This window comes from Clostridium sp., from assembly GCF_036642255.1.
In the GTDB taxonomy this organism is placed as follows: Bacteria; Bacillota; Clostridia; order Clostridiales; family Clostridiaceae; genus Clostridium_J.
Map to the genome: position 1 here is coordinate 1 of NZ_JAVWDJ010000034.1, position 41,976 is coordinate 41,976.

Annotated in this window: 48 protein-coding genes; 4 read left to right on the forward strand and 44 right to left on the reverse strand. The window is 30.1% G+C overall.

The annotated features are described in order from the left end of the window. Positions 1-400 precede the first annotated feature (400 nt). From RR409_RS15445 to RR409_RS15465, 5 genes are all read right to left on the reverse strand, one after another. Complete coding sequence (locus RR409_RS15445) at positions 401-1,795, reverse strand: glycosyltransferase (protein ID WP_332558666.1); 1,395 nt, start codon at positions 1,793-1,795, stop codon at positions 401-403. A 9-nt stretch (positions 1,796-1,804) separates the two neighbouring features. After that, the gene (locus tag RR409_RS15450; RefSeq protein ID WP_332558667.1) at positions 1,805-2,872 is read right to left on the reverse strand and encodes a HEAT repeat domain-containing protein; all 1,068 of its coding nucleotides are present in this window, start codon (positions 2,870-2,872) and stop codon (positions 1,805-1,807) included. A 69-nt stretch (positions 2,873-2,941) separates the two neighbouring features. Continuing rightward, the gene (locus RR409_RS15455; RefSeq protein WP_332558668.1) at positions 2,942-4,090 is read right to left on the reverse strand and encodes a hypothetical protein; all 1,149 of its coding nucleotides are present in this window, start codon (positions 4,088-4,090) and stop codon (positions 2,942-2,944) included. A gap of 23 nt (positions 4,091-4,113) precedes the next feature. Beyond that, on the reverse strand, positions 4,114-6,246 hold the full coding sequence (locus RR409_RS15460; protein ID WP_332558669.1) for a family 2 glycosyl transferase: 2,133 nt from the start codon (positions 6,244-6,246) through the stop codon (positions 4,114-4,116). A 360-nt stretch (positions 6,247-6,606) separates the two neighbouring features. Beyond that, a complete protein-coding gene (locus RR409_RS15465; RefSeq protein ID WP_332558670.1) occupies positions 6,607-7,410 on the reverse strand; it encodes an MBL fold metallo-hydrolase in 804 nt (267 codons plus the stop codon). A 297-nt stretch (positions 7,411-7,707) separates the two neighbouring features. Between RR409_RS15465 and RR409_RS15470 the strand changes: the two genes are divergently transcribed. Next, positions 7,708-8,259, forward strand: a complete 552-nt coding sequence (locus RR409_RS15470; RefSeq protein WP_332558671.1) for a sugar O-acetyltransferase — start codon at positions 7,708-7,710, stop codon at positions 8,257-8,259. 339 nt (positions 8,260-8,598) lie between these two features. Here RR409_RS15470 and RR409_RS15475 read toward each other — a convergent pair whose 3' ends face one another. From RR409_RS15475 to RR409_RS15535, 13 genes are all read right to left on the reverse strand, one after another. Continuing rightward, entirely contained in the window at positions 8,599-9,528 is a 930-nt protein-coding gene (locus tag RR409_RS15475) for an NUDIX hydrolase (RefSeq protein ID WP_332558672.1), read from the reverse strand. 100 nt (positions 9,529-9,628) lie between these two features. Then, positions 9,629-11,218 (reverse strand): substrate-binding domain-containing protein, encoded by a 1,590-nt coding sequence (locus tag RR409_RS15480; RefSeq protein ID WP_332558673.1) that lies wholly within the window; start codon positions 11,216-11,218, stop codon positions 9,629-9,631. Positions 11,219-11,398: 180 nt separating this feature from the next. Then, positions 11,399-11,821: a GNAT family N-acetyltransferase gene (locus RR409_RS15485; RefSeq protein ID WP_332558674.1), complete on the reverse strand. Its 423-nt coding sequence runs from the start codon at positions 11,819-11,821 to the stop codon at positions 11,399-11,401. 135 nt (positions 11,822-11,956) lie between these two features. Further along, positions 11,957-12,523, reverse strand: a complete 567-nt coding sequence (locus RR409_RS15490; RefSeq protein WP_332558675.1) for a hypothetical protein — start codon at positions 12,521-12,523, stop codon at positions 11,957-11,959. 21 nt (positions 12,524-12,544) lie between these two features. Continuing rightward, positions 12,545-13,225, reverse strand: a complete 681-nt coding sequence (locus tag RR409_RS15495; protein ID WP_332558676.1) for a pseudouridine synthase — start codon at positions 13,223-13,225, stop codon at positions 12,545-12,547. A 67-nt stretch (positions 13,226-13,292) separates the two neighbouring features. Further along, complete coding sequence (locus tag RR409_RS15500) at positions 13,293-14,057, reverse strand: YoaK family protein (protein WP_332558677.1); 765 nt, start codon at positions 14,055-14,057, stop codon at positions 13,293-13,295. 46 nt (positions 14,058-14,103) lie between these two features. After that, the gene (locus RR409_RS15505) at positions 14,104-14,646 is read right to left on the reverse strand and encodes a GNAT family N-acetyltransferase (protein WP_332558678.1); all 543 of its coding nucleotides are present in this window, start codon (positions 14,644-14,646) and stop codon (positions 14,104-14,106) included. A 91-nt stretch (positions 14,647-14,737) separates the two neighbouring features. Continuing rightward, positions 14,738-15,253 (reverse strand): GNAT family N-acetyltransferase, encoded by a 516-nt coding sequence (locus RR409_RS15510; RefSeq protein ID WP_332558679.1) that lies wholly within the window; start codon positions 15,251-15,253, stop codon positions 14,738-14,740. A 229-nt stretch (positions 15,254-15,482) separates the two neighbouring features. Then, complete coding sequence (locus RR409_RS15515) at positions 15,483-16,658, reverse strand: MFS transporter (protein ID WP_332558680.1); 1,176 nt, start codon at positions 16,656-16,658, stop codon at positions 15,483-15,485. Between the two features lie 204 nt (positions 16,659-16,862). Further along, a complete protein-coding gene (locus tag RR409_RS15520; protein WP_332558681.1) occupies positions 16,863-17,303 on the reverse strand; it encodes a hypothetical protein in 441 nt (146 codons plus the stop codon). Further along, on the reverse strand, positions 17,300-17,743 hold the full coding sequence (locus RR409_RS15525; protein ID WP_332558682.1) for a LytTR family DNA-binding domain-containing protein: 444 nt from the start codon (positions 17,741-17,743) through the stop codon (positions 17,300-17,302). The genes RR409_RS15520 and RR409_RS15525 overlap by 4 nt, the downstream gene beginning before the upstream one ends. 296 nt (positions 17,744-18,039) lie before the next feature. Then, entirely contained in the window at positions 18,040-18,186 is a 147-nt protein-coding gene (locus RR409_RS15530; RefSeq protein ID WP_332558683.1) for a hypothetical protein, read from the reverse strand. Between the two features lie 86 nt (positions 18,187-18,272). After that, entirely contained in the window at positions 18,273-18,722 is a 450-nt protein-coding gene (locus tag RR409_RS15535; RefSeq protein ID WP_332558684.1) for an Lrp/AsnC family transcriptional regulator, read from the reverse strand. 135 nt (positions 18,723-18,857) lie between these two features. On the opposite strand from RR409_RS15535, the gene RR409_RS15540 reads away from it, so the two are divergent. Next, entirely contained in the window at positions 18,858-19,286 is a 429-nt protein-coding gene (locus RR409_RS15540) for a carboxymuconolactone decarboxylase family protein (RefSeq protein ID WP_332558685.1), read from the forward strand. Positions 19,287-19,496: 210 nt separating this feature from the next. On the opposite strand, the gene RR409_RS15545 is transcribed toward RR409_RS15540, so the two are convergent. From RR409_RS15545 to RR409_RS15630, 18 genes are all read right to left on the reverse strand, one after another. Further along, on the reverse strand, positions 19,497-20,141 hold the full coding sequence (locus RR409_RS15545) for a hypothetical protein (RefSeq protein ID WP_332558686.1): 645 nt from the start codon (positions 20,139-20,141) through the stop codon (positions 19,497-19,499). A gap of 14 nt (positions 20,142-20,155) precedes the next feature. Beyond that, positions 20,156-20,623 (reverse strand): GNAT family N-acetyltransferase, encoded by a 468-nt coding sequence (locus tag RR409_RS15550; RefSeq protein WP_332558687.1) that lies wholly within the window; start codon positions 20,621-20,623, stop codon positions 20,156-20,158. A 311-nt stretch (positions 20,624-20,934) separates the two neighbouring features. Continuing rightward, positions 20,935-21,240: a DUF3795 domain-containing protein gene (locus RR409_RS15555; RefSeq protein WP_332558688.1), complete on the reverse strand. Its 306-nt coding sequence runs from the start codon at positions 21,238-21,240 to the stop codon at positions 20,935-20,937. A 230-nt stretch (positions 21,241-21,470) separates the two neighbouring features. Beyond that, a complete protein-coding gene (locus tag RR409_RS15560; RefSeq protein ID WP_332558689.1) occupies positions 21,471-22,349 on the reverse strand; it encodes a GNAT family N-acetyltransferase in 879 nt (292 codons plus the stop codon). A 171-nt stretch (positions 22,350-22,520) separates the two neighbouring features. Continuing rightward, entirely contained in the window at positions 22,521-22,844 is a 324-nt protein-coding gene (locus tag RR409_RS15565) for a TIGR04076 family protein (protein WP_332558690.1), read from the reverse strand. Between the two features lie 269 nt (positions 22,845-23,113). After that, complete coding sequence (locus tag RR409_RS15570; protein ID WP_332558713.1) at positions 23,114-23,473, reverse strand: DUF4440 domain-containing protein; 360 nt, start codon at positions 23,471-23,473, stop codon at positions 23,114-23,116. A gap of 106 nt (positions 23,474-23,579) precedes the next feature. Then, positions 23,580-24,335: a Nif3-like dinuclear metal center hexameric protein gene (locus tag RR409_RS15575; RefSeq protein WP_332558691.1), complete on the reverse strand. Its 756-nt coding sequence runs from the start codon at positions 24,333-24,335 to the stop codon at positions 23,580-23,582. An 83-nt stretch (positions 24,336-24,418) separates the two neighbouring features. After that, positions 24,419-25,036 carry an NUDIX hydrolase gene (locus tag RR409_RS15580; RefSeq protein WP_332558692.1) on the reverse strand — a complete coding sequence of 206 codons (618 nt, stop codon included), beginning with the start codon at positions 25,034-25,036 and terminating at the stop codon, positions 24,419-24,421. Positions 25,037-25,078: 42 nt separating this feature from the next. After that, positions 25,079-25,588 carry a GNAT family N-acetyltransferase gene (locus tag RR409_RS15585; protein WP_332558693.1) on the reverse strand — a complete coding sequence of 170 codons (510 nt, stop codon included), beginning with the start codon at positions 25,586-25,588 and terminating at the stop codon, positions 25,079-25,081. Positions 25,589-25,662: 74 nt separating this feature from the next. Continuing rightward, positions 25,663-26,505: an MBL fold metallo-hydrolase gene (locus RR409_RS15590; RefSeq protein WP_332558694.1), complete on the reverse strand. Its 843-nt coding sequence runs from the start codon at positions 26,503-26,505 to the stop codon at positions 25,663-25,665. Between the two features lie 105 nt (positions 26,506-26,610). After that, complete coding sequence (locus RR409_RS15595) at positions 26,611-27,393, reverse strand: phosphorylase (protein WP_332558695.1); 783 nt, start codon at positions 27,391-27,393, stop codon at positions 26,611-26,613. A gap of 55 nt (positions 27,394-27,448) precedes the next feature. Next, positions 27,449-27,946: a 2'-5' RNA ligase family protein gene (locus RR409_RS15600; protein ID WP_332558696.1), complete on the reverse strand. Its 498-nt coding sequence runs from the start codon at positions 27,944-27,946 to the stop codon at positions 27,449-27,451. Positions 27,947-28,040: 94 nt separating this feature from the next. Beyond that, positions 28,041-28,694 carry a class I SAM-dependent methyltransferase gene (locus RR409_RS15605; protein ID WP_332558697.1) on the reverse strand — a complete coding sequence of 218 codons (654 nt, stop codon included), beginning with the start codon at positions 28,692-28,694 and terminating at the stop codon, positions 28,041-28,043. Positions 28,695-28,758: 64 nt separating this feature from the next. Beyond that, positions 28,759-29,403, reverse strand: a complete 645-nt coding sequence (locus RR409_RS15610; protein ID WP_332558698.1) for a Type 1 glutamine amidotransferase-like domain-containing protein — start codon at positions 29,401-29,403, stop codon at positions 28,759-28,761. Between the two features lie 38 nt (positions 29,404-29,441). Continuing rightward, entirely contained in the window at positions 29,442-30,131 is a 690-nt protein-coding gene (locus RR409_RS15615) for a 5'-methylthioadenosine/adenosylhomocysteine nucleosidase (protein WP_332558699.1), read from the reverse strand. A 110-nt stretch (positions 30,132-30,241) separates the two neighbouring features. Continuing rightward, a complete protein-coding gene (locus tag RR409_RS15620; protein WP_332558700.1) occupies positions 30,242-31,039 on the reverse strand; it encodes an ABC-2 family transporter protein in 798 nt (265 codons plus the stop codon). Then, the gene (locus RR409_RS15625; protein ID WP_332558701.1) at positions 31,023-31,820 is read right to left on the reverse strand and encodes an ABC-2 family transporter protein; all 798 of its coding nucleotides are present in this window, start codon (positions 31,818-31,820) and stop codon (positions 31,023-31,025) included. The genes RR409_RS15620 and RR409_RS15625 overlap by 17 nt, the downstream gene beginning before the upstream one ends. Next, on the reverse strand, positions 31,804-32,808 hold the full coding sequence (locus tag RR409_RS15630; RefSeq protein ID WP_332558702.1) for an ATP-binding cassette domain-containing protein: 1,005 nt from the start codon (positions 32,806-32,808) through the stop codon (positions 31,804-31,806). Before RR409_RS15630 ends, RR409_RS15625 begins: the two co-directional genes overlap by 17 nt. A 492-nt stretch (positions 32,809-33,300) precedes the next feature. Between RR409_RS15630 and RR409_RS15635 the strand changes: the two genes are divergently transcribed. Then, a complete protein-coding gene (locus RR409_RS15635) occupies positions 33,301-33,762 on the forward strand; it encodes a redoxin domain-containing protein (RefSeq protein ID WP_332558703.1) in 462 nt (153 codons plus the stop codon). A gap of 145 nt (positions 33,763-33,907) precedes the next feature. Here RR409_RS15635 and RR409_RS15640 read toward each other — a convergent pair whose 3' ends face one another. Both RR409_RS15640 and RR409_RS15645 read right to left on the reverse strand, forming a co-directional pair. Next, complete coding sequence (locus tag RR409_RS15640) at positions 33,908-35,002, reverse strand: FAD:protein FMN transferase (protein ID WP_332558704.1); 1,095 nt, start codon at positions 35,000-35,002, stop codon at positions 33,908-33,910. Positions 35,003-35,111: 109 nt separating this feature from the next. Then, positions 35,112-36,170 carry a hypothetical protein gene (locus tag RR409_RS15645; protein WP_332558705.1) on the reverse strand — a complete coding sequence of 353 codons (1,059 nt, stop codon included), beginning with the start codon at positions 36,168-36,170 and terminating at the stop codon, positions 35,112-35,114. A gap of 517 nt (positions 36,171-36,687) precedes the next feature. Between RR409_RS15645 and RR409_RS15650 the strand changes: the two genes are divergently transcribed. Further along, positions 36,688-36,876 (forward strand): hypothetical protein, encoded by a 189-nt coding sequence (locus tag RR409_RS15650; protein ID WP_332558706.1) that lies wholly within the window; start codon positions 36,688-36,690, stop codon positions 36,874-36,876. A 355-nt stretch (positions 36,877-37,231) separates the two neighbouring features. Here RR409_RS15650 and RR409_RS15655 read toward each other — a convergent pair whose 3' ends face one another. The 6 genes from RR409_RS15655 to RR409_RS15680 all read right to left on the reverse strand — a co-directional run bounded on the left by RR409_RS15655 (position 37,232) and on the right by RR409_RS15680 (position 41,560). Then, positions 37,232-37,888 (reverse strand): pentapeptide repeat-containing protein, encoded by a 657-nt coding sequence (locus RR409_RS15655; RefSeq protein ID WP_332558707.1) that lies wholly within the window; start codon positions 37,886-37,888, stop codon positions 37,232-37,234. 143 nt (positions 37,889-38,031) lie between these two features. Continuing rightward, positions 38,032-38,244 carry a DUF3006 domain-containing protein gene (locus RR409_RS15660; protein ID WP_332558708.1) on the reverse strand — a complete coding sequence of 71 codons (213 nt, stop codon included), beginning with the start codon at positions 38,242-38,244 and terminating at the stop codon, positions 38,032-38,034. Positions 38,245-38,257: 13 nt separating this feature from the next. Continuing rightward, entirely contained in the window at positions 38,258-38,614 is a 357-nt protein-coding gene (locus tag RR409_RS15665) for a hypothetical protein (protein ID WP_332558709.1), read from the reverse strand. 87 nt (positions 38,615-38,701) lie between these two features. Next, the gene (locus RR409_RS15670) at positions 38,702-38,989 is read right to left on the reverse strand and encodes a hypothetical protein (protein ID WP_332558710.1); all 288 of its coding nucleotides are present in this window, start codon (positions 38,987-38,989) and stop codon (positions 38,702-38,704) included. A gap of 871 nt (positions 38,990-39,860) precedes the next feature. Then, entirely contained in the window at positions 39,861-40,895 is a 1,035-nt protein-coding gene (locus RR409_RS15675) for a S8/S53 family peptidase (protein ID WP_332558711.1), read from the reverse strand. A gap of 458 nt (positions 40,896-41,353) precedes the next feature. After that, positions 41,354-41,560 (reverse strand): DUF1450 domain-containing protein, encoded by a 207-nt coding sequence (locus RR409_RS15680; RefSeq protein ID WP_332558712.1) that lies wholly within the window; start codon positions 41,558-41,560, stop codon positions 41,354-41,356. Between the last annotated feature and the right edge of the window lie 416 nt (positions 41,561-41,976).

Below are 41,976 nucleotides of genomic sequence, written 5' to 3' on the forward strand. Positions count from 1 at the left end.
ATAGTTGAAAGTATACATCCTTCACTATGTCCAACTAAAATGATTTTATTTCTATTTACAAATAGAATAACCCTAACATTTTGCTTACCTATCCTCAAAATTGCCAACAATCAATGATAGGAGAAAGCAATATACTAGAGTTTATAGAGATTCTATTTCATAATCGTTGCTTTTCAAAAAAAATCTTAAACACTAATCCTTATGTCGCAAGAACTCAAGACTTAGTATTTGAATATAAATTTTAAAAATTACATCTTCAATTTATATGCATTTTATACTAAGTGCAGTGGAATAGTAATCTTTTTACCTCTCAAAAGCTATTGTAAAAAACGCCTTAAAGCTCTGACCTTTTAATTACGTTCCAATTAAATATTTATGCACTCTAAAAGTTTCACTATAACTATCTTTCCATTGTAAAAGATTTTCTTTCAATGGTGCCCCATTCTTTTCTTCCTTCTCTAAAGTTCCAAAAGCCTTGAATTCTCCACCAAACTGTCAGCTGTCTGTAACAAAATTGTTCAAGAAAACTATAAAATACCATAGTTCCAATTTCTCTATAACCTTTATACCTTTTATAGGATGTTTGTTCAAAAAGTACTCCTGAAAGTGAAAATAGTATTCCATATAGATATGCTAATAAAAATATATAAATCATATATTTTGAGGTGAGTCCTGTAACGATAGCTAAAATCATCACCACATATCCTATAATTTCAATCACTGGCCCCAACATTTCTATCAAGCAGAAATATGGCATGGCAAGAAGTCCCACATAACCATATTTAGGATTAAACAGCATTATCTTATTTCTATATATTGCATCAATTAATCCCCGATGCCACCTTATTCTTTGTATCCTTAGCCCTTTAAGACTTTCTGGGGCTTGTGTCCAACATACCGCATCTGAAGTGAAATCCACTTTATACTTAATCTTTTTCTTTCTATAGTGTTGATGGATTCTTAACGTAAGTTCCATATCTTCACCTATGGTTCTTTTATATCCACCAACATCAATTACTGCTGATTTTTTAAATAATCCAAAAGCTCCTGATATAATGAGAAGAGAGTTTAAAACCTCCCACCCAACTCTACTGGTAAGAAATGCCCTGAAATATTCTATTATTTGAAACTTGGCAATAATATTTTTAGGCAGTTTTGCTCTTACAAGCTTTCCATCTTTTATTTCACAACCATTTGCAATCCTTACAATTCCACCTACTGCGATGGTTTCTTCATGTTTTAAAAAAGGTTTTACAATTCTAAGTAAAGCATTCTTTTCAATAATACAGTCAGCATCTATACCACAAAATAATGGATATTTTGAAATATTTATTCCTGCATTTAATGCATCGGCCTTCCCTCCATTTTTCTTATCAACTACTACTAAATTTGAAAAATCCAAGGACGAATATATATTTTTTATTTCTTTACATGGTATTTGTATATTTATGTCCATCTCTACTTTACTTAAATTATAATGCTGAATAACCTTTTTTAAAGTTTCATCATTTGAACCATCATTAACTACAATAACTTCAAAACTTGGGTAATTTAACTCTAATAGAGACTTAATATTATCAATTATTGTTTCCTGCTCATTAAAAGCTGGCACCACTATGGAAATTGGTTTAGTATAATCACTAGTGGATGTAATATCAGAATTTACAATCTTTACGAACTTTTTAAGTCTTTTTATTGAAATAAAAATGAGTCCTACATAAAAAAAATTTACTAATATAAAATAACCAAACATCAAGTAGCTATAATACTTTATAAAGCTAGATAGTATATCCATAATTACTCCTTAATACGACTTTGCGGTTTCATAAATATTTTTATTTGAATTTAGTATATTATAAGCTAAGCTTGCCACCTTCTCATTTGCCGTATCTAAGGATAAATCTACAAGAATATGAATTCCTTCAGTTCCAAGTTGCTCTAAGGTCTCTAGAGCATTGGTTCTTACCCACCACGCCTCATCATATATCATTGTTTTTAAAAGTTCTAAGATGTTTTCACTTTTAAAATTTATCAGAGCTTTTGCTACTGCAGCTCTTATCTCCCACTGATCCTCACATTGATAAGTTTTAACTAAAATAGGAAGGTACTTCTCATTCATAGAACTAGCAATAGTCAGTACTGCGGCAATTTTAATTTCTTTTTCCATGTCTAAATATTTAACTATTCTCTCTGAATATTGCTCTTGTACAATCTCTATTTTACTCTTAATTACTCTTAAAAGCACAACTTTTCCAAATTCTGTCTTTTGTACCTCTAGTAAATTTATATATTTATCTATAGAAAGATTGAAGTTGTTAATGATTTCTATTTGCCTATCTCTAACTACAGATGAGTTAATAAGCTTATCTATAACGGTTTCAATCCTTTCTTCTTCCAATTTCAATAAAGATAAGGCATAAAAGCTCATATATTTTTCTTCAAAATCCTCGGAGCTCGTCCAGCACATAAGGATTTCATATGCCTTTGGTGACTTTATTATAGAAAAAGCCTTAATAATATCTAAATCAACTCCTCTTTTGCCTTTTTTTATTAAATAATCAACGCACTCTAACCTTTCAAATCTATCTATAATTTCAACATTATTATCTTTTGCATATTCTAGCATCATATCTAGTAGAATTTTAAACTTGTACTTACCTCTAGATTTTGTCTTCACTCTTCTAAGATTATCTCCATTTTTAATGTACCTGAGAACCAATGGCTTCAAGGATTTATAAACTTCACTATACCTATATGTTTCAAGTTTATCTTTTGATATAGAGATGAAAATTACGCTGAGCATTATCATATTTACAATTAACAGTAGATATATGTTCAGCATGATAAACGACATTATATTGTTTGAAAACAACCATTTCACCCCTCTATGTTTAACCATTATAAATTACTTTACTGCAAATTACTAGTTCATTCAATTTAGCTACTTATTCAAATCTAAAAGGATTTTTTTCATTAGAGGGTAGTATACATTCCAATAAAAGTACTCTTGATTTCCTTCAATCTTAAGGGTAGTTATTTTATTTAAAAAGTTTAACCCGGATAATTTATATAAAGAAGGAATTTTATTATTATCTGCAAAATCACCAGCAAAATAGTATGCTGTATACTTTTTCTCTTTTCTCAATATAGCAGGAAATTCACTTTGAAGTCCGTAATTTTTAAGATGTTTCTTCCCCTCTTCTGTTAAAGAAATGTTGTAGTTTGCAATGACTTCTGTGCCCTCCATTGGTTGTACTATATCAAACCAATAATAGTAGTCCACTTTATCTTTCACCTTGAATTCTACTAAGGATTTTTCATTAAATACTATTTTATTTAGATCCTTTGTAATCTCTTTTCCTTGAGATAAGATTACCACGGTATCATCAGATTTTACTAAGGCAAAGCCCGGTCCCTGAAAATCCCAGAATTTTAAATACTGTATCTCATAAGCTTTAATTAACCAAACAGGTATTTCAGTATTCTTATCTGAGAGGTCAGAAAAATATCTTCCTATCCACCCACTCCACTTCATACCAAAGATATCTTCCATTTCACTTCTAGCTTCCTCACTAGTTGGGCTAGCAAGAGTGTTAAACTCCGATACTATGGTATTATTATTTAAGCTGGCCTTTATTTTCTTAACTTCATCTATCTCTAACCCGCCGTAAATAATATTTGAACGACTGCCTTTTAAATTTTCTTTATTTAAATCCTCATTATATACTCCATAGGTATCAGTGATATAAACCAATTCAGGATTATTTAACTGCTCTGGTAGCTCCTTAACTTCATAGTTTTCTCCTTCTCCAGGTAAAAATCCATAGTATTCTTTTCTGTAATCAAAGGGTTTTCCCGAATCTTTATTAAATATCTTTAGATTATTCAAGACCCATACCAGTCCTTTGTGTTCTCTATAGGAGTTATCTGGTACAGTTTTATCTATTATTAGAGCATCGATTACAGTAGTGTTTTTAAGTTGCCACCATATAAAAGGAAATGTAACTAAGGCTAATCCTAATATGAAAAATATTATAGCCCTCCTTTTTATATCACTTTTGTGCAGATTCTTCTGATATTCTTTCTCCATAGATACCTCTCTATAATTTTTTATTATCCACCTATATTTTTAAATGCTTCCTTTAAGATAAAATATGAAGCTTTTAACCTCTCATGATAGGTTGGAATGTCCCAAGGCTCCCAAGTAAATTCACCTGGTTCAACTCTTCCCTCTATTTTGCCATCTTTTATTAATATTCCCTCAACATAAAAACTGTTAACTTGTTTACTTTTGATCCCCTCCTTATAAAAATCCTCCATAATACTTTTTGTGGAAGGATCCATAACATTTAGAAGCTGCCAAGGTATTCTTATTTCTATTTTGCTATCCTTCATAATGAAATCAGCAAGTGAATTATAGTCTGTGCTGTTGGGATTTCCATTACCATACTTTAATAAACCAGTTTCATGCTTGGAAAAAGGAATTGTCACCTTATCTTCTGGCAAATAGATTTCTTTGTTTAAACAGAGATACTGTTTATTGTAAATGCCGCTATTTTTTACTTCATAGTCTTTATTACTGTTTATCATCCCAAGTTGTTTCCCGTAGATATAATAAAAAGAATCATAATAGGCATCTACAAGTATTCTTGAATTGTCTCTTCCATCAATACTTATAAGAAAATCTGCATTTCTACTGAAGTTAACCTTGTATTCTAAAGACCTGTCACTCCCTTGATTTTCTATAGTATCTATAGGTATAAGTAATGTATCATTTTCAATATCAAAATTCTTTGCATCTATCATAAAATAAACATATTTTTCATCAGATTTCACGAAAAGGTTAAACTCATTAGATGTAGAAATTAGGGTGTCTTCAGTCCACTCTGACACATCTCCATCTACATAACTAATACTCTTTTCCTCTCCAGGATCAAAGGCCATAAGTCCAAATTCCTGCTCATTAGTTTGTGTGTTAGACCAATAAGGCCTTCTTTCAGGCAAGTCTAAATCCATGGTATTCCAAGTCCTTTTAAACCACTCATCCTGCCAAGCAAAAACTAATCCACCAGCATAACCTTCTTCATAAATATCCTTCATCATAGATACAACCATTTCTCCTTGAGTGTTCTCATCTACATTCCCTTGATTAAACCCTGTATGAACATTCTCATGGGCTAGTCCTCTTGAAGCTGGTATGCCAAACTCAGCCACTAAAACCGGCATAGTATGCTCCTTTATTAAATCCTTTAAATATGCTCTATAGGGGTTCACTTCCCCCTCACTATCTATATATTCAGCATAATCACTTTGGTAACTCATGAAATCCGGATAGTAAGGATATATATGATAAGAAGCAAATAAGCCTGGTTTAAACTCTTCTTTAACTTTAATTTGTTCTATATTTACTACAGCTTTATCCTCATCATCAAGAGGTTCATTTGTGTGGCTTAACATATCAGTAGTAACCCAATTTGTGAAGCTTAAAGGTCTTTGCATTTTATAGGTGTCGGTCTCATAATCTATTGCGTAGTCTCCTACTTCACACAAGAAAACTTCAAATGGAGATGCACCTTTTGTATAAAGATACTGCCCTTCATAAGTGGTTTTTTCTTCATTGTTATCAATAGTTTTCAGGACAAAATCAGGGTCCCACTCAATCCCCAGTACCCAAGCTATCACATATTCTGATATATCACTTTTATATGATCCACTAGCATGTCCAGTATTCTTAGGCAGAATTGCATTACCGTGTATTACATCGGTTATTCTCTTAATATCACTTTTAAAAATGTCCTTAATCTTAGGATTATGGGCATCCATTATGTTACTTATATCTTCTTCATTCACCCAAACTCCCTGAAGCAAATATATAGGGTTCTTAACAGACTCATTGTACTCCAATAATGCATCATAAAAATCTGGAGAAAGGATAGTGTATACCCTTATGGTATTTGCATTCATTTCTCCTATATACTTAAACCATCTTAAGTATTCTTCCTTAGTTATTCCAAACTCTCCAGGAAAATAGCCAGGCTTACCCACCCCCATATTTACGCCCTTAATAAATTCCTTCTTCCACTGTTTATTCTTATATACATATATAGATTTTGAATCTACCTTTGATACATAGACAATTCCATCCTTATCTTTGTATTCATTTCCACTACTAAAGAAGTAATTTATGCTTAAGTAAAATAATATGGCTATAACTATTAAAGATATTATTGTAATAATTTTTTTCATATAAATTGCTCCTTAAATTTTATTTATGTATTTTTTGATGTAATTAAACTAGTTAAATAATTAACATGTTTATTTAATAAAAAACTTTGAAAAGACATTATCTAATGTGAGACTAGATGGATAAACTTTTAAGTAGCCATAATTATTCCAATGATATCTTAAAAATTTTAATCTCATTTTAACAGTAAACATACTCTTCTCAAAGCCACATGAAATCTTTACAAATTGATTTATTTAACCACTTTTTGAAATCTTATTAAATTTCATGAAAGTGAATTTTATATATAAATACACCAACACTTAGAAAATAGAACCTTACCGCTTATAACTATTGGTGAATATTTATATCTTAACTTTATTTTATAAATTAATTACATCAAGATCATCAGGAACTAGTATATTTCCCTTAAAGTATTCTCTTCCTTCTTCTATGTATAGCCTTTTTCTATCTACAATATTTTTATCTTCTGTATGATACATTATCAAGGTTTTCGCATCTAACTTAGCTGCATTTTCACATGCTTCCTTCACTGTAACATGGTGTTTCTCATAGGGTTTAAACATATCTCTTTGAGAATACAAACAAAAAGCTTCATGAAACAGATAATCTGCCTTATTTGCATATTTAAACAATTCCTCTCTATACGGTTCATCCCCTAAGAAAGTAAGCCTTTTACCATTTGATAAAGCAGCAGTGAATCCAAACTGTAATTGTTTTGTACTTCCAATATCAAAAAACTCTATATTCCAATTTAATATGGGCAAAGTCAAGCCATGATTTATATCAGTAAATAGAATTCTATCACCTATATATTTAGTAAACTTCTTTTCTAAAAGAAGCATGGATATAGTTTTTATAGCTTGTACATTCTCTTCATGACAATAAATAATTAAATTCCCAAGATACTTATCATTTATAATCTGCTGGGCAACTGCCCTTATAATCCATATAACTCCAGTAATATGATCATTATGTCTATGTGATATAAATACATGATGAATTTTATTAATATGTATATCTAACTTTTCTAAATTTGACAGTATAGTATTACCTCCACCTGTATCTACTAAAAAATGTTCCTGCCCATCTGTAATTGTGAAACAAGTGTTATAGCATTTTGTCACCATAGCACAGCCTGTACCTAAGATATTTATTTTTTCCATATTTTCCTCCAAGTCATTGAATTAAAATGAGTTTTATAATAATGAGGTTAGTTTAATAAATAATAATAAATATTAATATTTATTATTAAACTTTATTAAATTTCTTCATCATAGATATATTATCATATGTTTACTTATAAATTAACTCCATGTACCTCATCTTAAAAACATTTTTAACTATTCTATTCTAGTAGTATACATTATTTAAACCATAAAACTAACATAAAATGGATAAATAATGTTACAATTAAATATAAACCATACAAATTTTTTAATATCAAACATAGGAGGGATTAAATGACAGAAAAAGAAAAAATGTTATCAAGGAGGGCCTATGATGCCTCTGACATTGAACTTGTAAATGATAGAAAAAGAGCAAAAAAACTTTGCAAGAAATTTAATGACTTAGACCCTGATAATTATGAGGAAAGAAACAAAGTACTTAAAGAACTTTTTACAAGAGATCATGATGCTTATATAGAACCCAACTTCTTTTGCGACTATGGTTACAACATCTATATTGGAAAAAGCTTTTATGCTAATCATAACTTAATAATCTTGGATGTAAATAAAGTAATCATTGGTAATAATGTTATGTTTGCTCCTAATGTTCAACTTTACACTGCTACCCATCCCGTAGATGCTATTGAAAGAATTTCTGGTGTAGAAATGGGCTATCCTATTGAGATTGGAGACAATGTTTGGATTGGTGGCGGAAGCATAATTTGCCCCGGAGTAAAAATAGGAAGTAATACAACCATTGGTGCTGGTAGCGTAGTTACTAAAGACATTCCTGCAAATGTAGTTGCTGCTGGAAATCCTTGTAGGGTTATAAGAGAATTAAATTGATTTTAATATTAAAGAAGTCTTTCAATATTTTTTCAATAAAAAACACAATGCCTATATCTTATTTTATATAATAATTTAAGATATAGGCCAATAAAAAGATGTTTGATACTATCCTGTTGCTAATTATATCTACTTTTATTTTAAAATTAGTATGAATAACCATTTCTTATATAACATATCAACTAAAACTATTTATTTTAAAAACTTTTATTAAAGTCACAGCAAACTGCTTAGGTTTAACACTGCAGCACCCAGATTACACTGCCACCAAAGGAATTTTTCTAGGCTTAAGAGCTCTTCTACTATAAAAGTTTGCAGATTTGAAGCTTCAAAAGGTGGTTAAAATTCATGTTCCCATTGTTCATTAAACTTATAAAACTCCTCTGAACTAATAGCTTCTCCTTCTATAACTTCACTAACTTTAATTATCATATCTTCAAGTTTCTCTTGTAAGTTATGAACTTTTCTTCCTAAAATAGCTTCATATACATAGTTTAGTTCTGTGCTAGTAAAAGAACTTGGTAATAGATTTAATGCCAAAGGTGTATATTCTATTTCCTTTCTAATTTTATCCAAAGCACAATAAATCAGCTTGAAGTGATCAGCTGCAAGAGCTTGGGTGCTACTTTCTTGGAGAATATATTCTGTTTCCTTTTTCCTCATAGCATCTTTACTTACTTTTTCCTGAATCTTGTAAGAAATCTTTATTGTTTTATCCTCAGATGTAAGATGTAAGATATAAACTTTAGTAATGTGATTTTCATGAGTTTCCTTATCTAAAAATTCCATTGTCACATCAAACCACATAACATTTTGTGCATCATCTCCAGCTACTGGCTTCATTTTTTCTTTAGGTAGTAGTGCTAAATTACCTACTGTTATAATTCTGGTTCTTGGATCCCTGGGTATAGTTTTCTCTTTATCTATATATACTTCTCCAAATGCGCCTAGTTGTTCTACATAGATATTTGTTAATCCTGTTTCTTCATGAAGTTCTCTATAAGCTCCATCTATTAAATCTTCGTCCATATTAACAAATCCTCCAGGAAGCGCCCATTTATGGATAGATGGATGATCTCTTCTTTGAATAAGCAGTAACTGCAACTTTTTTGTGCATGATTTCTCGGCATTTTCCGCCATACAGTTGTCTATGGTAAATATAAGTACGTCATTGGTAACGCTTGGTCTCTCATATTTATTTGGATCATAATTTTGTAAAAATTCGCTTTCGGTAAGTCCTTGTTCATTTCTAATTTCTGTGTTTTTCATATATTCTTTTTAGCGAGTTATTGTAAAATAACAGATAAATAAACTCACTAAATACTCACTTCCTTTCCTACTATATTATTAATATAATGGTAAATTATTATCACTTCATTGGTACGTATCCAGTTTGTTCCACTAACTGTTGTCCTTCTTCTGATATAACCCATTGAACAAATTTATCTACATTTTCATTTTTATTAGACTTCAAAGTTACTGCATAAACAGGTACAGTGAAGGGATATGTCTTATTTCTCACTGTTTCTGGTGTAGGCTTAATACCATCAATAGAAAGATATTTTATTTGATTGTTTCTGAACATTTGTGATGAATAATACATAAAAGAATAACCAATAGAACTCTTAGCATTTTTATAACTTGCGACTTTAGTGATGATATCTCCCATTCCACCTGCAAAAGTTTCTTGTGTTGGGGCTAACATTGTTATATTTTTCATCACTTTATTTTGCATAACCGTCTGGCTTCCAGAGTTCTCAGGTCTTTGATAGGGTTGTATAGCTTTATTTTGACCTCCAACTTCCTTCCAATTTTTTATGTTGCCAGAATAAATATCTTGTATTTGCTTTATTGTAAGATTTTCTACTGTATTTTTCTTATTTGTGAAAAACACAAAAGCTTCACTTCCAATAGGAGTTAAGACAAATTCGTCTCCCTTTGTTTTTATAGTTTCCATATGTGATTTTGAAGGTTCTGCAACAAATATTATATCAGTTTCTCCATTTATTAATCTTTCATAGGCTTTCTCTGTCTTAGAACACTTTATAATGTTAAAGGGGAAATTTTCACTCATGACAAAAGCTGTATAAATATCCTTTTCACTACTAGCTTTATTTTCATTGTAGTAATCCCCAAGCCCCTTATACACAGCTTCCACAAAAGCTCCATATACAGGATAAGCTGCCGTTGCCCCATCTAATCGTGGCATAGTTTGCAAATCTGTAAATTGTAGGCTTGCAGGTTTATCTAATTTAGAAAGACCATTATCTTCTTTAAATGGTGCTATTTTTATTAAATCATCTTCAGTCAAATCATTGCCCAATGTTGATTTCCCATAAACTATTTCAGTAATACCATTACTTATAACATCCTTTGTTTCAATACCTAGAACCAAAATGCCAACTAACCCTATTACCATAGAAGCTATTTTCAAGTTTTTTGTAACTTTAGTTCTAACTTCTTTCTTGTATGTTAATTCATACAAGTAAATTCCTAGGATAAACCCTGTATATGATACAATTTCCACCACTGGAATTAAAAAATGAAATCCCATAAGTAAAATTGTAAAATCGAATATAAAAAAAATAGGATTTTTTAAAACATAAATCAACCACCAACCTGAATTATAATCTTCTTTAGAAAACACTAATATTAAGATGGCAAAAACAAGAGCATATCCAATGGGAATTAGGGCTATCTTATATTTATCCTTTATGTCTATGTCCTTTTTTCTCCACAGTGTAGATAAAACAAATCCTATGATAGTACTAATAATTAATGAGCCAAAAAATCCTATCAACAAATAAACAAACCTTATGATATATTTGCCTTGGTCTGAAAAACTTAATATGTTACCAGGCATCCATAAAATAACGAAGAGTCCTAGTGTAAGAATTATTGGAATTATAACCATCTGTGCTACTAAGGAAATAGCAGCATATTTTTTATTAATTTTCAATTTTACACCCCCCTGATTTTTAAAAAAGGAACTACTAAAAAATTCGTAGTTCCTTCCGACTTTATAAATCTTTTTCAAAATTACTTTATATTACTATTATACAAATATTTCAAGGTATTAGTCCACAACATTTACCAAATTACCCCAATTTGCTCTTTATATGGTTTAACTTATTAAACGCTATTCAGTAAATCCTCTATCTTTCATGCTATTTGAATTGAGAAACAGTGCCATTCCTGTTTTCATCTTTCTAAACCCTAACTTTTCATAAAAAAGTTCCTTGCCAGGTGCAGCATATAATAAAACATTACATTGAGGAATAGTTTTTAATATACCTTCAACAATTACCTTTCCTATTCCCTTACCTTGATATTCAGGTATCACTGCTACATCATAGATACAACCTTGATATGCTCCGTCTGAAATTGCGCGTCCAAAACCAATTAATTTGTCATCATCAAAAACAAATAATACAGTATAACTATTTTCAAAAGCTTTTATATGAATTTCACTATCAAAATAAGCCATTCCTGCATTTTTAAGTATTTCAGTTATATAACTCCAATCTATATTTAGGCAATCATATTGAATTCTTATGTTCATATTTTTACTCCTCCTATTATCTTTATAAACATGCAAATACTATTTATAGTTCTATTAATAGGGATTAGTATTTTATTTAAAAACAAGGTATATAAAAGTATTTTTATACTGTATAGGATAATTATAATACTTAGTTTATTCTACATTTATTTTGAATTCCATTAGATTTTTTACTCTTAACTTCACATCACTAGATAAATTCCCAACCAATGCTCTTTCCAACAATTCAAGTCGCTTTATACCATTTTCTAATAAGTATTTTTCTATAAGTCTTACCTTTTGCTCTCTATTTGGAATCAATTGATAAATAACATACCAATCTTCCAAAGATGTCATTGGTATGTTTATCCCATTAATATTTTTCATCTCTGTTATAGACTCATTATCGAAAGTATACTTGTACTCTCCTTCACTATGCTTAATGATAAATCCTGCCATGACATCTACATCAATGCCCTTCACCACATATTCATAAAAAAACTCTGTAGCATAGGTAGGCACCTTTTCTTCCAGCTTCTTTTCTCCAAGGCTTTTTAAAACAACATCTAATTTTTCCATATCTTTTGTGTGAACCAAAATATCAATATCATTAGGATTTTCAACTAATCCATAATGATTTAATAAAATAGAAGCACCAACTCCCCATAGAATGTTTTCTTCATTTAGCTTTTCTCCGATATGACTTAAGACATCTAGTATCATTTCTTGCCTCCTACCCTTTAATTAGCAATTCCTTAAATTCCTTACTTCTTCCTCCGTAAGATTTCGCCACTGCCCTACATCTAATCCCTGAAGTTTTATATTCATAATTCGGATACGTTCTAACCGTGTCACTGTATATCCAAAAGCTTTGCTCATTCTTCTTATTTGTTTATTAAGTCCTTGAGTGAGAATAATTGAAAAAGTATCTTCAATAATTCTTTTTACAATGCATGGTCTAGTTCTAACTCCTAGAATATCAACCCCTTCAGACATTTCCTTTAAAAACTCTTCATCATAGGGCTTGTTGACAGTTACTATATATTCTTTCTCATGCTTATTATCTGACTCCAAAATTTTACTTGCTAAATCTCCGTCATTGGTCATTAATATTAGTCCTTGAGATTCTTTATCTAATCTTCCTACTGGAAAAATATATTCTGGATAATTCATAAAATCAATTATATTATTTTCAACCTCTCTAGCTAAGGTGCAAGTAATTCCAACAGGTTTATTTAGTGCGATATAAATCTTTTCTTTTGCTTTGATAGGTTCATTATCCAAAAGGATACTATCATACTCTTCTACCCATTGCCCCGGTTCAGCTAGTTTTCCATTTATTATTATTCTCTTTTCCTCAATTAGTTTGTTAGCTTCTTTTCTTGAACAAAAACCATAATTACTCAGAAGTTTATTTATTCTCATTCTAAACTCTTTATCCTTTCAGTTTTATATTTTACCAAATACTCTAATGTGGTAGAATATATATCTTTTATTGTTGCAGCCAATTGTTTTTATCACACATAATATTTTTTTCCTTACTTCTATTTCTACTTTCGTCTATACTAAGTAAGAGTAGAGCAAAAATCAGCACAATAGCAGCTCCCCATATTGCTTTAACACCAATAAAGGATGTTGTAAACCCACCTAAAAAGGCACCAGACAAAAATGAAAATATAATTGTAAAGTATCCTATAGCCTTTAATGCCGCTTTGCGATCCTTATTAGTGAAGGCAATAAAGGCAGCTTGTGAAGCTGAATATAGATTTCCCGTAGACATAGTTGTACTATATGGGTAATCATGTAGCTTGCGAAAGGTGGATACCTGAACAGAAGCAACGAATGAAATTGTAACAGTTACAAAAATATTAGGCACTGTATCAGGTATAAATCCTATGATAAAAAGCACCACAATCTCAAGGAATAAAATCACCCTTGCTGGATCATGCTTAAATAAATCAGGAGGAGATTTTTTTATAGTTTCAGCAACTACCACACCTAATATAAAGGCGAAAATAGGTGCTAGATGAAGAAGTGATTGTAGTAAGTTTCCTTTAGACAAAGCCAGTCCTAATAATACAATGTTTCCAGTTTGTGCATTTGCAAAAATACCACCTCTTCCCACGAAAGTGTAGGAGTCCAAAAAACCACCAACAATTGCAAGGAGTATTCCAAGTCTAACTGACTCTGTGGTTACTTTTCGCAAATGTATTTTTTTCTTTATTTTCCCCATTGCATTTATATCCAAATCAATCATAGCTTAAAGTCTCCTTTACTTTATGAGTACAATAATATCATCAAAATTACAAAACAAATTCTAACTGTATATCTAATGGTTCTAGTTCATATATCTTCTCATTTATCTCTAGCGCTAGTACACATCCCATTGCTCTATAAAAATCTTGAGTTTCTTCTGCAGGATGAGCTGCTATATATAACTTTTTAGCACCCTTCGCTTTTGCTTCCTTACAACATAAATTAAATAACTTTTTACCAATACCACAGTTGCGATATTCATTAGAAACATGAATATATGGTAGTTCTAGATACTCACTATCTCTTCCAAAAAACTCACTTTCTAAATTGGCAAAACCAATTAATATATCATCTATGAATGCCCCTGCTACAATACCACCTTTGCAAATGCAGTTTTGTAGTGCTTGTATAACTTGTGCCTTTTTTTCTTCATTCCAAGAGTCTATAAAGTGATAATCCTTGTAGAAATATTCATCATTTTCTTTATACCTCACACGATTTGTCACTTGAAATCTATTAAACTTTTCCAAAACTACTCTGTGCAAATCTACTATTTCCACTAATCTTATTTCTATATTACTTTTATCCATGTTTCCCCCTCCTTGTTTGTGTCATGTTAAATCTATTTTAATGAATTAAATATTACAAATCTTTATAATTTATACCATAACGTTCCACATTCTAATCATTATTTGAAATTGAATACAAGTAAGTTAATATATCTCTATTCCTCTTATTATAAAACTCTTTTTCTTTCTCCATTCCAATTTTTTCAGCAACTTTTCTAGATCCTTCATGATTAAATGCCATATTTGCACATAGTCTTTTAATTCCTAAATCATTAAGAGCAAATTCTTTACAAGCCTCTGCTGCTTCTGTGGCAAATCCATTTTTCCAATAAGGGTGATGAATTATATATCCTAAATCTTGCTCTTTTCTTTCATCAATTTCTGTGATCATAATTCCACAATCCCCAATAAGTTCGAAGGTATCTTTAGAAATTAAAGCCCATCTTCCATATCCTAGTTCCTTGTACCTTTTAATATTATTCTTCACCCAAGCTTTAGTCTTCTCCAAAGTAAATGGAGCTGGCCAAAAACTCATGGTGATTGAATTTGAAAGAATTATATTTAACTTTTCTATATCATTATATGAATATTCTCTAATAATCAATCTCTTTGTTTCTATGACACTCATTTTCTAATACCTCTCAAAAGCTGTTTATTTTATTTCTAACACAATAACTATATATAAAAATTATATCACCTTATGAAAAAACACACTAATGTAATTGATAAAAAGAGTATGGAGAACCACAATCTCCACACTCTTTTTACTAATTCATAAATAGTATATATAAATAGAAAGTCTCCTTATTTTTCCCCTTGACTTTAAATGTTCCATTATCTAGGTGGCAAGCTTTTGCTTAGGTATCAAAATAAACAGGCTTTTTTATACGGTTTTTAAATGCAAATAGTACAAGTAAGGCATTTAAAAATAATATAATTCCATTTATATAAAATGGAATAGAATTATTAAAATTATCATATAACCATCCACCTAGCAATGGTCCAATAGATGCTCCTAAACTTGCAACAAACATATAAACACCATAACCTGAACCTTTATGATTATCCCCAATCATCTCTGAAACTAAGGCTTCCTGGGCTGGTGAAGCCATTACGCTAGCAATTGCCTCTAATGCCCATAAAGAAATTAACATATTAATACTGAAAATGTTCCCTAAGAGCAGTGACACTACACTTGAGAAAATAAGTCCAATAACCATTAAAGGGATTCTCCCATATTTATCACTTATACCTCCAAACTTTGATGGTAAGTAAGCATAAATAAGCGCTGCTGGAAGAAATGCGGTGGCTAAAGCTCCAATATTATTAGTGAACTTATCTTGGAGATAAATCATTAATAGGGGATTTAACATTGAAGTTGATATAGTAGTTATTAATACTACTATCATCAATATATAAAAATCACCACTATATTTTTTCTTTAATTTCCTTTCATTATTTGTGATTTCTACTCTTGTTTCAGATATTCTTTTGAATGCGATATATGCTGCTATTAGCGCTAATACTCCGTAACTTTTAAATAAAATATTCGTTCCTTTGGTAAAGGAATAATTTGATAGTAGAATAAACCCAATAACTGCACCATACAATGATCCTTTAGCGCTGGCTCCATCTATATTTCCAAGGACATTCCCCCTTCTACAATCCTCAGAAATATCAGTTGCTATTGAGTAGGCTGAAATCCACATAAATGAAGACCCTATAGCTTGAATGAGTCTGCTTATATATAAATGCATAATGCTTGTTGCATTTGAAAATATCATCATTGATATAGAATAAAATATAAAGGATAACACAAAGAAGTATTTTCGCCCATACCTATCTAATGCCACCCCTATAATAGGTCTTAATATTAAGGTTACTATACTGAATATAGAAAACAATCCTCCAATGGCAAATGCACTCCCACCGATCCGCTTACCATAGATAGGTAAAATGAATGACATAACACTAAATCCCAAGGAACCCAACATTATAGATAGTTCTAGATTTTTTCTATTTCTAACTTGCATATTCAAACTCCCACCCACTATTTAAATTAATATAGATATAGTTAAATAATCACTATGTTAATTGTATTCTTATAAATTTAAAACAAAACTTGAGGCTCAATAAAGTTTTATTTAAAAATAATATTACTTAAAACTAAGAAGAAATTTATATTGCTTAAATAAATTTTTATGCATTCTTTTAGAGTTAATTTATAATTATATTATTTAATTTTCATGATGCTTTTCTTTGAACTTTCCTAATTGGTTATTTAGATATTTCACTTCACTGTTATGCTTTAGCATATAAAAACAATTAAATCCCCAGTAGATAATTGTATATATTATAACTGCTCTTAGCCAATCCATAGAGTTCCATGTTGAAATACCATTGATTTTAATTAATGCTGAAAAAATAACATATACTACAAAGCACGCTACATAATGTATTGTTAATTTTGAAAAATGTGGTATTGCTCTTAAGAACTGTGAAAAAAACATATTTTCTAATAAGGGCATCAATCCACTAATTAGTGCCAGACCCCATATAGATCTTCTGCTAAGATTTCCTCCCATAGCTGATCCTATTAGAATGATAACGGTATAAATTGCTGCTGTTTTATTGAACCAATTCCAAAAACTAACTCCTATCTTTTCTATTATAATCACCCTCTTAATATTTCTTTTAACTTTTTCACATATACTCTAGAAATATATACTTTTTCTCCATTATCCATGGTAGCTATTATTGTTCTATTTATATGTGGCTTTAACTCCCGTATTTTGCAAATATTCAATATAGTAGATTTGTTACATCTAAAAAAATAACTATCTCCAAATATTTTCTCTAATTCATATAATCGTTGCTTAGTTTTAAGTACCAGCGTTTCTGTATAAATAAATGTGCTATCATCTATACTTTCAACATAAAAAACATCTCCTATATCAACAACATGTATGTCTTCCTTTTTCTCACCATATCCCACGATCTTCTTATCTAAATTTTTAATTCTATCTATTAAATCATTTATCTCATGAGTTTTTTTATTGTATCTTATCAAAACTTCTATTTCCTTTATGTTCATATTTTCTTCTAAAGTAACTTTCACAAAATCCCCCCTCCAGATCAATTTGAATATGATAGGTTACTTAATATCAATATATTTTATAATGGAATATTTTACAATATATTCTATGATATGTGGCTAAAAATCCCGGGTAAGTTGCCATGAAACGCATATAGTAACAAATGAATCTAATTTATTTGATATTGATAAAAAACTCTCGTAATAATTGTATAAGTTTCTTCCCAAAACAAAAAACACCTAAAATTAGGTGTTTCACACGTTGAATTTTATCTATCTTAATAAATTATATACAATTAGTACTTCACAAATACACTGAATTAATTTTCAATTGGTCTTTTAAAGTAATGCCAGGCACCCACTACACAAACCAATTCCCACCCTAGCTGTCCGTATTCATTCAATAATCTTGTGGTTTTTTCTCCTAATCCCCCAATAAATACACACTTATATTCATATTTCTTCATCGTCACACCCCCCATACAATATAGTAATATACTTTATAGGCAGTTATGACAAATAATTTTATAATATAATTGATCAAAATCAATTGTTATTCTTCTAAAAATTTTCCAATACTATTATTTATTGTGACTTCTGAAAAAGCTATAATAGTTTCTGTTATTGCATATTCAAATATAGAACTTATAAATTCCTCTATTTCATTTAAAGATTCAACACATAGTTTAACTAAAAAACATCCATCTCCAGCAATCCTATAACACCATTCACTTCTTTTATAATCCTTGATAACCAATTTGAACTTTTCATAGCCTCCATTTTTCATGGTGACCTTAACTATGCAATCAATAGTCAATCCAAGTTTCTTTTTGTTTATTTTGATTGTGTAACCCTCAATGACCCCTTCATCTTCAAGTTTTCTTACTCTTTCAGTAACAGAAGGTGGCGAGAGATTTATTCGTTTTGATAATTCTCTTATAGATAATCTGCTATTTTCTTGTAACTCATTTAAAATTAATACATCAATCTCATCAAACTTCATTTGTAACCAATCTCCTCAATAATTGTTTTATATGACATACTTTTTAGAACATTATATATCATTTGCAATGCAATATTAAGATTACACTAGATATAATATTATTGTAAATAAAATATTTATATTAAGGAGAAAACCATGGCAAGAATAATATATTCAAAAGAAGGACTTACACCTTTTCAACAATTGTTAGGTCATAATAAAAATATACTAAAGAACTGGCTTTCTTTAGAGGAGTGCCTTTTCAATAGCAATACCTTTACATTTGAATTAAAGGAAGAAGTACGACGTACCCTTGCTTTTAACAATGGCTGTCAGTATTGCATGGCTAAAGGTAAACCATGTAATGATATAACTGATTCAAAAATATTAATTGCAACTAAAATTGCAGATATAATTTCTAAAAGTAATGTTATAAGTGACGAGTATTTTAATCTACTTAAAAATGAATTTAGTAATGAAGAAATCTCTGAACTTTTAGCCTTAATATGTTTTATAACAGCTTCCCAAAAATTTGGAGCATCACTGGATTTGCAACCAAGTTTTCAACGTGAAATTAAAAAGTAATAAATTAAAATTTTTAATCTTGCGTCATAAAAGTATAGTAATTTAAAGGGAAGTCTTTACGCACTTCCCTAGTTTGCTTCTATGTAAAAACTCATTTGTTGTTATAAATAAAAAACATATATTGTTATATTTTTATAAATAAAAGAATATAACAATGTATAGTATTCATGCGCCTTCAAAAGGCTTTATTATATTTTAGAGTGTGAAATTTCAATAACTACATTCTTTTGTAGATAAATTTATAATTCTTGTTCTTGTATCTGATTTTGATATAAAAATAGGCTCTCCATCCTTATCAATGCAATAAGCTATAGGGATTGATATTCCACAGTTTCTATATGAACCGTCCGCATGGCTTGTACCAAGTATTATTGTGTTATATTTTTTAGCAATTCTTTTTGCTTCATTAACCCATTGTTCAAATTGTTCATCACTGAACATTCCAACTCCAATTGGGTGAGCTATAAAGCTAATATTTTCATTTACCTTTTCTATATCTCTCATTCCCTTTAATATTTCCATACAAAGAAGGTATGCAATTATACTTCCATTGTAATGAACTACAAGTGGCTTATTTAATTCTACAGCTTCATCTGGAAGGGTTTTATCTCTTTCTAAAATTATTTCACCATTGTCATTAATTATTACTGCTCTATCTTTGTTGTTTTTCCTATATGATGTAATAATAATTACACTATATGCTTTAGCTGCTTCACAGGCTTTTTTCAATGCTTTTTCATTTGATAAATAGCCTTCTGGAAATAGTACTATATCTATTGCACTATTTGCTTTTATTTCATTTTCAAGTTGGTCTATATTTTCTTCGTGTATTGGTTGACCTATCAATATTTTCATAATATCACCCCTAATTATGTATTTAGATTTAACTCCATATAAACTTGTGTAATAGGATTATCCTTATAGGCTAGGATATTATAAAAACCTACCTTCTCATATAATTTTATAGCCTTACTAGATTTATATGTGGTACATAGCCTTAAAAAACATAGTCCCTTTTCTTTCGATAAAGTAATCAGATTTGATAAAAGCATTTCCCCATATCCATTTCCCTGATATCTAGGAAGTACAAACAATCTCTTTACTTCACCAACGCCATCTTCTAAGTCAGTTATCTTTAAACCAATACTCCCTATCACTTCTTCTCCATCAAGTAATATTAAGAATTCTCCACCACTTTTTATACAATTTGAATATACATTCTCCAGATCCAATTTCTTTTGCTCCGGTGAAAATGTATACCCCATTATTTCATACATGGTATTCAGAAACACTTTTAAATTTTCTTGATGAACATTATTATATTTAGCACACTTCATAGATTCCTCTCCCTTTTATATCATTGGCATATAAAAAATATAAGTGCTAACTTGCAATGCTTAACGAAACTCATATCCTTCTTTTCATAAAGACATGAGTTAGCTAGTTAACAAACTATAGATTTAAGAATAACTCAATATTTTTATAACTTTTAGAAGCAATAATTTCTAAAAATTCCTTATAAAATCTAGTATAAAAGGGCATGTTTATATAGATGTATTCATAATATCTCCCCAAAACTTACCCCTTTACTCTAATTAAATGTTTAATAGGCAATATAAGTTAATATTGCCTATTGTGAAAATCTCTGTTACTTATTTAATTTAGTTAGCTTTACATAACTATCCTCGCCATTTTTCCACTTCTTTAGATTAGTTAATCTCTCTCCATTATCTCCATGTTCTGGATTACTAAAGGCCTCCTGAAGTTTATCACAGGGTAACTTTCCACAGTGACCGCAATGATTAAAACCATTTTCAATTGAACATTTTGCTACAGAACATTCTCCCCAAAACATTTTACTTTGGCTTCCCTTACATCCAGGGCAATTGGTTTTTTCTCTCCACTCACAATCACCACAGTAAGATCCACACATAGCAATCATTCTTGTATCCATCTACTATCCCTCTATTCCTTTAATCTTAATTTCTTATCGATGAAATTATCTGAATTTATACTTTACTCTTGTATATTCTATAAATTATCACTATTTCCTTTTAATGTATAAATAAAACCCATGTCCTTTAATATTAGACATGAGTTTCAAATTTTTTATTTATCTATTATTTAATAACATTATGTCTTTTTTTGTTTATTTTTCTTTAATTATTTTTTCATTTTACCTTGCTATGCATGTGATGTAATGGGATCCCTAAAGTACTCTGGCATATCATCTATGTTTCCCTTTATAAATAATAAATCATCTAGATCTTCAGTCTTTTCCTGTTCACCAATATACTTAGAATGTGGTGTGAAATGAAAGATAACTCTTTTTATTTCAGAATCAGAGAGTTGATTTACTATTTCATCAAGGTCCACTTCATTTCTACTTATAACATCATAGAGATTAATGATTTCATCTTCTGTATCAAATATTACAATGATTTCTTTATCTTCTAAATAATAAATATTGTGTGGAAAAACATTCACCGCATACCAAGTTAGAATATGATCCGCTTTATCCGCCCCGAAGCCATTTGAATTTGGAAGCCTATTTGAAGCTAGTTTAGTTAAAATACTTAAATCCTCTTCAATAGAAATGTCTAGTTTTCTCATATTACTTATATTTTCTTTACGTATGTTAACTTTTTTAGATAATATACTTTCTTGAAGTGAGGTAAATCCAAACTTCAAGTAAAAGTCTAATACTTCAACATTAGGGAATAGATATACAAATTCACACTTATCTTCATATTCCTTCAAAACAATATTCATCAAACTAGTTGCCAGTCCTCTTCCTCTATAATTCGGATCAGTCATGACAGTTCCAACCTGTACTGCACTTTTTCTTTGTCCATTTATTATAAGCTCCATTATACTAACAGATATATTTGAAACTATGTTGTCTCCCTCAGCATAAGAATAACAAATATATCTATCATTCCATAAGCCAAGTTGATACCACTTTTCAAAATCAATGTTAAAGGTTCTTTGAGCTAAGTCGTTAAAACTTAACCTGTATTTATCAATGTGTTTATAATTATGCATAAATTTAAAATTATCCATTGTTTCTCCTTAATTCTATATAAGATCGATATTATATTCTATCTTATCATCTATTACATAAACTCATTAAAATTAAAAATCTCGTCTTTCATTTTGACTTTCAAACTTTTCTCACTCATTAAGAAGACATAAAATTTATATTAGCTCTGTTAAACTATTATTTTCTTTGGTTTATATACACTCCTCAATCCTTTCTAATTTATAAAGAACGGGGTGTAAACCATCAGCACAGCAAAAAACTTCAGTTCCTTTTTGCTTGATCCACGGATAATCATGTCCTAATGCTAAAAATACAACCTTATCTTGAGCTCCAGCCCAAGCCCAACTGCAAAATCCTTCAGGTTTATTACAATTCCTTGATATATATTCTTGTCCTTCCCTATATTTCAAGCAAGTAGTATGAACACCTTCAGCAGCATATTCATTATGAATTTCACTTAGTTCAAGTTTTTTTACAACTGTGATTTTTACATCATAATATTTTGTTGATCCCATGACTTCCCCCTATTTATATATAATTTTATATATAACTCTTATTTAAATTGTATTACTTTTTAAATTTATTATGGTTTTCCATGTACCTTTTTTCATTTAACCTATCTTCTCAATCTCATTGTCTAATATTAGTATTGATTGGTTATTATTTAGTCTAGTTACTTCACACGTAAACTTGGTTTCAAACTCGCAAATTTCCCTATCTAAAATTGGAATCTTCCACAGTGTTCTTTGTAGTGAGGATATATTTAATTTAAGTCGTAATTTTATTAGCTTGTGACTTTTGTCCCTTGATGAAAAATCATTTGCCATCTATTATCAATAAATTTCCATATAGAACTTCTCAATACAGACACTTTTGTATTTGTGTTAAAAGTGGAGTAGGTTACTAAAACTATATCATTTGATAACCTCTTAGCTTCAAAGTTATCTGGAATTATCTCAATCTCCTCACTAGCAGGCAATTCTATAAGGGTATCTTGTTTATTGCATACATATCCTGATGAACAAAATTCAACAAACTCATTAGCCAATAATTTATTAAGTTTTTCTCTTGATTTTCTTACCATAGGATCTAATAACATTTTCTCAAGACAAATTATTTCCTCCACAAGATTATCAACCTTCACCAACGACTTCCTCCCCTATAACTTTAATAACATCTATATACAGATGTGTTTTTAGCAAAGTCATTACTCTAAATTAGCAACCATAAAAATACTTTGTACCATAAATTTATTCTAAATGCTCTTCATTAATTTTAATTATTTCTAAGTTTGGCCATTTTTCATTAAGTAATATTCCTAAGCTTTCAAGACCAAATATTTCAGTAAAAGTATGACTACCAACAATTAAATTTATCTTGCCATATTTGGCATATTCAACAGTATATAATATTTTTTCTCCAGTAAAATATGCATCACATCCCATATCTACGCAGGTTTTAATATCTATTGCCGAGAAACCTGCTCCTGTAACTACACCAATTTTTTTTATTAGATTATTATTATTTTTCCAACTCCGTACTGGTTCTTCTAGTAAGCCTTCTATTTTCTCAACTAATTCTTCGAAGGTAATTAGATTATCTAATACCCCTATTCTTCCACAATACATTCCCTCATCATTTGAAAATTTATCCACAACTTTGAAGTCAAGCTTATTTAAAATCGAAACATTATTACCAAACTCAGCATCATCTAATGGTAAATGTATATAAAAATGAGTTATTTGATTTTCCTTCAGAATTTTTAAGATATCATCCTTCATACCCTCCATCCATGGCCATGCGTCATGGTGAGTTATTAATAGATTCACCTGATTTTTAACTGCTTTTTCTGCAGTTTCAATAGTTAAATTTGTACAGTATCCTACCTTGAATAATTCCTCGGTGCCTATATTTGTGAAGCCATATTCTTCTTTTCCTTCAACTATATCTAACTTTTCTCTTGTGAAAATATCTATTATAAAATTTTCAAATTCTTTAACTAACATATTTTACCTCCAAATATATTCTCTTTATAATCACAAAAATCTACAGCTTAAAACATCTATAATGCTATTTCTTAATGAACATATTAATCAAATATTGTAATAAAGTTTTCCTCTTCCTCAGCTTTAAAGCACATCTCTAATTGTGTCATAGTGTTTCTTCCAACTGACAATGGTGGCAAATTGTCTAAGGAAAAGAACCCACTTTCTTCTGTTTCTGTGTTCTTTTCGAAGCTTTCATCTATAAGTTTACAAAGAACAAATATCTTATATATTCCATATACACCTGGCAATTCATTATTCTTATTCTTATCTAATATAGCTATTATTTTCTTTGGAATTACATTTGCTCCTGCTTCTTCTTTTGCTTCTTTAACTATATTTTCTTTTACTGATAGATTAACTTCTGCCCACCCACCAGGCAAGGACCAACACCCATCAATACTTTCCTTCACTAATAGAATTTTCTTGTCTTTAAAAATTGCACCTCTTATATCTACCTTAGGTGTTTGGTATCCAGTTTCATTACAGAATAAATCTCTTATTTTTTCAGAACTAACCTCAGTATATTCATTTAATATTTCTACAGACAAATCTCTGATTTGCTGAAATCTATCTATGTCATACTTATCCTTTGAATAGGTTAATCCAGCTTGAGCTATCGATTGCAATTCTTTAGCCCAATATACCCATTTTTCCTTCATAACTATACTTCCTTTCAGATTACCTAAGCAAACTATATTGGCTTAAAGCTCTATCCAATACCTCTGAGTTATTATATTCTCTTTAATTACTTCATTTTCTAATACTCCACCATTTTTCATTATGGTTCTTGCTGAACCTAAGTTGCTTTTATCACAGGTAATTAGAGCTCTATCAATACCAAGCTCTTTTGCCTTAGGTAGTGCAAGAGATAGCATCAGTGAAGCATACCCCTTTCTTCTCTCACTGGGTCTTATTCCATAGCCAATATGTCCGCCATAATTTAATAAATATTCATTTAAATAATGTCTGATATTTATAGCTCCTATAACTCTCTTTTTATCTTCAATCAAGAAAAAAGTATGAGCTGGAACGAAATCTTTTGGGCAGGTTTCTTCAAATTTATAGGTATTCTCCAGCCAAGACTTATAATCCATATCAAGTAGTCTTGCCGAATAAGGCACAATATCTTCCCCAGCTTCTTCCCATTCTTTAACAAAATCATAATGCAGCTCTTCCATTTCTAAGGTGGGTCTTAATAATTCTACTTTCATATAATTCATCTCCTATTTATACATCTTTCCTATCTAGATACTTATTTTACTAATAATCAGTAAGATAACTTTTATTAAAGCTCAATCCTCATTCCATCATAAGCAAATTTAATATTTTCATATTTCCTCTCTAACTCCACATAATCATCATAGGATTTGCCCCAATCTTCTTCTAAATGAGTCATAATAATTTCTTTTATGTTATACTTACGCTTTAATGCCTGAATTTCTTCCATGGAAAATAGTTCTTTTCTTAGTAAGTTATCTTTTGACACTAGGAATCCGCCCTTTAACTTTTCCCCTATAATTGTGTTTCCAATTATCATTACCTCAGCATTTTGAAAAATACTGTGTTCAGGAAAAGGCTTCACATCACAAGGTGCATATATAAACTTTTTTCCATCTTGTTCAAAGACAAACACTGTAGCTGAAGTAGCTTTAATAAAAGTAATTTTTATATCTTTTAGGGTAATATATTCTTCTACCATCTGTCTTTTTATCAAATTTCTAACCTTTTCATAATAATCCAAAAATGAGCCATGTTTAAATCCAATGGTATTTATATCTTCCATTACATGATTCATGGCTAGCACATTTATTGGATTTGTACACTCTTTTCCCTCAGAAACTTCCAACCAATTTAAACGCAGATGCTCAAAAATTCTCATTCCTAAGGTGTGGTCTGGATCTATATGGCTAAATAACACATTTTCAACCTCTTCTACATTGCTATAGTTAAGGGCATGAGCTATATCCTCAGGAGTATCCACCACTAGCTTCAAATCCTCTAGGTATAAGCTGCAACCAAATCTTGAATAGGGCTTCCCCTTTTCCCTTGCTTCCTTACATATATCACATTGACAGAGTGGTTTTGGTAGTGAAACACAGCCACCACTTCCTAGTATTGTAAACTTCATTATTCTGTTCTCCCATCTGTAGTAAAATTAGGCTTTTTATTTCAAACCCATTGGAAAATCTCAATTTATTTATATTCCGTAATAAAGATTTTTTATCACATACCTTTATAAGCTCAATATTAATTTAGGAATTAGGGTTTCTCTACTTCTATGAAATGTTTCAGTATCTTCATCACTTCTTCCTACTAAGGCATTTTGTGTTGCTGAGTTATCTGAAACACACAGAATTGCAATTCCATCTTTATTCATAATTTCCATGCAGCGGTAAAATGCTGATGTTTCCATTTCTATAGCTTCACTGCCAAGTTCAAGTATTTCATTTAAGTGTAGATACTCACAAAATATAGAATCAGTACAATATACTACTTTTTCCTTCATTTCAATTCCAATGTTCCTAGCAATGTTTATGGCATTTTCTTTTATATGTTGTTTTGGATGTACAATCTTGTGGAAATTGCTAGAGCAAATTTCTTCTTGTAAATAAAGGGATGCTCCATCTCCCGCAATAGATTCTGATGGAGTAATAATATCTCCTAATCTCATATCTTCTTTTAAAGCTCCAACTGCACCTACAAAAATAATCTTGTTGCATTTAGCACTTCCTAGGGTTAAACAGCAATCTACTATGCAAGGTGCACCTGCTGAAGTTTGTATATAACCATATTTCTTGTTACCACTTTGTAAAACATATCCATTGTAATAGGGTCCCGATTTAACCAATTCAATTTTTACATTGAAGTTTTTGAATATCTTTTCTGGCTTCCAGGATGGGGCTAAAATTATAGCCTCATATTCTTCCTTTTCATCCAATCCGTATATGTTATATAAGAAATCAGTGCATCCACTATATTTCTCCATATTTTCTTTAAGCTTACTATATAAACCCATGTTTATCCCCCTCTGTTCAACAACTTTTTCCTTGCAATTTTCATGCCTAGGAATACTATATTAATTTTTCCTCTGTAATAAACCTCGTTGGCCAAAATTCGTATAAGCTAATACTTTCAATATATCCTGATAAAGAAGAAAAGTTTTCTGCGACTATAGGTATTGACTTTTCTATAACCGCTGGTTCATCAATAATTATGGTAGTGTGAGGTGACCAGCATAAGTCATTTGCATAATTATTATTAAACTTCTGTTGCAAATTTAATAACTCATGAGAAATAGAGGGCGTAACAAATAACACTTCCATTCCAAATAAGCCAATGTGATTAAAGGAAATTTGAAGCTTTGGTGTGTTGCTACCAACTTTCCTTACTAACTCCTTTAACTCACTTTCTTTGTCTAATTCAAAGGTTCCTAAGGTAATGTGATAAGGCAAATTTGGGGTCTGATTACCTACAAAACCAGCTTCAAAAAGTGTCTTATATATGCTACTTAACTTCTCTTCAGTTGCTTTATCAAATTGTGCCATTATACATAAGAATCTCTCTTTCATTTTCTTCTCCTTACCTTTCATACCACCATTTTTATAAAATTGCTCTAGTTCTTTCCTATATTATAAATTTTTTCAAATATTTCAATATTATCTATTACTTTACTGCTTTAATTAAGGCAGTCTTATTCCATCTTCTTTCTACTGATATACTATTAAATCCCGTATCAGAAAGTAAAGTAAGTTCAGTGTCTAATGCAAGTGGAGTATCAATATGGATACTTCCAAAAGGAACTTGTTGTCTTTGATATAACTCTTTAGCATTGTTTAACAAGTAAATTTCCATTCCTCTATCTTTACAAACAGTATCGCCATTTATAAAGCATGCATTTGCTTTTAAACAAATATATATCTTTCTATAAAGTTTTCTCTTTTGTTCTATAGTAAAATGATGAAAAGAATATGTTGAGAGCACCAAGTCAAAGTAATTTCCCTCAAACTCAACATCAAAATAGGAGTTGCAAATTGTATTTAATGTTACATTCGGATACAATTCCTTTCTTCTTAACTCTTGTAACATTCCAGGAGAAATATCAATTGCTGTAACTTTTGCAGAATGTTTAATTCTTTCTATTTCTAATCCCGTTCCACATCCAAGAACCAAAATATTTTTTGGTTCTTCACATGTTATGATCTGTTTTTCTATTTCGTCATAGAACTCACACATACCAAGATCTTCATAAAAATGCCTATCATAATCTGAAGCACATTTATTGAAATGAACATCCATATTTTCAACCTCAAATCCCATTGTGCTACCCCCTTAATTATTTAAATAATTCTTGTTCAGATTAATTTAATATTATTTGCAAAAATTACACCAATTTACTACCCTTTTCATACTTAAAGTAAGCACCAAAAATCTCTATATTCCCATCTACTATCTCAATAAATGTATTATCATAAATTCCATAAATAGTAGCATACTGTGATGCTTCATAAATCTCTTTCATATGATCTTCGCTGGCAGAATCTAAGTGGGGTTCGATATTAATGTCAACTAGTCCAATTCCACCATAAATAGATAGCTCTGGAATATTATCATTTATATCTCTTGCCAATACTACTTTTTTAGCCATATTTATTGACCCTGCACTCATTCCAATAGTAATTCCATCTCTGTTTTGAAAGGCAGGAATTAGATTATATTCTTTTAAATAGGCAATCTGCTTCAGTGTATCTCCACCTGAAAGCCAAATCACATCTGATTTTTCTACATATACAAGGGCTTTTTCTTTTGTAATTCTATCATCTATGGTGTTAACTTCATTAAATACAACACCATTTTCTCTAAACATACTCAAAAACCCTGCTAGATATTTATCTGTTTTTGAATGCCCAGTAAAATCAGATGCAATTAATAGGAATGACCCATTATTATGATAATATTCCTTTATGCAATTAATAAATTCCTCTGTAAACCCATTAGGAAACCCACTAGTTAAAATTGATACCTTCATTTTATATTCCTCCTGATGTGCTGTGAAAATTTAGTGTATTAGCTTCCCAGCTTTCTAATAAGTCCTTCAATCAATTTAATTGAATTTAATGCTGCAACTTCCATGTTATTTTTAAATGTTTCTGAACCATTTTCATCAGCATTATCTGACATTGAACGAATAACGATAAAAGGAATATTATTTACATAACATGTATGAGCAACACTAGCACTTTCCATATCAACACATAGTGGATCAAATCTTTCTATCAAACTATCCCTTTCATTATGGGTAATAAATGCTTCACCAGTAATAATTCTTCCTGTATAGCACTTGCTTGTAACTTCTAAAGATTTACTAACTTCTTCACTTAACTTTAATAACTCCCCATCTGATCTAAAGTATATATCCTGCATCCAAGGATGATATTCTGTTAAGATTCCACCTTTCACATCATGGTAGGCAATTTCACTTGAAATAACTGTATCTCCAATATGCAGTTTTTTATTTAATGCTCCTGCAACTCCTGTTAAAATTACATGTGTTACTTCAAATTTATCAACTAAAATTTGTGTAGCAATAGCAGCATTAACTTTACAGACTCCACAAAATACCGATACTACTTCAATGCCTTCATAAACTCCTGAGTAGAATTTTAACTTCGCGCATTCACTAATTTTTTTATCTGTTATTTTATCTATAAATGGCTCTATCTCATTTTCTGTAGGTCCTATTACCCCAATCCTCATTATTTTCTTCCCCCTGATTTTTTATCTAGTTTTACATATCATTAAAATATATTGTATTACATAGCTCACATTAAGAGTAAAGTTAACTATCTAATACAACCATGAAATTTTTATAGTTTATTTGTTATTAAATTTCCAGACTCATATTTTCTTAAGCCTCTATAAAACATTGTATAGGCTATAACTATCCATAATATAGCTACAGCTAAAACACCTAAAAGCATTAGAATATTAAAGTCGTTGATAATTCTAGCAGGAACATATACTGTAAAAGCTGCTGGTATCAATGTATATAGTACATATTTAAGTCCACCTTTAAATATTCCTTCTGGATAAATGCTAAAGCTTATAAGAAATTCAGTAGTAAGTTGTGCAAGTCCCTCTGTATTTCCACTATAAAAGCTTAAGGCATGCAAGGTGACAATTACTGAGGCAAAAATTAGTGCTCCAGTGATACAAAACAGTATAAATAACCCAAAAGCTTTGATATCAAATCCCTTAATAAATATAAATAAAATGATTCCGTATAATGCGTCTCCCCAAGCAGACACTATGGTCTTTGAACAAAGTATATTTATAAGTGGGTCTTTAGGTTGTAAAAGATAAGTGTCTAACTCTCCATTTAAAATCATTCGAGTAATTTGATTTACATTTCCAAAGGTTACAAAACAAATACCAAAGCTAGCTGAGGATAAGGCCCATAATATCATTACATCAGTAAAGCCATAGCCACCAATATTATTTACATTATTAAATAATATCCACCAGAAGAATATAAAAGCTGAGTTGTTTAATGCCATACCAAAACACTGCATTAAAAAGCTTACTCTATATTCCATTACTGCTGATAAATTAAATTTAAAATAATAGCCCATAAGTTTTAAGCTTTTTTTAACCTCCATTAACATTTAAGTTCTTTGCCCCCTTTCTGTATAATGACATTGCTAATATAAAAAAACTTATAAGATAAATCGCTTGAATTCCAAAGCCCTTGAAAAAATCACTGAAAGTAAAACCTACAGCGAGCTTTGCTGGAACATAGGTTACATAGGCAAAGGGTAGGTATTGCGATATATCCTTAAGCCACTTTGGAAACATTTCTATAGGCATTAACATCCCGCCTAAAGTGAATACAAGTTTAGAATAAATCCAAAAAAAGGCACTGTTTTCCTCCACCCAAAAGGAGGTTAAAGCTAGGCATATATAAATAAAAAAATTTATAAAGCAACCTACCATTAAAGATAAGAATATAAATGGTAAATGAGTAATATTAAAACCTTCTAGTGTGCCAACATAAATTAATCCTATAGAAATTCCAATGATTCCATTAGTCAAAAGCTTTACCCCTACTTCTCCAAGAAAATAAGAAAAACAATATAATACATAGTTATAAGGTTTATTTAGTAGATAAGCTATATTCCCACTTTTTACATCTTCGTTTATTTGTAAATGGATATCCGTTCTTGAGAGAGTTATAAGTTCCGTAACAACTAGGTACCAAATCATTTGGTTTATTGTAAGTCCCCCAACTATGGCTCCTTTTTCGCTATAAATTGCCTTCCATAACATCAAATATATAAACATAATAAATATAAAGAAAATATTTTTACTAAGAAAATTCCAAAAATATACTAGGTTATTAGACATAGTTATTTTAGTAATTTCACCATACTTACGAAGTAATTGCATATTCCTCACCACCCTTTTTCTGTTTATAAATTAATGATATTACCTCCTCTAAGGGTGCTTCTGATATGGTTATATCATTAACCTTTCCACATTTTATTAGATTGGTTATAACCTCTTCTATGTCTTGCTTTGAGGTATCCACTTGTACTTTTACAGCATTTCCCTTATTCTTAATAATGTTTAAATTACAATTATCTAAATTAACTATTTCATTGTACTTAATATGAATTTCTTTTTTATTTAAGTAATCATACTTAAGTCTCTTTATAGTTTCATTTAATACCACCTCACCATGATTTATAATTATTGCTCTTTTACACAATTGTTCAATATCTCCAGCATCATGTGAGGTTAAAAATATGGTGGTTTTTTCCTCTTTGTTAAGTTCTAATATAAGCTCTCTAATTTTTTGTTTCACAACTACATCAAGACCAATAGTTGGCTCATCTAAGAAAATTATTTCTGGTTCATGTAAGATGGATGCTGCTATTTCACAACGTATTCTCTGTCCTAGAGATAACTTTCTAACAGGAACATCCATTAAATCTCCTATTTCAAAGATTTCTTTTAACATTTCAACTCTCTTTTTAAGCTTACTCTTATCCATCTCATAGATGTTTCCTAGTAAATTAAAACTATCTAAAGGTGGTAAGTGAAACCAAAGCTGAGACTTCTGCCCAAATACTGTACCTATCTTATAAGATAATTTTTTTCTATCCTTAACTGGATTCATTCCTAGTACTTCGATTTCACCTGTGGATGGATGAAGTATTCCAGTCATCATCTTAATTGTGGTGGACTTTCCTGCTCCATTAGGTCCAATAAAGGCTAAAATCTCACCCTTTTCTACCTGAAAGGAAATATCCTTTACCGCCTGTACTTCCCTATATGAAGGTGCAAAAATTGATTTTACACTTCCTCTTAATCCTGGTTCCTTTGTTTTAACCTTAAAGGTTTTGCATAAATTGTTTACTTTAATGATACTCATATAAGCCCCCCCTTTTTATATTTATAACCAAAGCATAGATCATGTTTGTTTATAATAGCCTATTACCTAATTAAATTATAAAAAAATAAAGCCCAAAGAATAAATCTCATAAGGTTGAGACTCGTCCTTTAGGCTTTTTTCCTAAAAGTGTAGATTAAATCCTGTATCGCTCGGACCAGACACGTTTCCATCGGAACCCTAGATACACTCTCTATTACATTTTATTTTACCACACTTGTAATATACTGTAAATAAATTTTATTCAGAAAATTGAATTAATAATTTAACTGCTTATTAAAGGTACTTCACTGGAATTCAATCAACATGTTTAATTTATGCCACTGAACTAATTTTTTTGATCATTACAAAATTTTTTAAATTTGTTTCTACTGTTCTGAAAAATATAAATTTTGTATTATTTGTATTTTATACAATCATATTTTTTTACAATATATGTTATACTAAAAATATGAAATTAAAGGAGATGAATTTATGACATTAATTAAAATTGGCGATGTTGCACCTGACTTTTCCTTAAAGGATAATCATGGTCAACCTGTACACTTATCAGATTTTAAAGGAAAAAAAGTATTACTTTCTTGGCATCCTCTTGCATGGACTCCAGTTTGCACCGATCAAATGAGAGCCTTAGAAAGTAACTGGGAGCAATTTGAAAAACACAATACTGTTGCTCTAGGGTTTAGCGTGGATCCTGCTCCTAGTAAAAAAGTGTGGTCAGTTGCTCTTGGTCTAAAGAACTTAAGAATTCCTTCAGACTTTTTCCCTCTTGGAAAGGTTACAAAGGATTATGGTTTGTTCATCGAAGAGATGGGTATGTCTCAAAGAGCTAATGTATTAGTAGATGAAAATGGTATAGTAAAATGGGTTAAGGTTTATCCAATGAGCCAATTACCTGATATAAACGAAGTTATATCACAAATATCTAACATTTAAATAAAAAGCTGCGAAACTTCAAATCGTAACCTATTGAAGTTCCGCAGTTTATTTTTTATTATCATTATATGTAACAACATGTACCACGAAATTATTAAAATAACTTTTTTCTACATCAAGTTATTTTAATAATCATCAAAATTAACTACTCTGCCTTTGCACCAGTAGCACCATTGCTCTTCATTATTTTCTTCATTCCGTCAGTTGCTTCTATTTTACCATCGGGCATAACCCACATTACTTCAACATCTTTAAGGCTATCTGCTATCTCACGACTTTCCTTATATGGCAATAAAAATAAAGTTGTTGATAGAAAATCTGCAAGCCCTGAGTGCTCTGTTACTATAGTAACTTGACGATAGTAATCTCCAGGCATAAGAGTTTCAGGATCTATAATATGATGTAGAATCTTACCATCTACGATATAATACCTCTCATAATCTCCACTACTTACTACAGATAAATCATTAAGAAAAATAGTATCAAGAGTGTTCTCACTGTCAGATGCTATTGGCTTACTCGGATCTTGAATGCCAATACCCCAACGTTCTCTAACTCCATCCAATGGTTTTCCTAATACTCTTACATTTCCTCCAGCACTTATAATGCCTGAAGTGAGTCCTTCAGCCATTATTTCCTTTGCAATCACCTCAGTGGCATATCCCTTTGCTACAGCACCTACATCCAATCTCATGTTTTTATCCTCTAAATACACAGTACTATTTTCAGTATCTACTATTACTTTATTGATATCTGTATATTTTAAAGCAGCTTTTAAATCCTCCATAGGTGGAATTTGAGCTTTTTCTGGGTCATTTGCTCCAATCTCACGGTAATCATGCCATATTCGTAGAACTGGACCCATAGCAATATTGGTCCTTCCTTTTGTATCATTATACCATTTCTTAGAAAATACAATAAGATCAATAATGTCCTTCTCAACTTTAACTGGCTTAATACCAGCATTGTCATTAATTGTTTTTACATTGTTTATTCCTTCATAGTCATTATAAATATCATAAAGCTTATGAAGCTCCTTAAATCGTCCTTCTATCTTGCCAAAATAAGACTTAAATTCCTCTTCAGTTTTAGTATAAGCTACCACCGTTGTAATTGTATCAAAAGCTTCAAAAAAGCTATCACTATATTTGGTATATTCAGTTTTAGGTTTTTCCTGACATCCTGTAAAAAGAACCATCACCATAATTGCTGCCATAAATCCTGCTATTATTCTTCTCATGGAAAATCCTCCTTAATGAAAATTATGTTGTTAGTGAAAAATCAAGCTTATTATAAAACTCCCTCACAAAAGTGAGGGAGTCTATACATAATGATTTTATTATATCATATTATTTTGCTTTTTCAAATGCTTCTGCAACAGATGCAACGTATTCTTCAACTGATACAGTTACTGAAGATTTAAGTTCTGCTACATCTGGTACTGCTGGATGAGCATCATCTTTTTTAGCAGTTTTCATTCCTTTAATCTCATCTACAGATTTGCCAGCCATCCATTTTTGAAGTTCAGCAATTTGTTGATACCATTCTTTTTTAATGCTTGAAGCTTTTATCATACCATAAGCATCGCCAAGCTCAACTTTAGTTTTTGGAGCTTCAGTTTTGTTTGAAGTTACTTTTCCTGTATTGTCATAGTTAATTTTTGTTTGAGCATTATCAATTAATGTTGCTACAACCTTACCATTTTTGTCAAAAGCAGTAGTAGCCATTACAGTATTAACTTGTGCTACTGGAAGAACTTCTTTACCATCTTTAGTTCCTAAACCTGTTGATTTAGATATAGAAACTTCATGTCCAAGTCCAACCTTTTCAGCTCCCTTAACTTCAACAGCAGTTTTATATGCTTCTTCAAGAGCAGCAATATATCCTTCAACTGATACAGTTACTGAAGATTTAAGTTCAGCTACATCTGGTACTGCTGGATGAGAATCATCCTTTTTCACAGTTTTCATAGCTTTGATTTCTTCTACTGTTTTACCAAGCATCCACTTTTCTAATTCAGCAATTTGTTGGTACCATTCTTTTTTAATACTTGAAGCTTTAATCATGCCGTAAGCATCACCAAGCTCAACTTTTGTTTTACCTTCAGCTTTAAGATCTGATTTAACTGTAAGATCTTTGTTGTAATCAATTTTAGTTTGAGCATTGTCGATTGTTACTTTTGCAACTTTTCCATCTTTGTCAAAAGCAGCAGCAACAATGATTGTGTCAGCTTGAGCAGTTGGTAAAACTTCTTTACCATCTTTGTCCACTCCAAGGTCCTTAGATTTAGCTATTGATGTGATATGTCCCATTCCTACTTTTGCGATGCCAGTATCCTTTGCTCCACAACCTGCAAGCATAGTAACACTTAATGTAAGTATTAAAGAACTTAAAAATAATTTTTTCATTTTGGCCCCTCCATCCCTAATTAAAAAATATTTGTAATGTTTTTAATATTGTTAATATTATTAATGTTATTAACTTTCACTTTCTCCTTAATTTTACCACATTGTTTATTAATAAACAATCTTTTTTTGAGAAATTACTTCTTTTTTATAAATATTTTCCTTTTATTGCTCTCTATTTTTATAATATATCTCAATGTATGTAAATATTACAATTTTATGTAAATAATTGCATAACCCTTATGTTAAGATATTAGTTTGTCAATATGAATACTATTCTACCTTTTCAAGCTTAACTCATTTTATTCAGCGATATTTTATTAACTTAATACATATTATTTTATTCTCATGAATAAGTTATAGTTTATAATCCCATAAATAGTTAATTCCTAATAATAAACTTTTTAGAAATGGTACTTAAAAATCACAATTTAGTTCTAACTTCATTTACATATAATATCTTAAGTTTTATATTGGTGTTAATTAGGAAAGAATATGGTTTATTCTTAGGGGTGCTAATTTGAAAATAACAATTGACGAATCTCCAGACATTGAAGAAACTGAATTAATAATAAAATGCAAAGTAATAAATTCTGAGTTAGAAAGACTTATTTCAATTCTTAGAAAAAATGATGAGAAAATTATAGGAATAGTCAATGGAAATTTTTACATTATAGATGCAAAAGATTGTTCTATTTTGAAACTGTAGCTAAAAAAACTTTTATTTATACAGAAAGCCAGGTTTTAGAAACTCATCTAAGATTATATGAAATAGAAGAGATGCTTAACGTACTAGTATCCACTAATAAAAGACCTTATACAAAATCAGTATCATTATACTTAATATATCGCAAAAGAAAATGCTCCTCTTGTAAGAGGAGCATTTATTTCTGTAAATTATTGTTTACTATTTAATCACACCATTAAAGTATTAACACCACATACAATATTAATAGTATAAGGTGTAATTATTCTAAACCATAAGTTTTTAATTTTAAAATAAATTAAATTTCAATAACTTAAGCTCTATATTTGCCGTGCCTTATCTATTGTTTTTCCTTAGCTTACTCTTTTACTACTATTCCCATAAGCTTTGATAAGTCAACTGCTTGTAAGGCAGTGACCTTTATTCCAATAAGATCTTCTATCCTTACACAAATCCCCTGAATATCACAATCACTAAAGTCTATACCTTTTAATTGCGCTCCAGTCATTTGAGCTTCTCTTAAATTACATTGTTGAAATCCTGTCTTTGAAAACTGAACTCCTTGAAAATCCCCTTGACTCAGCTCGCATTCATGAAGATTTACTTCCTTAAAATTTGAAAATCTAAAAAAGCTATATTTTCCATTACATTTCTCAAAAGTTACATTTCGCATTGTACATTCACTAAAATTAGATCCTGTAATTTTACTATTTATAAATTCAACTCTATGAATTATTGCTTCATTAAAACTGCTATTTGATAAATCGCACTCTTCAAACCTTATATCCATGAGTTCCATATTCCTAAAGTTACAATGATGAAAAACTACATTTTTAAATACTAATCCACTAAAACATACCTTTTCTGCTTCTATATCTTGAATTGCAGTGTCCCTTATTGATCCATAACAAAGGGAGAACTCATCCAAAATATCTTCATTTGCTAAAGAAATTTCCTCTAAAACTTTTGGTAATTTAGGTTTTCTGACTTTTATTGCTTGATTTTTTTCATCCATATTTAACTCCCCATCTTTTCACTTCTATTATAAACTTCAATTCAATCATTACTAAAAAACTTAAGGAAGCAAACTTTTATAACTTGCTTCCCGATAAATTAGAGTTAATGAATAAAGATTATTAATTGCTATTGATAATTATTTTAACTCCACATATTCTTAGCTAATTCCTTAATATATTTTCTTCGTTTTTCTGTTTCCTCTTTGTTAATATAAAACAATCCATTAATTTCTTCAATTAAATGTCCTTCTTTAGCCTCACCTGAAATAAGACTTATTGGAATATCATGATTTATTCCATTTTCATCTTCACACACTGCAAAACTTTTTCCAAATCTATCTATTATTAACATCATTGATTACCTCCTACTAATTCACGCATACATCACAGGGATCAGACTTAGGCACAGTTGAAAATTCCCCCTGAATTATAACCTTACTACGTGATAATGTTGAGCAATTTTTATCATAGTGATAGGATTTACCATTTGGTGTCCAATATACAATTCTACTAGGTTTCGCTGATAATGCCACCTGGGCAGTATTACCAATTGTTCCTTCATTAATTGTATTTTTATCACTTGAAGGCTGGTTATCATAAGATATTTCTTCACTTTTCTCATTTGAAGTTGCAAAACCATTATAACTGCCTGGCTGTGTATTGAAAATTACTTTTGATCCATCACTAGATGCAATAATTGTACCTTTTTCATCGGTTCTGTACACACTTATTCCTTTAGCTTTCAATGCATCTAAAACATTTTGTTTTGGATGATCATAAGACTTATCTTTTCCTACTGATATTATAGCATATTAGGGATCTACCTTATTTAGAAAATCTATAGTAGTAGAACTATTACTTCCATGATGACCTATTTTTAACACTGTAGAAGATATATCGTAACCTTTAGTGATAATTTCATTTTCAACTATATCTTCTGCATCTCCAGTTAATAGGAAGGATGTGTTTCCATAACTAACCTTAATTACAATAGAATAGTTGTTCAACTCCTCATAACTTGAGTCATTAGGTGCTAAAATTGTTATTGCTGCAATAATTATGAAGTTTTCATTACTTAAATGTTGTATTGATTTAATCATAGCAAATTACTCCTATGCTTATTAATTCAACAAAGCAAATTTTTATCCTTTAGGTAAATTTATTAAGTATGCCAAATAAATATTTTTAGGCACATACTTTATATAAAATACTAAGTTACTATAATAAGTTTATTGTTTTACTGTGAATCAACTTTAAACATTTATAAATTTATAGATTTCTTTATTTTATTCCCCCTTAATTTTTATGTGAATTTTAAAACTTACAAGAACTTTCACTACACTTATCCTTTGCAAGCTACGATAAGTGAAATCAATACACTTTCTTAAAATGCCATAAAAAAGTTTAAGTCATAATGAAATCATATTATCTTCGAGAAATTTCAACCATAAACTGGCTAAAATAATAAATAGAGTTCTATGATAATCACTTAAAAATGATACTAAATAAAAGAGCCAAGTATGGTTGTCCACACTTGGCTTATAATATTAATTATCACACAACTTTTAAAATATCATCCAAACCAAAACAAGAACACAAAAGTGCTGTTGCCTAATAACATAATATGTAGCTTGTACACTTTTGTTACTATTTTATCTGCTTTCTCCAATTTCTTATAAATTACATTTTTATAGAGCATATTATAGTAGGACTTTAGGATACCTTTTTTTATACTGCTTGTTTTACATTGCTTATTTTCAGCACTCATTCACTCACTTATATTATAGTGGAATAATTAACCTAAAATAAATCTATTGCTTATACTTTTTAAGTTTATAAAAACTGTTTCACAGGAAACAATTGGAAATAATGTAACTTAATTTCAATTGTAACTTCTCCTCTGAGCATCAAAAGGTAAGAGAGTGATAAAGATACGGGTAATTACTCACCACGTAAACATAAAATTAGGATTTATTTTATAACTTTTTCAATGGTTTCCTCCACATTAAGTAAGCCATTACCAAAATAATCATCCTTTCCCTTTCGACCCAAGTCTGTAGCACTGCTCTTTAATATTTTCTCTATTTCATCAGGTTTCAAGGTTGGATCAAGTGCCTTCATTAACCCTATGGTAGTTGAAACCATAGGGACAGAGTAAGAGGTACCACTATCTACAACTGAATTACTTTCATTACTAAATACTAGGACTTTATCCCCTGGAGCAACAATATCTAAATCTTCTCCAAAGCCTGAACCTCCATAGGCTCCCCACAGTGCTCTATTATTGCTACTGTCTGTGGATCCCACCACTATAACATTATCTAGTTTAGCACTATAATTATTGATTTCACTGTTATCATTTCCTGCTGCAGTTACGAAAGTTATACCATATGAAGCTGCCCTATCAATAGCTTCTTCTAGTTCATTTTTAAGTCTCTTAACTTCAGGAATTTTTTCATCTTCTTTTCTAAATGTTATAACACTACTAAAATTTATGGCAGCTATGTTTAGGTTTTCTTCTAACACATAGTAATCTATTACATCATTGATTGCAAAAATCAATCTTTCCACCTGAGATAATCCATCAGCTTCTGAAATTTTATATTGTATAGTCATTACTGATTGAGATGAACTACGCTTATTCTCATCATTAACACCTAATGCCTTGATTATCTCATCGCAAATAAATTGTACTTGCGTACCATGATTAATACCAATTTCATAGCTAGTCCATGGGTTCCTGTGGTATTCCCCCCAAGCAGGCACACATCTAGTTCCGTATATATATCTTCCTTCATATTGCTTTTTATAAGCGTACTCTATTCCTGAATCTAATATCACTATATAGGAACTCTTGAGTTCTTTCTCCTTTAACAAATTTGCCGCATTAGTTAGCCTTATAATATTTTTATAATAAAGATTATCTTGCAATGCATTCACTTGAGAGCGTGACAAAGTACATGCAAATATTAAAATTATTATAAAAAACATGTACCTCTTATCCATAGAAACACCTCATTTTAGAATTTACTTTTTTATATAAACTTAGTGTTCCAAAATGTGGTTAAGTCAATTCTCTCTTTTTAAAATTTTTTAATATATTAAAAGATGCGACTACTAACTTCAGTGCTCTATTATCCTTGCTGGCCCTTTGCGATTTAAGCTAACTTTAACCATCAATAATCCATAATATGAACTTTTGATATCTTAAATTAAAATCCAAATGTGCTTAGTAGAAGATTTTTAACTATCTATATATTTTAAAAATACCATGAGAATTTATTTTTACTATTTTGATATTCTTTACCATGCTTTTAATGATTTTTATTAATCTACACAATATCACATTCAGGGTGTAAGCTTCCTAAAACTAGATATAAATTATTTAAATAAATTTATTAACCCCTCATAAAAAGATAACAGCTTCTGTACTGTACCTATCTATGAGGGGCTAGTTTAATAATTTAGATTTCTAGGTGAGCTTTTGCAGCCTCTATAAATTCAGACTCTGTATCTTTTACCACAAACGCATCATCGAAAAATCCATATGCTTTGTCTTTATATTTCCAGCATTCTGCTATACAAGTGATTTTCAGCTTATCGGCAGGAATAACCTTCTTTAATTCTTCTATGTTTACATTTGAACATCTATTGCATACATAAATCATCATATAACGTCTCCCTTTCTTTTCTATTCAATATATTATATCAAAATACATATTACAATCAAACAACTTAGATTTATTCTTTTATCTAATTATTTATTTTTTTGCTAAGTGTTCCTTATCTAATGGGATTCTATTAATATAAATAACAATCTTAGGGAACTTCTTATGATTTATGGATTTATATATGCCCTAGCAGCACTTAGTAATATCACTTGTCGAACTACTTATAGCAGCGCCTTCTAATATATTTAGTTTTACTAATTAATTTAGTTTTAACCCAAAATAAAATACACCCTATTGGGTGTATTGCGCTGCTAAAATATTATCTTTTCTGAAATGTCTAATATTATGTCTTAAATAACAGAAGGCTTCTATATCATTATCATTTATCTTTAGTACTTTGATATTCCTTTGAGTTA

Excerpts from the sequence above, each read along its gene's own strand:
- RR409_RS15445 (WP_332558666.1), bottom strand. The coding sequence starts at position 1,795 with ATGGATATACTATCTAGCTTTATAAAGTATTATAGCTACTTGATGTTT.
- RR409_RS15455 (WP_332558668.1), bottom strand. The coding sequence starts at position 4,090 with ATGGAGAAAGAATATCAGAAGAATCTGCACAAAAGTGATATAAAAAGG.
- RR409_RS15460 (WP_332558669.1), bottom strand. The coding sequence starts at position 6,246 with ATGAAAAAAATTATTACAATAATATCTTTAATAGTTATAGCCATATTA.
- RR409_RS15465 (WP_332558670.1), bottom strand. The coding sequence starts at position 7,410 with ATGGAAAAAATAAATATCTTAGGTACAGGCTGTGCTATGGTGACAAAA.
- RR409_RS15470 (WP_332558671.1), top strand. The coding sequence starts at position 7,708 with ATGACAGAAAAAGAAAAAATGTTATCAAGGAGGGCCTATGATGCCTCT.
- RR409_RS15475 (WP_332558672.1), bottom strand. The coding sequence starts at position 9,528 with ATGAAAAACACAGAAATTAGAAATGAACAAGGACTTACCGAAAGCGAA.
- RR409_RS15485 (WP_332558674.1), bottom strand. The coding sequence starts at position 11,821 with ATGAACATAAGAATTCAATATGATTGCCTAAATATAGATTGGAGTTAT.
- RR409_RS15490 (WP_332558675.1), bottom strand. The coding sequence starts at position 12,523 with ATGATACTAGATGTCTTAAGTCATATCGGAGAAAAGCTAAATGAAGAA.
- RR409_RS15495 (WP_332558676.1), bottom strand. The coding sequence starts at position 13,225 with ATGAGAATAAATAAACTTCTGAGTAATTATGGTTTTTGTTCAAGAAAA.
- RR409_RS15500 (WP_332558677.1), bottom strand. The coding sequence starts at position 14,057 with ATGATTGATTTGGATATAAATGCAATGGGGAAAATAAAGAAAAAAATA.
- RR409_RS15505 (WP_332558678.1), bottom strand. The coding sequence starts at position 14,646 with ATGGATAAAAGTAATATAGAAATAAGATTAGTGGAAATAGTAGATTTG.
- RR409_RS15510 (WP_332558679.1), bottom strand. The coding sequence starts at position 15,253 with ATGAGTGTCATAGAAACAAAGAGATTGATTATTAGAGAATATTCATAT.
- RR409_RS15515 (WP_332558680.1), bottom strand. The coding sequence starts at position 16,658 with ATGCAAGTTAGAAATAGAAAAAATCTAGAACTATCTATAATGTTGGGT.
- RR409_RS15530 (WP_332558683.1), bottom strand. The coding sequence starts at position 18,186 with ATGAAGAAATATGAATATAAGTGTGTATTTATTGGGGGATTAGGAGAA.
- RR409_RS15535 (WP_332558684.1), bottom strand. The coding sequence starts at position 18,722 with ATGAAGTTTGATGAGATTGATGTATTAATTTTAAATGAGTTACAAGAA.
- RR409_RS15540 (WP_332558685.1), top strand. The coding sequence starts at position 18,858 with ATGGCAAGAATAATATATTCAAAAGAAGGACTTACACCTTTTCAACAA.
- RR409_RS15545 (WP_332558686.1), bottom strand. The coding sequence starts at position 20,141 with ATGAAAATATTGATAGGTCAACCAATACACGAAGAAAATATAGACCAA.
- RR409_RS15550 (WP_332558687.1), bottom strand. The coding sequence starts at position 20,623 with ATGAAGTGTGCTAAATATAATAATGTTCATCAAGAAAATTTAAAAGTG.
- RR409_RS15555 (WP_332558688.1), bottom strand. The coding sequence starts at position 21,240 with ATGGATACAAGAATGATTGCTATGTGTGGATCTTACTGTGGTGATTGT.
- RR409_RS15560 (WP_332558689.1), bottom strand. The coding sequence starts at position 22,349 with ATGGATAATTTTAAATTTATGCATAATTATAAACACATTGATAAATAC.
- RR409_RS15565 (WP_332558690.1), bottom strand. The coding sequence starts at position 22,844 with ATGGGATCAACAAAATATTATGATGTAAAAATCACAGTTGTAAAAAAA.
- RR409_RS15575 (WP_332558691.1), bottom strand. The coding sequence starts at position 24,335 with ATGTTAGTTAAAGAATTTGAAAATTTTATAATAGATATTTTCACAAGA.
- RR409_RS15580 (WP_332558692.1), bottom strand. The coding sequence starts at position 25,036 with ATGAAGGAAAAATGGGTATATTGGGCTAAAGAATTGCAATCGATAGCT.
- RR409_RS15585 (WP_332558693.1), bottom strand. The coding sequence starts at position 25,588 with ATGAAAGTAGAATTATTAAGACCCACCTTAGAAATGGAAGAGCTGCAT.
- RR409_RS15590 (WP_332558694.1), bottom strand. The coding sequence starts at position 26,505 with ATGAAGTTTACAATACTAGGAAGTGGTGGCTGTGTTTCACTACCAAAA.
- RR409_RS15595 (WP_332558695.1), bottom strand. The coding sequence starts at position 27,393 with ATGGGTTTATATAGTAAGCTTAAAGAAAATATGGAGAAATATAGTGGA.
- RR409_RS15600 (WP_332558696.1), bottom strand. The coding sequence starts at position 27,946 with ATGAAAGAGAGATTCTTATGTATAATGGCACAATTTGATAAAGCAACT.
- RR409_RS15605 (WP_332558697.1), bottom strand. The coding sequence starts at position 28,694 with ATGGGATTTGAGGTTGAAAATATGGATGTTCATTTCAATAAATGTGCT.
- RR409_RS15610 (WP_332558698.1), bottom strand. The coding sequence starts at position 29,403 with ATGAAGGTATCAATTTTAACTAGTGGGTTTCCTAATGGGTTTACAGAG.
- RR409_RS15615 (WP_332558699.1), bottom strand. The coding sequence starts at position 30,131 with ATGAGGATTGGGGTAATAGGACCTACAGAAAATGAGATAGAGCCATTT.
- RR409_RS15620 (WP_332558700.1), bottom strand. The coding sequence starts at position 31,039 with ATGTTAATGGAGGTTAAAAAAAGCTTAAAACTTATGGGCTATTATTTT.
- RR409_RS15625 (WP_332558701.1), bottom strand. The coding sequence starts at position 31,820 with ATGCAATTACTTCGTAAGTATGGTGAAATTACTAAAATAACTATGTCT.
- RR409_RS15630 (WP_332558702.1), bottom strand. The coding sequence starts at position 32,808 with ATGAGTATCATTAAAGTAAACAATTTATGCAAAACCTTTAAGGTTAAA.
- RR409_RS15635 (WP_332558703.1), top strand. The coding sequence starts at position 33,301 with ATGACATTAATTAAAATTGGCGATGTTGCACCTGACTTTTCCTTAAAG.
- RR409_RS15640 (WP_332558704.1), bottom strand. The coding sequence starts at position 35,002 with ATGAGAAGAATAATAGCAGGATTTATGGCAGCAATTATGGTGATGGTT.
- RR409_RS15645 (WP_332558705.1), bottom strand. The coding sequence starts at position 36,170 with ATGAAAAAATTATTTTTAAGTTCTTTAATACTTACATTAAGTGTTACT.
- RR409_RS15655 (WP_332558707.1), bottom strand. The coding sequence starts at position 37,888 with ATGGATGAAAAAAATCAAGCAATAAAAGTCAGAAAACCTAAATTACCA.
- RR409_RS15660 (WP_332558708.1), bottom strand. The coding sequence starts at position 38,244 with ATGATGTTAATAATAGATAGATTTGGAAAAAGTTTTGCAGTGTGTGAA.
- RR409_RS15670 (WP_332558710.1), bottom strand. The coding sequence starts at position 38,989 with ATGATTAAATCAATACAACATTTAAGTAATGAAAACTTCATAATTATT.
- RR409_RS15675 (WP_332558711.1), bottom strand. The coding sequence starts at position 40,895 with ATGGATAAGAGGTACATGTTTTTTATAATAATTTTAATATTTGCATGT.
- RR409_RS15680 (WP_332558712.1), bottom strand. The coding sequence starts at position 41,560 with ATGATGATTTATGTATGCAATAGATGTTCAAATGTAAACATAGAAGAA.